The organism is Halobiforma nitratireducens JCM 10879, from assembly GCF_000337895.1.
Lineage (GTDB): Archaea > Halobacteriota > Halobacteria > Halobacteriales > Natrialbaceae > Natronobacterium > Natronobacterium nitratireducens.
Genome location: NZ_AOMA01000160.1, coordinates 1 through 55,535, shown reverse-complemented (window position 1 = coordinate 55,535; position 55,535 = coordinate 1). Strand labels below are relative to the sequence as shown.

Here is a 55,535-nt window from a genome sequence, read left to right as displayed (position 1 = left end):
CCGTCCTGATGCGGCGTCCAGCCGGCGGCCGAGATGGCCCCAGAGCTGATCGACGGATGATATCGGAAAACGGAGGCCGTTATTCGTCCTCGAGGAGGACCGCGTTGACCTGCCCGGTCTGGCCGGGACGGGACGTTACGCGGGCGGTGCCTTCCGTGGTCTCGATGACCGCGCCCTTGGTGATGATGTTCCGGCGAACGTAGTTCGGGTTGGCCTCGTTCTCGACGACGTCTTCGATCTCGACGGTGACGGTTTCACCGCCTTTGTTGACGCTGGCGACATCGGTGGCGAGCGCGCGGGTCTTGGTGTCGTTGCCACGGGCGTCGACAGTGCGAAAGCGGGGTTCGCCGACTTGCGTCTCGGTCGGGTGTCGGCCGAGTTCGCTCTTTCGGCGCTTGCGAACGTTCTTCAGTCGACCGCCGGTACGCTTGCGCGTGGAGCGTCCCTGATCTTGCATACCCGGGAGAAATCGCGGCGTCTACTTGAATGCACGCTTTCACGCCGGCGACCTGTCCGTGTTCTTTTTCCCGGTTTCGTCCTCGACTCCGATCCGAATCCGCCGCTCCTATCGCCTCGCGGGACGAAACGCCTGCGATGAGTGTCTCGTCCGTTCGAAGCCGACTGCGGACCGTCGCCCTGGAGATGGACCGCAGGCTCGTCGCCGTCGGAATCGTTTCGATCGGAGCCGCCATCGTCGGCACCAGCGCGGTCGCCGGCGGCCTCGAGAACTACCTTCCGCTTTACTACCTGTACGGCAGTCTCGTCGCCGGCAACGTCACGCTGATCACCATCGTCGTTTCCATCAACCAGCTCGTGTTGTCCCGCGATTTCGGCTCGCCGGGACAGCTTCGCGACGAGATCAGACAGACGATCGACTTCCACCGGTCTGCAACCAACCGCGCGGACGTCCCGTTCGAGCCGACCCCGTTCTTCCGGGCGTCGATCGTCCAACTCGAGGCGTCCGCGTCCGCTCTCGAACGCTCCGTCGCCGGCGAGGAGACCGAACTCACGGCAGCCGTCTCGACGCTCACCGGTAGGATCGACGACCACGTGTCGACGGTTCGCGCCCGCCTCGAGGGGGACCCGTCGTGGTCGCCACCGCTGCTCGCGCTCGTCGTCGCCGTGCTCCCGGTCCGATACATGGACTTCATTCGTTCGGTCCAGCGGGTCCAGTCCGAGTTCGCCAACGAGTTGTCGTCGGCCGAAAGGACGGAGACGGCACTCGAGGAGGTTCGTACCGAACTCGAACAACTGGACGTGGCCAGATACTACTTCGTCTCGATGGCCATTCAGCGGGACCTGTCGCGACTGTCCCAATCGCTGCTCTATACCGGTGTTCCCGCGATCTTCCTGTCGATTGCGATGCTCGTTCGACTGGCGGGGTACGAGACGACCGCGGGCGCGGAGAGCACGATCGGTCTGACGGTGGTCGCGGTACTGACACTCGCCGTCGGCCTCCTTCCGATCGGGCTGTTGACTGCCTACGCCGTCCGTATCTCGATCGTCGCGAGACACGTCTCGATCACGCCGTTCGACTCACGACTCGAGCGGGAACCTCGCGAGCGGTAGGCGCTACGGGCTCACTCCTGTTGGGCGTCGACGACCGCGACGCTTGCCAGGTTCACGATGTCTTTGACCTCGTCGCCCCGCTGGAGGACGTGGACCGGCTCGTCCATGCCGGTGAGCATCGGGCCGATAGCGTCCGCGCCGCCGAGTCGCTGGAGCAGCTTGTAGCCGATGTTGCCCGACTCGAGGTTCGGGAACACGAGCACGTTCGCGGGCTCGTCGAGGTCGGAGAAGCCGTAGGTCCCCTCCAGGATGTCCTCGACGACGGCGGTGTCGGCCTGCATCTCGCCGTCGACGGGGAAGTCGACCTCTGGATCGTCCTGTAGCATGTCCGAAGCACGACGAGGCTTGCGTGTTCCCTCGTTGTCGACGCTTCCGAAGTTCGAGTACGACAGCAGCGCCGCGCGGGGCTCGACGTTGAACCGCCTTGCGAGATCGCCGGTCAGCTTGGTGACTTCCGCGAGGACGTCCTCGTCGGGGTCCTGATTGACAGTCGCGTCGGCCACGAAGACGACCCGATTCTTGAACGTCAGCATGTAGACACCGGCAGCGTAGTCGACGTCGTCGGCCGTGCCGATGACCTGTAGCGGCGGCCGCAGTGCCGAGGGATAGTGATGAGAGAGGCCGGTCAGCAAGGCGTCGGCGTCGCCCTGTTCGACCATGACGCTCCCGAAGTAGTTCGAGTCCGTCTCGATGAGTTCGGTGGCTTCGGTGCGGGTAATCCCCTTTCGCTGGCGGAGTTCGTGGAGTCGCTCGGCGTACTCCTCGTAGTCGCCGACGGACGGATCGGCGACCTGCGGTTCGAAGTCCAGTCCGAGGTTGGCGGCGGTCTGGCGTATCTCGCTCTCGTCGCCGATGAGAATCGGCGCAGCGATCCCCTGTTCCTGAATCTGATAGGCCGCGCGGATCATCTTCTCGTTTTCCCCTTCGGCCAGCGCGACCGTCTTGGGGTCGCTCTTTGCCTTGTTGAGGACGACCCGCATCATCTCCCGGGACTTGCCCAGGCGTGCCTCGAGTTCCTCCTCGTAGTCGTCGGGATCGATCTCCGTCCGGGCCGCGCCCGACTCCATCGCGGCTTCGGCGACTGCGGGTGCGACCCGGAAGAGCACGCGCGGGTCGACCGGCTTCGGAATGATGTAATCGGGGCCGAACTGGAGCGGCTCGTCGCCGTAGGCTTTCACGACGGCGTCCGGCACGTCTTCGCGGGCGAGGTCCGCCAGCGCTCGCGCGCAAGCGACCTTCATCGCCTCGTTGATCTCTGTCGCGCGGACATCGAGCGCGCCACGGAAGATGAACGGGAACCCGAGGACGTTGTTGACCTGGTTGGGGTAGTCCGAGCGGCCGGTAGCCATGATAACGGTGTCTTCGCGGGCGTCTTTGGCCTCCTCGTAGCCGATCTCCGGATCGGGGTTGGCCATCGCGAAGATGATCGGATCGTCGCCCATCGACTGGACCATCTCCTGGGACACGATCCCGCCGATCGAAAGGCCAACGAAGACGTCAGCCCCCTCCATCGCGTCCGCGAGGTCTCCCTCGGGGACGTCACGGGCGAACTCCCGTTTGTACTCGTTTACGTCACCGGCCTCGGCCCGCTTTTCGGTGATGATCCCCGAGGAGTCACACATCGTAATGTTCTCTCGCTTACACCCCAGCGAGACGTAGAACTTCGCGGTCGCGATAGCACTCGCGCCCGCACCGGAGAAGACGATCTCGAGGTCCTCGAGGTCCTTGTCGGCGACATCGGCGGCGTTGAGCAGCGCCGCGCCGGAGATGATCGCGGTGCCGTGTTGGTCGTCGTGGAACACCGGAATGTCGGTTTCCTCGCGGAGCCGTTCCTCGATAGTGAAACACTCCGGAGCCTTGATGTCCTCCAGATTGATTCCCCCGAACGTCGGTTCCATCATCTTGACGGTCTCGACGAACTTGTGGGGGTCTCCCTCGTCGAGTTCGATGTCGAAGACGTCGATATCGGCGAACCGCTTGAAGAGGACACCTTTCCCCTCCATGACCGGTTTCGAGGCCTGGGCACCGATGTCGCCGAGACCGAGCACCGCGGAGCCGTTCGAGACGACGCCGACGAGGTTCCCCTTCGCGGTGTAGGTGTAGGCTTCGTTCTCGTCGTCGGCGATTTCCATACAGGGCGCGGCGACGCCGGGCGAGTACGCCAGCGAGAGATCACGCTGCGTATTCGTCGATTTCGTCGTCGAAATCTCTATTTTCCCGGGTGGATCGGTTCGGTGGTAATCGAGTGAGTCCTCGTCGAGTCCCATATCGGGGACAGTGCGGGCGACCACTAAAAACAATGCGAAGGTGCATTTCGACGGTCGTCGAAACCATCTCGAGCAGCGTCAGACGACCACCGGGTTACCGATTCGACCGTTTTATACGGGGCGCGCAAGTGAGGTCGGGTATGGACGTCGCGCTTGGTGGGACGTTCGACCCCGTTCACGACGGCCACCGCAAGCTGTTCGAACGGGCGTTCGAACTCGGGGACGTAACCGTCGGGCTGACCAGCGACGAACTCGCGCCGAAAACGCGGCAGGTCGACCGTCCGGTTCGAAGCTACGAGGAGCGCGAAGCCGACCTCGAGAACGAACTCGAGGCCTTCGCCGAGGAGCACGACCGCGACTTCGAAATCCGCACGCTCGAGAAGCCGACCGGCATCGCACCCGAGTCGCAGTTCGACTACCTCGTCGTCTCGCCCGAAACGCGGGAAGGCGGGGACCGGATCAACGAGATTCGTCGGGAGCGTGGCCACGATCCGCTCGAGGTCGTCGTCGTGCCCCACGTCCGGGCCGAGGACGGGGACATCATCTCGAGCACCAGGATCGTCAAAGGCGAGATCGACGAGCATGGCAACGTGCTGGACGGCGAAAGGCGAAACGCAGACCAAGAGTGACTGTCGGAGATCGTCCTCCGAGTGACTGTCGGAGATCGTCCTCCGAGTGACTGTCGGAGATCGTCCTCCGAGTGACGGGAGGACGGTCGGTCGGTCGCGGCGACCGTTTCGTCCCTAACTCCGCCCTTTCCGAGGTTCCCGGGAGTAGGGGATATCGTAACCTGATCCTTCGGTAACCGTTGGGCCGATCCGTTTTCGGCCGCCCCGTCCCGATCAGTGTCTCGGTCAGTATCGGGCTGGTTCTCCGGTGTTTGTGCCCGGTGCTCGTCGTGGCTCGTCACCAACTCGGCGGCTCGAGCCCGGCCCGCTCGAGAACGGTCTTCCATCGCGTCTGGATCGAGAGTCGGGAGACGTCGGCGGCGTCGGCAACCTCGCCTTGTGTCCGTCCCTCGCCGGCGACCAGCGATGCGGCATAGACGCTCGCGGCCAGCGTCGCCCGCTTCGAGCGGTCTTCCTCGGGCACGTCGGTCAGGAAGAGGTCGGTTGCAGTCGATCTCGCTTCCGACGAGAGGTCGAGTCGATCGGCGATCCGCTCGAGTTCCTCGAGCCAGGAGGCGTACTCGATCCGGTCCCGAGCGCTGTGCATACCCGAGATATCTCGCCATCGATCATAAACCCGCTGGTGAGCGGAATTCGGCGTGTTGGCGAACGTTCGGACGGTACCAATACGGTGCTACTCGGTCCAACGTACAGCTACGAACGACTATGTGAACCGGCCGTTCTCCTGCGGTTTCACTAGGAGACGACTACTAAAGCCGCCCCGAGGCCAAAGCCGAGGCGACGTGACGCTACCCGACCGGCGGCCCCCTGGGGACCACCACATGAAAGAACCAACCTGCAAACTCGTCTGTACCGGCTGCGGCCTCGAGATGCCGTACCGGGACCGATCACTGGCAGAGCAAGCCGCGGAGCTCCATCAGCTTCGGGACCCCGAGCACGTAACGTTCATCGTTCCTCCTGACTGGTCCCCGGAGGAGCCGGTCAAACACCAATGAGCACGCGCGGGATCGACAGGTTCTTACTCGATTCGTGAAAAGGCGGGGGTGAGCGCGGGTAGCCAAGCTAGGCCAACGGCGCAGCGCTTAGGACGCTGTCCCGTAGGGGTCCGCCGGTTCGAATCCGGTCCCGCGCATTGCTGTCGCGAGCAAACTCGCGAGCGACAGCAATCGTCGAGCGGATTCGAACCCTGGGAGTCGCAGCGCGAACGAACTGAGCGACCGTCTCCCTCCGGTTCGAATCCGGTCCCGCGTACTGACTGGGTTTTGACCGAATCGAAAAACGAGAGCAGAAGTGAGTTCTTCGAGCACGACCTCGTGAGCCGAGCAGTCGATCAGTGGCTTCTCTCGTTCGAGTACAACCGCTCTACTCGAGAACGACAGGCCAGTCTGCTTCGGTCCCGTCTGCCGTTATCCGGTCCCGACGCCACTCTCGAGTTGCCAGTGTCAGTGTCGTCTCGGGACCGACCGACGATCAATCAACTCGAGTAGCGATAGAGAAAAGCGACAGACGAGCGTCAGACATCCCAAAACGCTTATTCGCGCGGACACAGCTTGTAAAAGCAATGGACGGGTTAGACGACGTGTTCGGGGACCTCTTCTCGAGTGTCGACGGCGTGATGTTGTTCTCTCCGAGCGGCTCGTACTACGAGCGGTTCGCCGACGTCGACGATGTCGACGTCATCGTCGTCGGCACCGAGAACGACGTCGGAGCGGATACCTTCGTCGAACTGCCACTGGCGTTCGACGATGTCGCCGACCGGATCAAGTTCGGCCTCGAGGGCGGGATCGAGGCGGGCGTGATCGAGGACGGGGACGAACTCGCCTGTGCGACGCGGATTTTCGCCGACGAAATCGACACCGTCTCCCGCGTGCGGGCAAGCGCCGACGATCACACTGGGATATACGATCTGTTCGCCAAATCCCGCGCCGAACCCGAGGTCATCAAGGCCGTCCTCGAGTTGGCGATCGAACTCGGGAAGAAAGGACAGAAGGGGAAACCCGTCGGCGCACTGTTTATCGTCGGTGATGCCGGCAAAGTGATGAACAAGTCCCGGCCGCTGTCGTACAACCCCTTCGAGAAGTCCCACGTCCACGTCGGTGATCGGATCGTCAACGTGATGCTCAAGGAGTTCTCGCGGCTCGACGGCGCGTTCGTCATCTCCGATGCGGGCAAGATCGTCTCCGCGTATCGCTACCTCGAGCCGTCCGCAGAAGGGGTCGACATTCCGAAAGGGCTAGGTGCGAGGCATATGGCCGGCGGTGCGATCACCAGGGATACGAACGCGGTCTCGATCGTCCTCTCGGAGAGCGACGGGCTCGTCCGGGCGTTCAAGGGCGGAGAGATGATTCTGGAGGTCGACCCGGAGGCGTACTGATATGGAGTGGCAGACGCTCATCGAAGAGCCGGCGGTTATCGCCGCCGCGGTCCTCGCGCTCGGGCTCGTCGTGGGCTATCTCGTCGGGCGGCTCAACAAGGAGTTGCTCACGGCGGCCGGGGTACCCGACGCGGTCGAAGGGACGCCGTTCGAGCGGACTGCCCAGTCGATCGGCACCTCGACCGTCGAGATCGTCGCCCGACTGAGTTCGTGGTTCATATACGGGATCGCGGTGCTGACGGCGATTCACATCGCCCAACTGCTGGATACGGACGCGTTCTGGCTGCGGGTGACGGAGTTTATCCCACAGGTATTCATCGCCGTACTGGTGCTCATTCTCGGATTTATCATCGCCGATAAGGCGGAGCTGATCGTCAGCGAGTATCTGCGGGGGGTGAAGCTGCCCGAGGTATCGGTCATCCCGAAGGTCGTCAAGTACACGGTTCTCTTCGTTACGCTCGTCATCGCGTTGGGCCAGATCGGCGTCCACGTGATCGCGTTGTTGATCCTGCTGACGGTGTACGCCGTCGGTGCCGTCATCGTCTTTACCGTTGCTTTCAAGGATTTCCTCATCTCGAGCGCGGCGGGAATCTACCTCCTGTTGAATCAGCCCTACGGGATCGGCGACGAGATTCGGATCGGCGACCAGTCTGGAATCGTCCAGGAGGTCGATCTGTTCGTCACGAAGATCGAGGACGACTCCGAGGAGTACGTCGTTCTGAACCGCAGGGTGCTCGAAGAAGGGATCGTTCGGCTGCGGGAGTGACTGTGGTGACTGTGGTGACTGTGACCGTGTCGTAGAGTGAACCAGCGCGTCCGAGCGGACGGACCTGTCACTCGAGTCGATCCTCGACGGTCGCGACGGCGTCCGGAAGCGCCGCGATCCGTTCGGCGTGGCGCGTATATTCGGCGTACTCGTGGTGCAGGGTGGCGCTTCGCCCGCGATCGGCCAGCCGTTCCAGCTTCCCGTCTTCACTGTCGAGCCACCAGTAGCACTCCCCGAGGAAGTCGCCGCCTACCGTCGGCGTTTCGGGGTCGAAGGGCGCGTCGGCAGCGCGCTCAAGTGCGGTCGCTCTCGCCGCCCGAACGTCCTCGACCGAGTCGATCCGGCGGTGGTCGCCGTCGGCGACCGCGTCGCGGATCGATTCGAACGCGCGCCGATCGATTTCGAACGTGCAGGCCGACCGCAGCGCCGCCACCAGTTGCTCCTCGGCGGCGCGCTCTCGCGTCCGGTTCGCGGCTCCGAAGACGTTCGCCGCGGCCCGACCGAGCAGTCGTTCCGCGGCCGTCCCATCGATGTCGATATCGACGAGATTCGTCGCCTGTTGGTCGTCGTCCGGGAGGTCGGCGTCGTCGATCGCCGCGAGCGAGCGGTCGAGTGCCGTTCGGAACGTCGACTCGAGGGATCGGCCGTCCTCGAGTCGGTCGTCGTGCCGCGCTGTGAGTTCGTCGACGAACTCGACTGTCGCCTCCGCGTTCGCGACCTCCCCGGCGATTTCGCCGATCTCGAGTTCGGGTGCAGTCTGCTCCCGTGGCCGATTCTCGAGCCTGTTCTCGGCGACAGCCAGTCGGTCCTCGAGACGGGACCAGAGGACGAGCGTCCGACCGGGATCGTCGCCGACGTACGACGACACGTCCCGGCGGTCCTGGAGTTCGTCGCGGATGGCCGCACGATCGGATTCGATCGTCGACCGCGTCACCTCGCCTTCGACGGCCCGGTACGCACCCGCGGCTTCGCCCGCGTAACGGCGTGCCAGTACGATCGCCCGGAACCGGTAGAACTCGTCGTCTTCGTCGGTGAGATTGTCCCGTCGGTTTTCCGCGATCTCGTGGGTCCGTTCGATGCTGGAACGTGCGGCCTCGTTCGGCACGTCGTCGGCAGTCAACGGTGACGGGATGGCCGCGAGATCGGCCTCAAGGTCCTCGAGCGTGGTTTCGACAGCGGATAGGGACGGCTGGACGGGTGCGGGTCGGCGGCGGTGTGGGAGGTCGTCCGAGACGATCGTCGCGTACTCCTCGGGTTCGAAGCGCCGCGGCGGGTCGTCATCGTCCTGAAGCGAAAACGACGTACAGCCGGCGAGCGCCGTGGCAAGTCCGGTTGCGGACGCGGTAAGCACCGAACGTCGGTCGATCGGTCGAGAAGCCGTGCGATCGCGGGTCATGTCGTCTCACTGCCGCGGTCGGTCAGCGAATCGTTCGTCTCCTCGCGCTCGCTACTGTTTCGCGCGGTGGCGTCGCCGTACCGACACGACGAGCCCTCGCTGCCGCCGAACTCCGCCGGCCGTTCGTCGTACGCGACCGGCACCCGGAGAAACGTCGCGTGCCCCTCTTCGCTCGAGACGTCGCAGTCGACGGTGGCCTCGCGCATCACTCGGCAGAACCGGAACTCGAACTGTTCGGCATCGGCGACGACGTACTCGAGACGGCGCTCGTAACACTCGCCGATCGGCCGCTGGAAGACCAGCACCGACTCCGACTCGAACGTCGTCTCATCCAGAAACGACCTGACGGCGTCCGTTCCATCCGGTTCGGCCCCGAACGAGAGCGCGGTCGCGTTCTCGGCGTCCGTGAGGAAGAACGTCTCCGCTCGACGGTCGTCCTCGGGATGTCGGACAATCGGCTCGGTCGATTCGAAACGGAGCGTCCGAACGGCGGGCTCCGTGATCGCTCCGTCGGGGAGTTCCGTCTCGGCTGCCGGTTCGTCGTCCGTCGACGGCTCCTCGAGGTCGGAATCGAGATCGGCACACCCCGACAGCGCGACGGTGGCTGCTGTGACGCCGGAGAGGAGCCTCCGACGCGGAAGATGGAGGGCGTTCACAGTCGGAAATCTCAGCGAAAACCTATAAAATCTATAGCTATAGGAACGCTCTGTACAGAGATGTCTCAGATCTCCTCGAGGTCCAGGGAGAGTCCCGCGTGCCAGCGGTCGACGCCGGCTTCGCGTTTCGCCTCGTCCATCTTCGCCAGGACGTGGGTCGCAAGCGTCGCCGTCTCGGCAGCCCGTGACTCGCCTTCGGTGCGGAACTCGCCAGTTTCGCGGTTCGCGTAGACGGAACAGACCGCACCGGAACGGAGGCCATAGAGGTTCGCCAGCGTCATGATGGCGCTTGCCTCCATCTCGATGTTCTTGACGTTTGCCTCCTTGAGCTGGTCGACTACCTCGTCGGAACCGGCTGCCTCGAACCCGTCGTAGCCGGGTCGACCCTGGCCCGCGTAGAAGGAGTCGGCACTCATGGTGACGCCAGTGTGGTACTCGTAGCCGAGGTGTTCGGCCGCCGCGACGAGTGCGGTGACGACCTCGTGGTCGGCCGTCGCGGGGTAGTCCTCGCGGACGTACTCGTCGCTGGTCCCCTCCTGGCGGACGCCGCCGGTCGTGACGACGAGGTCGCCGACGTCCATCTCGGCCTGGAGCGCACCACAGGAACCGACCCGGATGAACGTGTCGCTGCCCACGCGGGCCAGTTCCTCGACGGCGATCGCGGCGGAGGGGCTGCCGATCCCCGTCGAGGTGACTGAGATCGGCGTCCCCTCGTACGTTCCGGTCGCCGTCCGGTACTCGCGGTGGTGGGCTCGAATCTCGTGGTCGTCCCAGTGGGCCACGATCTTCTCGAGTCGTTCGGGATTGCCCGGCAGGAGCACCGTGTCGGCGACGTCCTCGGGGCCGACCTCGAGGTGGTACTGTACGTCCGCGTTCGGATCTTCGCTGTCGGCTGGCATTCGACCGCGACAGTTCGGGCCGGCACCGTATATAAATGCGGGGCGTGCGTACCGCCGGTACGACACGGGTACCGAGTCGAGCGCCGGGGACGAGGTCGGAACGCTCGAGGACACGATGTCGCCGCTGTCCAGCACGACCTCGCGGAGTTGCCCCCAGATGCGACGCTCGCCGGGGTCGTCCGCCGACCCACGCCGTGGTCGACAAGAACCACGCTGAGTTAGGCCCGCCCGCGGCCCTGCTCGCGACGGTCACGGACGCCGAGGCGGAACCGAAACTGCAAGGACTGTGCGACGATGGCGCTGACGACGCCGCCTGGGACCGAGTCGACTTCGGCGACGCGTACCGGGAGTTCCTCGAGACCGACGCCGATACATGTGCGGCGCTTGCCGACCTCGAGTTCTGGCTCGCGGCGGGCGAGTCGATCGCGCTGGTCTGTGACGAGAGCACGGAGCAAAAGCGGTGTCACCGGACGGTTCTGCGGGCGCGACTCGAGGACCGGCTCGCAGGCGACTATAGTAGCTACTAGAAGCCAGTGCGCACCTGCTGGCCAGACGGGTCGGTGATCAGTGTGCAGACCGTTGCAGTTGTTACTATAGACCACCTCTGGCCCGAATCGCCGTCACTCCGACTCGAGGGTCTCCTCGCTGATCGTGTTCGGCAGGAGTTCGCCCAGAGTATACTCCGTCGGCTCCTCGCCGTCGCCTTCGTCACAGAGCACGCGGAGGTCGTCGTCGCAGAACTCGGCGAGCGTCTGCCGGCACATTCCGCAGGGAGTGACGGCGTCGCGCCGGTCCGAACTGACCGCGAGCCGCGAGAACTCGCGGTGGCCGCTCTTGACTGCCTCCGCGATCGCCACCTCTTCGGCGTGCAGGGAGTTCGAGAAGTTCGCGTTCTCGAGGTTACAGCCGACGAAGACCTCGCCGTCGGCGGTCTCGAGGGCAGCGCCGACTCGATACTCGGAGTAGGGGACGTGGGCGGCCGACTGGATATCGCGGGCGCGCTCGAGGAGGGACTGGTCGTCACGGTCGCTTTCGTTGGCGTTCTCGGCGCTCATGTGACCTGTGCGGGCGAGGAGGAGCAAGAAGGCATCGACCTCGGAGAGAAGAGAAGGAGAGAGGAGAAAGGAGAGAAGAGAGACGAGAGAGGAGAAAGGAGAGAAGAGAGACGAGAGAGGAACGAAACGCGAGTCGATCAGTCCTCGCCGGATTCGTAGTTCTCGCCGGCGGCGTCTGGCAGTCGGGTCTTCCCGACGAACACCAGGACGACGATCACCGTCACGTAGGGGATCGTTCGGATCAGCTCCGTCGGAACGGCGTAGCCGGCCGCCTGGAGCCGGATCTGGATCGCGTCCAGACCGGCAAAGAGGAACGAGCCACCGAGGGCACCGATCGGGTGGTAGTTCGCGAACAGGTAGGTCGCGATGGCGATGAATCCGCGGCCCTGGATGTCGGTCTCGCCCCCGCCCGCGAACGTCCCGAGTTGACCGAGCGCGAAGCCGGCACCGCCGAGTCCGGCGAAGACGCCGGAAAGCAGGACCGCCGTGTAGCGGACCTTGCGTACGTCGACGCCGGCGGTGTCCAGTGCCTTGGGATTCTCGCCGCTCGCGACGACCCAGCGACCGAAGCTGGTCCGTGAGAGTAGATACCAGCCGAGGACAGCCGAAATCAGCATGAGCCAGACCTGTGGCGGCGTATCGAACAGCAGGTAGCCCACGAGCGGGAGCTCGGAGAGCACCGGCACCGTGACGTTGTCGAAGGTCCCGACGGTGTCGGTGTTGGGGCTGCCGAAGACGATCCGCGAGACGAACGGCGCGAGCCCGAGCGCGATGAGCCACACCGCCAGCCCGGCGATGATCTGGTCGGCCTTGAACTCGATGCAGACGACTGCGAACACGAGCGCGAACAGCGTGCTCGCGATCACGCCCGCGAGCATCCCCCACCAGTGGTGGGAGACAAACAGCGTCGACTCGCCGGAGCCGAGCCAGAAGGTGACGATGACGCCGGTAAACGCCGAGACGATGAGCAGCCCCTCGATCCCGATGTTGATGACGCCGCTTTTCTCGGCGAAGATGCCGCCGATAGCCGCGAGCGCGATCGGAACCGCGAGACGCAGCGTCGCCGTGTGCGTGCTCGGACTCGCAAACAGGAGAAAGAGCAGGGTCACGATGACGCCCCCGAGGAGGACGGCTTGCATGTACGTCGAGTCCGGCAGCGGGAGGCGTTCACGCATCGGTCTCACCTCCGTCGTCGGTCCCGCCGCCATCGGCCCAGACGGGTTCGTCCGGTTCGACGTGGAGATACCGTGCTCCGATCATCCGGAAAAACTCCGGCATCGCGACGAACAGGATGATGAGCCCGCTGAGCACGCCGACCAGCTCCGGCGGTACGTCGGTCGCGGTGCCGATCGACTGGGACCCACTCTCGAGGATGCCAAACAGGAACGCCGATGCCCCGACACCCAGCGGGTTGTTCCCCGCCAGGATCGAGACGGCGATCCCGTCGAAGCCGAGATCCGGCACGTTCTCGAGCCAGCGGCCGTGGACCATCAGTACCCAGAACGCGCCGCCGATGCCCCCGAGCGCACCCGAGAGCGTCATGCTCGAGACGACCATGCGCTTGTCGTCGACGCCGCCGTAGGCGGCCGCCTGGGGCTGGACGCCGCTGGTCCGCAGTTCGTAGCCGAACGAGGTGCGGGCCAGTAGCCAGGCGATACCGATCATCAGCAGGACGGCGAAGGCAAGCGCAAGCGTCGAGAAGTCCATCGTGCCGCCGAACCCGAAGGGAAGGTTTGGAATCTCGGCGTACTCCGGGATCGGCTCGGTCTGTGGGTTGCTACTGTCGGGGTCCTGGAACCGCCAGGACAAAAGCGTCGAGGTGATCCCGACCGCGACGAAGTTGAGCATAATCGTCGTGATCACCTCGTTTGCGTCCGCGTAGGCCTTCAGCGCCCCGGGAATCGCCCCGAAGAGCCCACCGAAGACCGCGCCGGCGAGGACGCCAATCGGGATGAGCACGACCGTCCCGACGAAGCCGCCCGGAACGATCGCCGCCGCGTAGACGACGGTGACGGCGGTCGCCAGCGCGCCGACGACCAGCTGTCCCTGGGTCCCGATGTTGAACAGGCCCGCACGGAAGGCGACGGCGACCGACAACCCCGTGAATATCAGCAACGTCGTCTGCTGGAGCGTCGTCGCCAGGTTGAAATTCGTCGGCGACCAGCCGCCCTCGAGCGGGTGGCCGAGCGCCCCGAGGAACAGCTCGTAGTAGACCTGTATCGGGTTGTAACAGAACGTCCACCCGGCCAGATCGAGGCCGGTTCGGCAGGACGCGAATCCACCGGAGACGAACACGAGGACTGCGCCGACGATGATCGACGCGAACAGCGCCGCCAGGCTGACCGCGATCCGTTCCATCGCCGAGGCGTGGATCAGCCGATCGAGGAGCCGTTCGATCCGCGCTCTCATTCGGCATCACCCCGATCGCCGGTGGCAACGGTATCAGTTGGCTCGTGTCGCTCGGACGGGTGTTCACCGGCCATCAACAGCCCGAGTTCCTCCTCGGTGATCTCGTCGGGATCGGTCACGTCCACGAACTCGCCCTCGTAGATGACCGCGAGCCGATCCGAGAGGCTCTGGACCTCGTCCAGTTTGGAGGAGACGAGCAAGACGGCCACCCCCTCCTCGCGCAACTCGAGCAGGCGGTCGTGGATGAACTCCGTCGAGCCGATATCGACTCCTCGGGTGGGATGGGTCGCGACCACGAGGTCGGGGTCGCGCTCGAACTCGCGGCCGACGATGAACTTCTGCTGGTTACCGCCCGACAGCGAGACCGCGTCGGCGTCGGCGTCCGGCGGTCGCACGTCGTAGGTCTCGATGATGTCCTCGGTGTGGTCCCGGACGGACGCCCAGTCGATTCGGCCGCCGTTTGCGAATTCGGCCGAGCGCTGACTTCCGAGTACGCCGTTCTCGACGAGGTCGAACGACATGACAAGCCCCTGTTCGTGGCGATCCTCGGGGATGTAGGCCATCCCGGCGTCGATCCGTTCGCGACGGGACCAGTCGGTTACCTCCTCGCCGTCGAACGTGATCGTCCCCTCGTCGGGTGTCCGGAGGCCAGTGATCGCCTCGATCAGTTGTCCCTGTCCGTTGCCGTCGACACCCGCGATCCCGAGAATCTCCCCGCTGTGGACCTCGAGGTCGATACCGGAGACGACCTCGACTTCGCGCTCGTCTTCGACGACGATGTCGTCGGTCGAGAGTACCACGTCGCCGTTCTCGCGGGGTTCGACGTCGGCCTCGAGTAACACCTCGCGGCCGACCATGTACTCCGCCAGTTCCTCCTGGGTCGTCGCGGTCGGATCGACCGTGCCGACCGACTCGCCGTCACGGAGGACGGTGATTTCGTCGGCGGCGTGGGTCGCTTCGCCGAGCTTGTGGGTGATGAAGATGATCGTCTTTCCCTGCTCGGTCAGTTCTTCGAGGACGCTGTACAGTCCCTCGACTTCCTGGGGGGTGAGGACGGCGGTCGGCTCGTCGAGGATGAGGACGTCCGCACCGCGGTACAGCGCTTTGAGGATCTCGACGCGTTGCTGTGCGCCGACGCTCAGGTCGGCGACCGTCGCTCCCGGATCGACGTCGAACCCGTACCGATCGCAGAGATCGCGAATCTCGCGGTCGATCCGTTCGCGGTCGACTGCCAGGCCGAACCACTTCCGGGGCTCGTTTCCCAGGGCGATGTTCTCGGCGACGGTCATCGTATCGACCAGCATGAAGTGCTGGTGGATCATCCCCACGCCAGCGTCGATTGCATCCCGCGGGGAGTCGAACGCCCGTTCCTGTCCGTCGACGACGACGCGGCCACCCTCGGGCTGGTAGAGCCCGTAGAGAACGTTCATCAGCGTCGTCTTGCCGGCCCCGTTCTCGCCGAGCAAGGCGTGGACGGTTCCCCGTTCGACGCGGAGGTCGACGCGGTCGTTGGCGACGACTCCTGGGAACCGCTTCGTAATGTTGTCGAGGTGAACGGCGAGATCGCCCCCGCCATCGCCCCCGGCCGTCCTCGCAGTTCCGTCCCCGTGTTCCACACCTCTCCCTCCGTCGGCAATCGTACCCGTGCCGGAGTCGGTCATGCGATTACGGTTCCTGTGGGACGTCGATCTCGCCGTCGATGATCGCCTGCCTGGACTCCGCGAGCGCGTCGGTCACCTCGTCGGGGATCTCGTCCCCGATAGTGTCGCCGTAGACGGCCTCGACGCCGTCCGCCTCGAGGCCGAGCGTCTCCGTCTCGCCGCCCGCGAACTCGTCGTTGACGACCGATTCGATCGCGGAGTAGATCGCGGTGTCGACTTGCTTGACCATACTCGCGAGGATGACATCCGCGTAGTCGGGCTCGGTCAGCGACTGGTCGGCGTCGACGCCGATCGCGAACCGCCCCTGGGCGTCTGCGGCCTGAAGAACGCCGACGCCAGTGCGTCCCGCCGCGTGGAAGACGATGTCGGCGTCCTGGTCTTCGTACATCGAGAGCGCGGCCTCCTGACCGCCGGCGGTGTCGTTGAAGTCGCCGACGTAGGAAGTAACGACCTCGGCGTCCTCGTTTGCGTACTCGACGCCGGCGGTGAAGCCGGCCTCGAAGGACTCGATCAGCGGCGACTCGACGCCACCGACGAAGCCGACCGTATCCGCGTCGGGATTCGTCTCGCCGTCCCCCGCAGCGAACTCCATGTCGGTCAACAGGCCAGCGAGGTGACCCACCTGGAACGATCCCTCCGGCTCCCCGAAGACGTAGCTTCGCACGTTGTCTTCCTCGAGGACTTCGTCGATGATGATGAAGTTCTGGTCGGGGTACTCCTGGGCGTTTTCCTCGAGTGCATCGAGTTGTGCGAACCCAATGCAACTGACCAGGTCGTAGTCGCCGGATTCGGCGAAAGACCGCTGTGCACCCGGGAAGTCGCCTTCCGTGCTCGGTTCGGTCTCGTCGTACGCGATATCGAAATCGTCTTCGGCATCCAACAGCCCCTGCTGGGCCATATCGTTGAACGAGTTGTCGCCCAGGCCGCCGGTCGCGTAGACCATGCCGACCCGCGCGTCGACTTCGCCCCCTTCCTCCCCGAAGCCGCCGACACACCCAGCGATCGTCGCCAGTCCAGCCGCGCCAGCACCCGTCAGGAATGTACGCCTGTTACGTGGCATTGGACACGGCTAGTGTAGCGCCACGGTTTATACCCGTCGGAGTCACGGGGCCTCGGTAAACGAATGGGCAGCAGTATTGACAAAAATGTGTGTCTTCACGACATTTGTCGCCTCCGATCGGTCCGGTCGTGACGGCCGTGGTATCACGTGACGCCCGTAGCCATTCGTAAGAGTGGAGCTGTCACGGAAACCGACCGCGAGGAGTTCAACTCGCGTCTACTATCGCCCCTTCGACGACCTCACGCGCGTCGGCGATCAGCTCGTCGACCGCGTCGCTCTCGGCGTAGATCCGCACGTACGGCTCCGTTCCGCTGGGGCGGACGAGCACCCAGGACGCGTCGTCGAACTCGAGACGGACGCCGTAGTCGGTGTCGATCGCCGCGTCGGGGAACGCGTCGGGAAGGTCGGACTCGAGAGCGGACATCGTCTCCGCTTTAGCCTCGTCGGGACAGTCGACGCTGATCTTCCGGTAGGGGCGTTCGGTGACCGGGTCACGCAATCGGTCGGTGTCCCCGGCGTCGGCGACGAGCGCGGCGACGGCCGCCGCGCTGGCGACGCCGTCGATCCAGCCACCGAAGGCGGTGTGGATGTGTTTCCAGGGTTCCGCCGCGAAGACGACCTCGGTTCCCTCGGCGGCGTCGCGGCGTTCCCGGGCGATCCCCTCGTGGAGCGCGCCGAGTCGAACCCGCTCGACGCGGCCGCCGGCCTCGCGTACCTGTTCGTCGATGCGCGCAGACGCGTTCGGCGTCGTGACGACGACCGGGTCGTCGGCCTCGCTTTCGGCCGCGTAGTGGGCGGCGACCACGGCCAGCACGGTATCCTCGTGGATCACCTCACCGTCGGGACCGAGGACGACGATTCGGTCCGCGTCGCCATCGTGTGCGATCCCGAGATCGAACGCCGAGTCTCCCTCGAGGAACGCCGAAAAGTCGGTTAGAGTCTCGGGCGTCGGCTTGCTCTCCCGTGCGGGGAAGTGACCGTCGACGGTCGCGTTCACGCCGACGACGTCGGCCCCCAGCCGCTCGAGGACTTGCGGTGTCGCGACCGACGCCATTCCGTTCCCACAGTCGACCGCGATCGAGAGGTCCTCGAGCAGAGGCGTCTCGTCGCCGGCCTCGCCGAACCGCGCGCGAACGTAGTCGACGACCGCGTCGCGGTACGCATCCAGGACCTCGAGTCGTTCCGAGCTTCCCCACCGGTCCCAGTCGGTAGTCGGGGCCCCCTCGGCGACGCCGTTCTCTATTTCGCGTTCGGCGTCGCGGTCGTACTCGACCCCGTCGTCGAACAGTTTGATCCCGTTGTCGGTCGGCGGGTTGTGGCTCGCGGTCACCATCGCGCCGCGGCGACCCTGCGAGGCAAACGCCAGCGTGGGGGTCGGCACCTGCCCGAGTCGATAGACATCGGCTCCGGCGCTCTCGAGGCCGGCTTCCATTGCGGCGGCCAGTGCCGCCCCGGTCTCGCGACCGTCGCGACCGACGACGAACGTTTCTCCCGGCCGGCCCGCGGCCTGGCCGACCTCGAGTGCGAGCGCGGGCGTAATCTCGTCGACCGGGCCGCGGATCCCGGCTGTCCCGAACAGTGACATAGCAGTCCGTTTCCCGAGGATACACTTATACTACCTGAGAGCGACTCGTCGCGAGCGATAAAAGCGAGCGATCTCCGGGGAGACGTGGTGGTGATCGGACGCCGCTCGAGGCGTCGGTGGAACGGAACGCGAACGTGTGGGGACGAACGCGGTTCCGGAGGTTCCGAACGGCGGGCGGACGACGTCTTACTCCGCCGGTGGTTCGTCGATCAGGACGACGGCTTCGCCGTCGATGACCGTCGCGTCGTCGTCCTCGTCGCGGATGACCGTCTCGAGCCGGTACTGATCGTTCCCGAGGTCTTCGACGACTTCGACGCGTGCGGAGGCCCGGTCACCGATGCCGACGGGGCCGCTGAACTCGAGGTCCTGGGAGAGATAGATCGTAAGCCCCGGAAGGCGAGCCAGCGCAGCACTGATGAGCCCGGAGACGAGCGTCCCGTGGACGATTCGCTCACCGAAGCGGGTGTCGGCGGCGAACTCGTCGTCGAGGTGAAGGCGGTTCGTGTCACCGCTGATTTCGGCGAACGCACGGACATCTTCCTCGCTGATCGTCTTCTCGAAGGTGACCGCATCGCCGACAGTGATCGCCTCGCGGTCGTCGACGGTACGGTCGAACTCCCAGTCGAGATCGGAGTGGTCGACCGAGGGGATCGAGGCAGGGACGCGCTCGTCCTCGGAGCGGCCGTTCGTCGACTGTGTCGCTGTGGTTGGGAGCATGGCGGAGACGGCAGCGCGGTTCGCGGCGGTCGCACTCTGGAAGAAACTCTGTGTCATCGAGGTCCAGGCGTCCGTCACGGCGGTGAAATCTGGTGTCCCGGAGTTCTGGTGTGACATCTACGACCGGATTAGGGATGGCACGGTTATGACTTTTTGGCTCATCCAATCCCTTGTTTTATTACCACACCCATACCGTAAGACGGTATTACGACCGATTTCGATCGTTGGGAACCGACGTCGACAGATCCGTTCTTGCTCTCTCGTCCCGTAACATTCTATTACGACCGCTTTCGGTCGCTAGGAACTGTTGCCGACAACCCCCTGTTGCCCGGAACGTTCGACACTTACCGGAACATAGTCTTTTGGGAACGTTTCGTGAGCCGAAACCGATCGGTAACCAGTCGAACGGTCCCGTCGTTTTTGACGAACGGGTAGTGTAGCATCTCGCTAACAGCGGCTCGAACGAACCGGGAGAGTGATGTGGTTCTCTCGAGCAGCCGGTATGGCTCACCGGATCGAGCGAAGCCGGTTCGGGACAGCCGTCGTCACGACGAACTCGAGAGCCGACCCACCACTCCCTCTCCCGCAACCTGCTTTCACCCCTCCAACAGCAACCACTGAATGCCTACTGACCCAATATCGACCACTGGATGGTAGCAAATGGTATCTAGTGGAAACCCTTATTACCGACGGAGGTGTAGGTGCTGTTGATGACGGACGACTCCGACCGCTCGCCGTGGTTTCCACCCGCGATGTTTGCAGAGGGAATGCAGGAAGCCGGCGAGCAGGTTGCCCAGTCCCAGCAGGAGATGATGAAGCAGTTTCTCGAGGCGACGTCGGCGTCGTCGAACCCCTTCGAAGAGATGTCGGCGTTCGGCCCGATGAACATGGGCACGGCGACGTTCAAGGCTCGTGTCCAGAGCGGCGGTCGGATCAGCATTCCCGGCCCCGAACGGGAGGCCCTCGACATCGAAGAGGGCGACATCGTCCAGACGGTCGTCGTACCGGTCAAACGCGACCGGGACGGCGACGACTGACTCCGACGCGATCGACTCACACCCGACGAACGAATCACAACACACAACATACACACCATGGCTCAGAACCCACTCACCGCCGTTTTCGACGCACAGCGCACCGCACTCGAACAGTCCCAGAACCTCGCTCACGACGCCCTCGAGGCCCAGAAGTCCTCGATGAGCGCGATGGCCGACGCCGTCGAGACCTCGGAGTCGCTGGCAGAGTCAAACGCCGAGTTCACTCGCGGCGCGGTCCACGCCTACTTCGATGCCCTCGAGAGCACGATGCCGGAAGGCTCCGCCGAGTTCGACGACCTCCGTGAACTCGTCGACGAAGGCTTCGACTCCGCGACCGAGGCACAGACCCAGTCGATGGAGGCGATGATCGAAGCCATCCACGAGTCCGAGGCCGCCTACGACGAGTTTGCCGAGAACTACGCCGAGATGGTCGACACCTCCTTCGACGCGGCACTCGAGGCCCACGACCAGGTCGAGCAAAACGTCTCCACCATGGCGGAGAACGTCGAGGAGACCACCGACGAGTTCGACGTGTCGGCCTAAAGTACCCGGGATCACGCTTTTCACACCACTTACCCAATTGTTGCCAATGTCGGATTCACAACAGCCCCAGGCAGGAAACTGGAACGCGTTCGTCGAACAGTGGAACGAACAGTTCCTCGACGCACTCGAGGACAACATGGAGGCCCAGGCCCAGTTCGTCGAGAGCTGGTCGGAGGCCGTCGGCGAGATGAGCGAGGAAGAAGAGCTCTCCGACGGCGTCGAGGGATACGCTCGAGCCTACGAGACCTGGATGGAGGCCTCCGAGCAGATGGTCGAGCGGACCAACGATGTCTTCGAGGGCGAGGACATCGACGTCGAGGAGTTCCGTGACATCTGGCTCAACACGGCCAACGAAGCGTTCAAGGAGGTCATGTCGACGACCGCCTTCGCCAGAATGACCGGCGAAACCGTCGGTGACGTCCTCGAACTCCAGCAGCAGGCCGACGAGGCCTCCCAGGAGACGCTCCGGACGCTCGGGTTCGCGACCGAAGAAGACGTGGTCGAAATCGGTGATCGACTGGTCGAACTCGAGCGTCGTCAGCACGACGTCGAGCAGAAACTCGATCGCGTCCTGGAACACCTCGAATCGATGGAGGACGATAGCGAGCAATGAACAACCCCTACGCAACAGCACTCGACATCCAGCGAAAAGCGTGGGAAGCGACGGCCGATCTGGCCGAAAAGAGCCAAGTTGCCCCCGACCGGACCGAGACCCTCGAGAACGTCGATGTCGGGCAAACGCCCAGCGAGGTCGTCTACGAGGAGAACAAACTCGAGTTGCTCCACTACGAGTCCCGAACCGAAGAGCAGTACGACGTTCCCATCCTCATCGTCTACGCGCTGATCAACAAGCCGTACATCCTCGATCTACAGCCCGACCGCTCGGTCGTCCAGACGCTGCTCGATGCCGGCTTCGACGTCTATCTGATCGACTGGGGAGAGCCGTCGAAACTCGACCGCTCGCTCGGCCTGGAGGACTACGTCGACCGTTACATCGACAACTGCGTCGACGTGGTCCGCGACCGGTCGGGACAGGATGCGATCAACGTCCTTGGCTACTGTATGGGCGGAACGATGTCCGCGATGTACACCGCCCTCTACCCCGAGAAGGTCCGAAACCTCGGTCTGATGGCCGCGGGACTCTGCTTTGCCGGTGACGGCGGAGTGCTCGAGCTGTGGGGTGCTGAGGACTACTACGATCCCGAGAGGGTCACCGAGACGTTCGACAACGTTCCCGCGGAGTTCCTCGACGTCGGCTTCGCCCTGATGGACCCCGTCGCGAACAACGTGACGAAGTACGTCAGATTCTACGACAACGTTGAGGACGAGGACTTCGTCGAGAACTTCGCTCGGATGGAGCGGTGGCTCTCCGAGGGGATCGACGTGGCTGGCAAGGCCTACGAGCAGTTCATCGAAGACATCTACCAGGAGAACAAGCTGTACGAGAACGAACTCCGACTGGACGGGGCCCACGTCGATCTCGAGAACATCGACGTCCCGGTGCTCCAGATCGTCGCGGAGTACGACCACCTCATCCCGCCGGGAGCTTCGAAGCCCTTCAACGAGGTGATCCCAGCGGAGGACACCGAGATCATGGAGTTCGCGACGGGGCATATCGGCATGTCCGTGTCCTCCCGCAGTCACGCGGAGCTCTGGCCGGACGTCTGTGAGTGGTTCGAAGAGCGTTCCCGGGTGGACGACGACGAAGACGGAGGCGAACTCGATGCCGAAACGAGCGAGCACCACGGCGAGGATCGGTCCGACGACGAGATCGCCGCCCGGGGGGAAGACGACATCCAGGAAGAGCCCGCAGAACCCGGCGAGATGACGGTCGACGAAGAGGTCGTCGAAGAAGTAGCCGACACTGACGACGAGAGCGAGGCTGACGGCAATCCGGAATCGGCGATCGAAACCGAGGCAGACGATTTCACCGAGTTGACCGGCGTCGGACAGGCCTACGCCGAGGACCTCTCGGCGGCCGGTATCCAGACGTTCGACGACCTCGCGGCTGCCGACGCTGCAGAACTGGCAGCCGAAACCGGGATTTCCCCGAACCGGGTCGAGGACTGGATCGAACAGGCCCAACAGCAGTGAGCCCGTCCCGTTCGATCCTCACCACTCACCGGCATCGGAAACCCTCCCTGTCCTTCGCCGATGTCGCCCTCGAGCGCGTTTTCGACGTTTGGGCACCTGATCCTCGGTGACGTCCGGAGGAGGTTGGACGAGGTTGGACCAGGTGCAAGTAGGAGTAGCTCCACTCACTCCAGTTCCGCCGCAGTCTCGGTCCTGCCGCCATAGCGTGGCCTTTTATTTCACATACCATTATTTACCATCGGGCGTAGAACCCCTCTTCTAACATGTCAATGGAAGGTCGTACTTGCGTTATCACGGGATCGGCACGCGGGATCGGACGAGGCATCGCCGAACACCTCGGGAGTGATGGCGCGAACGTGGTCGTCAACTATCGGTCGTCCGAAGACGCGGCGCACGAAACCGTCGACGCGGTCGAAAGCGCCGGCGGAAACGCCGTCGCCGCACAGGCCGACGTAGCCAACCGCGAGGCCGTCGAACGGCTGCGGGATGTCTGTCACGAAGCGTTCGGGCCCGCGGACGTACTGGTGAACAACGCCGGTATCACGGCCGACCACCAGTTCACCGAGATGACCCGCGAGGAGTGGGATCGCGTGATGGACGTCAATCTCGGCGGGATGTTCAACTGCACCCAGGAGTTCTACGACGACATCTGGAACGCCGAGGAGGGTCGGCTGATCAACATCTCGAGCGTGGTCGGCAAACAGGGCAACTTCGGCCAGGCGAACTACGCCGCGGCGAAAAGCGGCATGTTCGGGTTCACCCGGACGATCGCACTCGAGCTCGCACAGGGCGGGTCGACGGCCAACTGTGTCGCGCCGGGCTTTACCCGGACGGATATGGTCGAGAGCGTCCCCGACAAGGTTCTCGACCGGATCATCGCCGGGATTCCGCTCGAGCGACTCGCGGAGGTCGAGGACATCGCGGCGGTCGTCCGGTTCCTCGCAAGCGAGGACTCCTCGTACGTGACGGGCGAAGTGATCGATGTCAACGGTGGGATGGACCTCTAACATCCGCTCGACGTTCAGCGTCGGGGTCGATTGTCACGTCCCGAGCGTCCGCCATCCGGGCTCGTAACAGAGAAGGTACGCGACGGGCATGAGGACGACGACCGCTACCGGCACGTAGAGAGCGAGGGTGAACGGATCCGGCGGCATCCCGAGACCAACCGCAAGAAAGCCGGTGACGCCCGCGATACCGATCGATCCGACCCATCGCTCGCGCGGTCCGGCGGGTTCGTGTCTGGCCGGCAGGCGTCGTCTGTACAGCAAGTACACCGGGACCGCGATCGGCGGGAGCAATACGACGAACGCGGCCCAGCCGGTGCCGTTTGCCTCGCGTGTCTCCGCGTCGCGAGCGATCGCGTACGCGAGACACAGGCCCGCGACGGGCAAAAAGAGCACGACCAGCAACGGGAGTAGGTGAGCGAGCAAGTCGGGTGACGGCATCGTCGGCTGGTACAGACGACTGACCTAAAGACGTTCCTCTCTCGGGTCAGTAAAACAGAGAAGCGAAACCGGACTCGAGTAGAGCACTGTAGGATGGTGGAGGAGAGGGCAAACCCACCGACGAGGATCGCGCCTACTCGGGCCGGCGTTTCTCCTTCTCGAGCACCCGCACGTTCTCTATTCCCGTTTCGGGGTACTGGCCGTCCTCGTCTTTCTCGACGGCCTTGACCATGTCCCAGACGACGTTCAGACCCGTCGTGACGCCCTCGAGGGCTTCCATCTCACAGCCCGTCTTCCCCGTGGTCTCGACGGCGACCTCGAGTTCGACCCGGTCCTCGCAGAGCGAAAAGTCGGTGTCGACGTTCGTGATCGGGATCTGGTGGCACATCGGGACCGTCTCCCAGGTGTGTTTCACGGCCTGGATCGCGCCGACGCGAGCGGTCGCGAGCACGTCACCCTTGCCGACTTTGTCCTCCCGGATCGCCTCGATCGTCGAGGGCTGCAGGCGGATTTCGCCGGCCGCGACCGCACGTCGGTTCGTGTCCGGCTTGTCTCCGACGTCGACCATCTGGACCTCGCCCTCGTCGGTGGTGTGGGTCAGTTCCTCGGCGTCACCGTCCGCGGAGCCGTCCTCAGACATCGGACTCACCCCACAGGACCGCGGGAATTTCCCCGAGTAGCTCCGACGCGAGAAAGCCGTGTCCCTCGTCGTCGGCGAGTCGTTCGCCGGCGAGCCCGTTGACGTGGGCGGCGGCTGCCGCGGCCTCGAGCGGGTCCGTGTCCGCCAGAAGCGTCGCGACGATCCCGGCGAGCGTGTCGCCGGTGCCGCCGACTTTCATCCCGAGGGTCCCCGAGCGGCTGATCCGGGTCCGCTCGCCGTCAGTGATCACGTCGTCGGGACCTTTCGCGAGGACGACGTGGCCGAGGTCGGCCGCGAACGATTCGATCTCGTCGGCGACTGCCCGGAGGTCGTCCGCGTCGGGGCCACCCATCCGCGCGAGTTCGGCCCGGTTTGGCGTACAGACCAGCGTCGCATCGGTTTCGACCTCGGGGACGACGGCGAGCGCGTCGGCGTCGACGACCACCCGGCCGTCGTAGCCCTCGAGAAATTGGCGTGCAGCCTCGAGCGTCTCGTCTGCGGTGCCCAGTCCCGGCCCCAGCACGACGGGGTTGTCGTACTCCTGGGCGGTCTCGAGCAGGTCGTCGGCTCGCTCTGGCGTCAGGACGTCCTCCTCGTAGGGCTGAACGACGAGGTCCGCGGCGTAGCCCTGTATCTCGCCGGCGACCGTCCCGGGTGCTGCGACGAAGGACAGTTCCGCGCCGGCCCGGAGCGCAGCCTGGGCAGCGAGTGCGGGTGCACCCGTGTACGGACCGCCGCCGATGACGTACGGCCGCCCCTCGCGGTCGTCCGGCCGCGCGAGCGAGATATCGCCGGGACCGACGAACCGCTCTGCTGCAGCGGGGATACCGATGTCTGCGACGGTCACCTCGGCCGCGAGGTCCTCGAGACCGGGCTTGGTGTCGTGGAACGTCACGACGCGGTCGGCCTCGACGCGGTTTTCGGCGTGGTCACCGCCGTCGGCGTCGAACCCGGTGGGGACGTCGACCGCAACGACGGTGGTGTCGGCGGCGTTGATCGCCTCGGCTGCGGTCGCCACGGGTTCCCGGAGGTCGCCGCTGATCCCCGTTCCGAGCATGGCGTCGACGACTACGTCCGCGTCCGGGAGGCCGAACTGACTCGAGTCTCTGACTTCTCGGACATCGTAGTCGGCCCGTTCGAGTGTGTCCCAGTTCTCGCTGGCGATTTCGGTGCCGATGGTCTCGGCGCGGCCGAGCAAGAGTGTGGTAACGTCGTACTCCTCGAGGAATCGGGCGGCGACGAACGCGTCCCCGCCGTTGTTCCCACGTCCCGCGACGATCGCCACGCTCGAGCCCGGGTCGGCGACATCACGGACCGTATGGGCGACGGCGTTCCCGCTGGACTCCATCAGCTGCTTGCGCGGCACGCCCAGCGCCGCGGCGTTCTCGTCGACGGCGGCCATTCGCCTGCCTGTGATCATATCCTGTCGTTCGACCGGCCGACCGTTCAAGATTGCGGACGACACGCTCATGCTCCGGGGACCACTACGACTGGCGTGAACGTCTTCTGGCTCGACGACGACCCCCGACTTGCCGCGCGGTACCACTGCGACCAGCACGTCAACAAGCTGCTGCTCGAGGCGGCACAGATTCTCTGTACGGCGGCACGCGAGAACGGGTACGACGCCGAATTTCTCTACGGGTCGACCCACGTCGGCCACCCCGTGACCCGATGGGCAACCGAATCGCGGGCCAACTGGCTTCGACTGTGCGAGCACGCCGACGCGCTCAACGCGGAGTTCGTCGACCGCTACGAGAAAGACGCCGACCACGCGAGTTGGAGCGTGATCGAGCGAATCGACGCCGACGACATCGAGTTCCCGACCACAGAACCGACGCCTCGCCCCCAGGCGATGCCGGACGAGTACGAACGGCCTGGCGATCCGGTCGCGGCCTACCGCGCCTACTACGCCGGAGAGAAAGCCGAGTGGGCCGAGTGGAACTACACCGCGAGGCCACCGTGGCTCGAGGACGATCACGCAGAGACTAACCCGGACGCGAAGACGGAGACCAAGACAGAAACGAAGACGGAGACGGGGACGGAGACGGAGACGGAGACGGAGATGACCTGAGGCCGTCAACCGGGAACAGTGACCCGGCAGGGGGCGTCTACCGGGACATCGTCATCTACGGTAATCCGGACTCCGAGGGGGTTCTGTACGAGGGGCCCGTCGTCGTTCACGCGAACGGCTGGCTCGAGCTCGAGGGGAACCGACTCCTCTCGCCGAGCGCGGTCCATCACCTCGATATCTACGACGAAAGCGAACACCACGACGCCGACGAGTCCGAGACCACCGAGCGCGGTCACGACGACGGCGGTGGTGACGACCGGACCAATCGATTCAGCCCGCGGTGACTCCTCACAGTCCGCTTGCACTGTCGGACAGCAGTCACCAGCATAGGGAATCATAGAACAGTTCGTACACCCCATTCGCCACTACTCTCTGCCAGGCAGTATAGGGAAACGATGGACCACGGGAGAGCGAAATCTACTCGGGGCTGTCAGAAATTGCGTGCTGAATAGATCGCGCGAATGTTGCAGGGGCCGAGGAGGGATCAACGCGGAAACTCGAATGCTCAGTATAGGTGAAGGACTTACGGCCGTGTTTAATCGCATGACGGGACCGGAATTTCCTGTTTTGCGGCCTTCTTGATGTTATAAACCGCACACATCAGCGCGATCTCACGAAATTCTCGGTACCAGGTTCGCGCTCGCAGGGCGACGCCCNGTTATAAACCGCACACATCAGCGCGATCTCACGAAATTCTCGGTACCAGGTTCGCGCTCGCAGGGCGACGCCCAGCGAGCGCTTGACAGAAGAGAAGACGGTTTCTGACATTGCTCGTTGGCCGTAGAGCTCGTCATCGATCCGCGCGTTGTGCGCGTGATCGTACGGTGCATGGACGCAGTGCTTGATCAACGGTCGAATGTCGAGTTCTCGGAGGTCTTCCCGAAGTCAGTTACAGTCATAGCCCTTGTCCGCTGTGAGGATCCGCAACTGTTCGCGCATGATCTCGACTATCGTGTCCATCACCGTAATCGAAACCGATGACTGTCGCGCACAACGCATTCAACCGGTTGGGAGCTACACACAACGGTAGATCGCAGAGACGTCCTACTCAACGACGAAGCGCTCGCTCGGCGATGCCGTGCGAGCGCTGGGCTGGTATCGACAGTTCCGTGAAATCGTCCTCATGTTCGCCATCATCAACATAGAAAAGCTCTGTGAGCCACTCTAACCCTCATTCAGCAGCTATTCAACAAAGCAAATTGAATGGGGATGCAGAACAATCACTATAATGTAATTGAGAAAGCACTTAATGTTCGATATTCAAACGCCACAGATGGACCGACGCGAGTTTATCGGTTTTGCTACGAGTGTTGGAATCAGTACAACGGCAGGCTGTCTGCTCGCAGATAGCGAGGAGTATGCGACGGTGCAGGAGATATATTTCATCAACACCCATAGCAGTCCTGTAACGGTAGAACTCAGTGTCGAAAGCGAAAATACGGATGATGTATTTCATGCAGATGACCATGAAATCTTACCAGAGGATGGTTGGTATCCCGATTGTTTTTGGCCAGATGAACCCATTGCAGTAGTAGTTGACCACCGCGATGGTAACGAACGAACTAGTTTCACTTCGTCAGACGAAGACGGTTGTGTTAGTCTATTAGTAGAGGTACGCGAACAGCGACCGTCACTGTTTGTCCAGAACCCTTCTGAGTGCCCTATAGACTCGCCACGGTGTCATACGGATACCGAGGGGTAATAAGTGCAGGATACAGAGATAAATATGACTACTAGTCTATCGACGGCCGTGTTTAATCGCATGACGGGAGCGGAATTTCCTGTTTTGCGGCCTTCTTGATGTTATAAACCGCACACATCAGCGCGATCTCACGAAATTCTCGGTACCANGTTCGCGCTCGCAGGGCGACGCCCAGCGAGCGCTTGACAGAAGAAAAGACGGTTTCTGACATTGCTCGTTGGCCGTAGAGTTCGTCATCAATCCGCGCGTTATGCGCGTGATCGTACGGTGCATGGACGCAGTGCTTGATCAACGGCCGAATGTCGAGTTTTCGGAGGTCTTCTCGAAGCCAATTACAGTCGTAGCCCTTGTCCGCTGTAAGGACGCGCAACTCGCCCGAGTGTTTGCGGGCGAGTTTCTCACAGATCTCTGCATCACTCCCTTCCCACGTCGTAGTACAGTGAAGATCGAGAATCGCTTGCGTCTCTGTATCGACGAGTTTCGTCACTTTCATCGTCTGAACGTGGTAGTTTGTCCGTCGGCAGTAGTGGCGACTTGCACGGGAGTGGTCGAAGTACGTCGCGTCGATCGTGCCGATCTCACCAGTCTCGTGCAGCTGCGCTGAATAGCGCAGCAGCACTCGACACACACACGCATTTCGAGCCTATCGAACGCTAGACATAGCGTGGATGGATGAGGGAGATTGGCCGGTTCAAGGTCGATCTCCCGGGTTATTCGTGGCATCTCCGTCAGGATATCGATGGTCATCCGATAAGACGTCCCAAGGTAAATTCGCAAGCAGTGGAGCGGNGGCCGGTTCAAGGTCGATCTCCCGGGTTATTCGTGGCATCTCCGTCAGGATATCGATGGTCATCCGATAAGACGTCCCAAGGTAAATTCGCAAGCAGTGGAGCGGAATCATCGCATAATCGGCGAATCCGCCGCCACCTTCCGGGGCGGCGGATTCGTCTGTATCGTCAGCAACTCTTTTAGCAATCCAGACACAGCGTTCGGTGAAGCGGAAGATTTGGGTTGGCACAATTTCCGGTCTTCCGCTTCAATACCGTGATTCTAACGACTAAACTCGACGCAGTCTAGCGATTAAACAGAGCCCTTACTGGAGTTCTTCTTCGGTTAATCGACGGTGATACTCAGATTTCATTACGTGTAGGGTGAGAAGCACCGGGAAGAGAAGAAGTGGCCATAACCACGGAACCAGTAGGATAAGTAGGGTAAACTGTACAGCAAAGAGCATCAGTAAAATATCGCTCTGCCTCTCTGAATCTGTAGGCATTGTATTATTATCTCTCAAGATTTATGATACATGTTCCGGTTCTAAGTGATCAATTCGCACGTGTAGTGAGCCGATGGTTCACTGCTTTCGGTGTGGAACAAACGGAGGTGTCATGCTGCACTCATTCTCTGTATTCAGCACGCCACTCAGAACAGCTATCAGGACTGGCAATCGCTGGCAATTGAATCCACGCTCGACCGAGCGGTTATTTGTGGTCATTCAACGCGAGAGCGACCCTCTTATGAAGCGTTCTATGACTCCCTCACTAGCACGTAGTTCGGTCGGTACTAGTACCGGATTTCGAACCCGTCTTCGCCACGGGGCTCCTCGTACTCGACCGCGACATCTGCTACCTCGGCCGCGGGGCTACCCGTGTGGCACCACTCGATCATCTCCTCCACGTCCTCCTCGTCCCCTTCGAAGACCGCCTCGACGCGGCCGTCATCGAGGTTCTTCACCCAGCCGTCGACGCCCGTTTCCCGAGCCGTGTCGCGGGTGTTCGCACGGTAGTAGACGCCCTGTACCGTCCCCGAAACGAAGACGTGTGCGCGTGTTCGGTCGGCCATGATCCTGTTGAGTGGATCGACCGCGAGTGTCAAAAATCCCGGTCGTCACGAACGGGTCCACTCCTGGCACACGCCGAGTGGATCGAGAGCGATCCGAGCGACACCGGGTGCCGACGAATGGACCTCGAGTGTGCCGTCCAGCCGTGACCGGACTACGTCGGTCGGCGGGAGCCACTCGACCGCGGTGACCGAGGAGGCCTCGATACCGGGAGCGTCGCCACCGCCACCGTCGCCAGCTACCGACCACCGCCAGTCTCCGCGCCGTTCTCGTACCGACGCGCGCCGACGACCATCCGTCCGGTCAACAGGACCGTCCCGATCAGAAAGACAAGCCACGCGACGGCGGCCGCGTCTCCGCCGGCCGGTTCCACGTAGTCGAGGACGGCGACGACGCCCAAGGCTCCGGCGACGTACAACACGTTCGTTCCGACGAAAGCCGCCATCCCTTCCTCGTCGGTAACACGGTCGGGGTCGTACCCGGCGATCAACTCGACACGGCCGAAATACTTGATCGCGATGCCCAATCCACCGACGAACCCGGCGGCGGCGACCGTTACGAGCAGCGACGTGAGTCCCATCGATGGAGTGATTGCGAAGCTAACAGAAGTAGCTACCGACCTCCCGGATGCACTCGAGCGGGGTGGGCGACTACTCACCGGTCCGCAAGTGATGGAAAACGTAGGTCTGGGCGTAGCCAGCGTACTCACCGCCGAACTGCTCGCGGATCGCTCGCGACGTCGCTGCATACGAGCCACAGTCGCAGTCGGGGTAGTAGTCCTCGATCGCGGACCTGATCCAGGTGTCGAGCGGCACGGCCTGGTCGAACCCAAGCGAGAACAACAGGACGCAGTCGGCGACCTTGTCACCGACGCCCACGAACTGACAGAGGTAGTCCCGGGCCTCCTCGTAGGCGAGGTCGCGGGCTTCGGCGGGATGGGCGTCACCGTCGGCGACCATCTCGGCCGTCCGGACGACGTAGGGTGCACGGTAGCCAAGCCCCAGCTCCCGGAGTTCGTCTTCCGTCGCGGCCGCGAGTTGCGCCGGCGTCGGGAACGCGTGGTAGGTCCGGCCGTCGAACTCGACCGGGGTACCATACTCGCGAGCCACCGTCGACACCATCGAGTGAATGCGGCTCACGCGCATCTGAGCCGAACAGATAAACGAGATCAGACAGCCAAACGCCGGGTCCTCGACCAATCGCAGTCCGCGATGGGTATCGTAAGCTTCCGCGAGCAACGGATCGTCCGGTGTGGCCGCCACGACGGCCTCGAGGTCGTCGTCGAGTCGCAGGAGTCGCCGCACGGTCTCCTCGGCGTCCGCACCGGCCGTCGTCTCCCACTCGAGGGAGCCATCCTGAACTCGAACACGAACGACGTCCGGGTCGGGATCGCTCGAGGCGTCGTCGACGACGGTGTAGTACCACGCGCCGTCGGGCCGTTCGCCGTCGTACATCCGGCCGTCGTCGCGGCCCCAGAGGTAGGTCTGTCCGCTCTCGAGGGTCAGGTAGAGATCGAGTCCGCCGGGTAGCTCCGATACCGGAATCGTGCCGCGTTCCATTCGTTGGCTCACTTCGAGGGGGGCGGCTTGGACCTTTCGAAGGGAGCCGATGGTCTCGGTTACGGCATCGATCGGTCAAGGGACCCACGAACCACCCTAGAGTGCTAACTCGGGGACAGGTGGTCGACGTGATCCGGGACCCCGCCGCCCTCGGCGAATGTCACGAACGGGAAGACGAGGCGAACCTTGATACTGTAGGCGACACAATGTCTAGGTATGAACTGCAGGGTTGTCGTCGAAGCTGCCGTGCCGGTGTTCGACGTTGAGACGGAAGACGAGGCGATCCGCATCGCCATCTCGAAGACCGGAGAGATGTTGAACCCTGACCTGAACTACGTCGAGATCAATATGGGCGAGCGGACCTCTCCTTCGGGAGAAGAGCTGCCGCCCGCGTTCATCGCAGCCGACGAGGCACTGGTTGCACTCGAGCTCGAGATGACAGTCTTCAACGTCGAGCGCGAGGAACACGCCTCGCGCATCGCGCGCAAGGAGATCGGCCAACGGCTCGAGAACATTCCGCTGGAAGTAAAAGAAGTCGAGGTCCTAGAAGAGGAAGAGATCGAAGACGAAACCGAAGACGAGGCCGAATCGGAGTCCGGCTCCGACACGTCGGTCGACGTCGACGATTCAGCGGACCTCGATGCCGGTGACGCCGAGGAGGGAGAGACGGATACTTCCTCCGGGAACGGAGCGGACACGGGCGACGATCGAGACAATCGAGACGAGGGAGACGAAGAGGAAGTGTTGCCCGAGTTCGAGGATCTGGTCGAATAATCGGTGTTTATCGCCGAGTTTCGTTTCTTGTCCCGGATTCAATCGGAGAGCGAGAGCAGCGTGGGGGAGACGACTGCCCTCACCGTCGAGAGAACAGCCGTACAGTCTCGCCAGTTATCAGTTCGTTAGTACCGTAGGATGCGTCGAGATACTTAGTCGGCAGTGGCGGCGACGGCTTCCTGTTCGTCCTCGCGCATATTGGCCGTGATGCCTCCGGCCAGCGCGAAGACTGCGGCTTTGTGATCCGTCTTCGATTTGTGAATCGATGTCGGTCGAATACCGAGCGATTCGTACTCCTCGAGGTCGATCTCGCAATCGTCCCACTCGGCGCACTGGTTGGATACTTCAGCGAGAAGACCGTGAAGGTGGATGAGCTCCTGCTTCTTCATAACCATCCTGTCCTATCCACTGCAGGGTTATATTATTATCTTGAGTCGCGTTACCATGCGGCCCGTATCGGCGGCCGGGACTGTCGTTTTGGGGAACTATTCGAAGAGAGATGCTAACGGAGTGAAATCGAGTGAAGCAACGGTGAGAAGAGAGAAACCGTTCTCTAACGATCCGTTTAGTCGTCGGTTTCGAGAGAAACAGGGGCCTTCCGGTATCGAAAGCAGTGGCGAACGAAAACTGGGACTGACACTGGAATTGAAACGACTCCGCCGACTACCGTCGACGGTCCGTCACGGCCACCGTATCGAAACCCGGCGTCGGAACCGCAGAGAACCGACTCTCAGGGTACAGTCGAGAGGGAACGTCGCTTCCCGGAAGTCTCGAGTTATCGATAGGCGGGGCAAAAGTCGGGTCGACCAGGTGAATCTCCGGATCAGCCGAGCTGTTTCAGCGTCTGGAGATCGCGATCGGTCCGCATGAACTCGGCCGTGCGGCGGGAGGCGTGACAGTTCGGGCAGTGAAACATCGCTTTGGACTCCGGAAGTTCGTCGGGAGACGTCTGCCAATCTTTCGCACATTCCGGACACAACAATTGTACTGTCGTTTCATCCATGTTATGATGTTGCACACCTGGAGTGAAAAACCTTACCGCACTCGCACGTAGGGGCGGATTTCACGCCCGACGACCCTCCGAACCGACCTGTCGCGACGACGAACCGACGGCTCCGTCTAGGCTGGAGCGGCCGAGTCCGAGGCCTCGAGCAGCTCCTTGTATCGGTTCCGGATGGTCACTTCCGAGATGCTCGCGACTTCGCTGACCTCGTTTTGGGTGACTTTCTCGTTGGTGAGCAGGGCCGCGGCGTAGACGCCGGCAGCCGCGAGCCCGACCGGCGACTTGCCGCTGTGGACGCCCTCTTCCCGGGCCGAGTCGAGCAGTTCGCGGGCCATCCGCTCGGTCTCGTCCGAGAGATCGAGGTCGCTGACGAACCGAGGGACGTAGCTCTCGGGGTCGGCCGGCTGGACCTCGAGGCCGAGTTCCCGGATCACGTACCGGTACGTACGGGTCAACTCCATCTTGTCGACACGGCTGACCGCCGAAATCTCGTCGAGGCTGCGGGGCGTCCCGGCCTGACGAGCGGCGGCGTACAGCGAGGCTGTGGCGACGCCTTCGATCGAACGGCCCGGCAGGAGGTCCTCTTCGAGTGCGCGCCGATAGATGACCGACGCGGTTTCGCGGACGTTCTCGGGGAGGCCAAGCGCCGACGCCATCCGGTCGATCTCGCCGAGCGCCTGCTTGAGGTTGCGCTCTTTCGAGTCGCGGGTACGGAACCGCTCGTTCCAGGTGCGAAGCCGCTGCATCTTCTGACGCTGGCGGCTCGAGAGCGNGAGGTTGCGCTCTTTCGAGTCGCGGGTACGGAACCGCTCGTTCCAGGTGCGAAGCCGCTGCATCTTCTGACGCTGGCGGCTCGAGAGCGCCTTTCCGTAGGCGTCCTTGTCCTGCCAGCCGATGTTGGTCGACAGTCCCTGGTCGTGCATCATGTTCGTGGTGGGAGCGCCGACGCGGCTCTTCTCGTCTTTTTCGGCGGCGTCGAACGCGCGCCACTCGGGCCCGCGGTCGATTTCGTCTTCCTCGACGACCAGGCCGCAGTCGTCACAGACGGTCTCGGCGTGTTCGGTGTCCGATACGAGGCGACCGCCACACTCGGGGCAGTGTTCCTGTTCTTCGGCACGCTCTCGCCGCTCGTTCTCCTCGGCTTCCGTTTCTCGGTCGTTGGTATAGGTTCGGATGTTCGTCATGGTGTATAGGGTCGGTTACTCGGGGCTCCCGGGTGGGGTAACCAGAAGAAACCCGGTTGCCTCGGCTAACATAGGGTAAGGCCGTAACGCATATAAAGATTTCGCCTTCTTTATAAAATGATCGGGATTACTGTTATATATGTTTCGGTTATATGCTTATTAATAATGTAAAATACACTCCCTAATCGAGTCGGAGCCGAACCCTTTTCGAGGGAACGGTCGAACCGACCTGCATGAGCGTCCAGTTCGGTGCGGTAACAGTCGACTGGTTCGGCCTCGCGACCGTTCGACTCGAGGGACAGACCGGCGCGGTCATCTACGTCGATCCGGGTCCGGAACGGTACGGCGTGCTGGCGGATCGGGAGCCACGCGATGGCGACCTGATCCTGGTCTCACACAGCCACCACTACGATCCGGAGACGATCCGGCGGGTCGCACACGAGGAGGCGATCGTCGCCGTTCACGAAGGCGTCGACGCCGGTACGATCGAGGGCGTCGATACCCCGCCCGAAGCGTTGCCCTTTGCCGTCGAGCGTGTCCGTGCGGACGAGTCGTTCGTTCTCGGTCCGCTCGACCTGTTTACCACGCCCGCGTACAACGCTCCCGCGGGACCGCACACCGATGAGAACGGAGCGCCGTACCACCCTGAGGGGGAGGGGTGTGGGTTCGGCGTCACGATCGACGGCGTCACCGCGTTCTGGCCCGGCGATACCGACTTCCTTCCGTTCCACGAGGAGTTAGCCGTCGACCTCCTTCTGCCGCCGATCGGCGGCACGTTCACGATGAATCGACACGAGGCGGCTGACTTCGCCGCGTCCGTCCAGCCGGACCTCGTTTTGCCGGTCCATTACGATACGATCGAGGAGATCGAAGCCGACGCCGAGGCGTTCGTCGTCGACGTCGCGAAACGCGGCGTGCCGGTCGTCCTCGAGGAGCCGTGAGCATTGAGGATGGCAGCTCCCACGCGCCGCCGCTGAGGTCGTCGTGGTCACGATTCACGAGTGAAGCCACTATAGTAACAACTGCAACGATTTGTACACTGATCGCCGATCCATCTGGCGATCAGATGCGCACTGCCTTGCAGTGGCTACTATAGACAACGAGTCTCCTCCGTCGAACTGCGTCCCAAACCGCCGCGTTTCGGGAGAACGGATCGCATGTTCGTTCACCCCAAGGCGGCCGACCGTCTAGATGACGCCCATCTCGTCGAGACGCTCGGGGAGGTAGGTGTCCGTCACGAAGTCCAGCCCGCGGGACGCAAGCGACTGCTGTTCGGACTTTTTCTCTATCTCGAGTTGTAACTCGATCTGTTCTTCCCAGTAGTCGGTCTGGAAACGCGGGTCCGAGAGTTCGCTCTCTAGGGCGTTCTTGTCCGAGTCACTGAGCGGATCGGTCGGGAGTTCGTACTCGACGATATCGGCCGGCTGAATCCCGATAAACTGGGCTTCCGGCGTCGCCAGGTACTCCGAGAGGTGGGCCGACTTGATCGACCCGTAAGCGACGGAGCCGTAGATGCGGTACGACCACGGGTCGCCGTCCGTAAAGACCGTCACAGGCAGATCGAGTTCGTCGTGGAGTCGCTTCGTGATCCGACGGGTCGCACGCGCCGGCTGTCCCTTCAGGTGGACGACCAGGGCGTTGTACTCCTCGTCGAACCCGTTCTCGACCAGTCGGTCACGCATACCACCGGTCTCGACGGCGAGGATGAAGTCGGCGTCACAGTCGAGAAAGTCGATCGTATCGGGATTGTTCGGAATCTGGTAGCCGCCCTCACCGACGTCTTCCTGGCAATGAATCTCGCGTTCGCCCCGTCGGGTCTGCTCGCGCAGGTACAGTGGACCCATGATCGTCGCACCGGACTCCTCGGGACGCATGTGAAAGTCCTCGCGGGTAACCCCGGAGACGATCTCTAGGTCCTCGATCAGGCTGTTCGATTCGTCCTGGCTCGTGAACTGCGCTTCCTCGTTGTCCCAGCTCTCGGAGAGGTAGTAGAGTTCACGCAGGGTCGAGGAACGGTCCTCGTCGAGTTGATCCGCGAGGAAGTCGATCGTGTAGACGGCTTTCAGAAGCTTCCGTGCGCCACGGACGGAGTTTGCCGACCTGGTCGACTCCCGGTCGCCGTAGACCCAGACGTTGCTCTCTTCGTCGTACTCGATGTTGTTCTTCGTCCGTGTCGGCACGGACATGTGAGGAATCTCGCCCAGTTCGAACTGGTCGTAGAACTGTGCCGCGAGATCGATCAACTGTTCTCGTGCGTCTTGCTCGTTGTCCGCGCTCATTGTTTGACCGTCAGCTTCTCGGTTTCGACGCCTTTCACGTCCAGATCGAACGTGGCGTCGTCCGGTACCTCGTACTCGAGTGTCGCCTCGTCGTCGCTCGAGATGTCGGGCTCCCACTTGACGAACCACTCGCCGTCCATCTCGACGGCAGTGGCGTCGTCGGGCAGCGCCGTCGGCTCCGCCGAGACGATGTCCGTGATCTCGAGACTCTCGTTCGTACCCGAGTTGTTCTCGACGACGACCGACACCGACTGGCTGTCGCCGTTCGCTTCGACCTGCCGCTCGACGAGCACGTTGTTCATAATGCGTGCGATGGCGTCGTCGATGTCCGGCTCCTCGCGGCCCGTCACTTCGGCGACTTTCTCGGCCATCTCCGGGAGGATCTTCCCGAGGACGTTCTGTTTCTTGCGCCGTTTCTGCATCGAGCGGCGCTTGTTGAGGTAGCTCTTGAGGTCGCGGGCGGCCTCACGGATCGCGAGTTCGATCTCGTCTTCGATCTCCGGAACGTTCGCGACGGCGTCTTTCGACTCGCTGGTGAAGGGAACGTTCGTCGAGGCGACGTGAACCATGACCACTGCGGGACCGTTCGGCAGCCCCGAACCGCCAGGCTGGTCGAGACCGTAGTTACGCCAGCCGATGTCCTTGACGACGTCCGTCGTCGCACACGCGCCGCGCTGATACACGAGCGGGACGCGATTCGCGAACCGCATCACGTCCGCGCTTCCTTCTGCTTCGAGTTCGCCGCCGTAGGCGATGCCGGCTTCGACGATGAAGGGGTCGCCCCCCGAAACCTCGGCATCGCGGGTCGCGGAGGCGTAGAAGTCGGCGTCGAACTCCTTCTCGAGGCCGGCCTCGATCAGGTCCGCCGAGATGGGCGCGAGACACCGTGTCGGTGGTGCCATGATGTCGGTCGCGCGCATGGCGTCGACGAGGTCGCTCGTTGCGTCGCGGTCGCCGTTCAGTTCACGGACGAGCGGCGGGTCGTCCGGCACTGTCGCCATCACGTCCCAGATTTCCTCGACGACGTTCTCGCGGGCAGTGTCGCCGAACGCGACGTCGTCGTACTCCTCGGTCAGCTCCGCCACGCGGTCGACGTAGCCACGCAGCTCGTCTCGAGTGACGCGGTGTCGAACGTCGTCGTCTGCTGCGTCGGCGAACTTGCCGGCGAGTCGCTGGGCGAACGCTCGGACGATTTCGTCGTCCTTGCGGGTGCTCGTTGCCTCGTCGACGAGCTCGTAGAGATCGCCGACGAGTCGCGACTCGTCGGTCGTGGTCTCGGCGTCTGTGGCTACCTCGTCGCTCTCCTCGGACAGTTCGTCGATCAGCGTCAGCCAGACCGCATCGACGGCGTTCTCCCGAACCGTGTCGCCGAACGTGGTGCCGTGTTCCTCCTCGACGGTTTCGGCCGCCGAATCGACGATTGCGAGCAGTTCGTGGTGGGCGATCCGGTCACGGTCGTCGACCGCCCCGGCGATCGCTTCCGCGAACGCAGCGGTCGCGTCCGCACCCTTGTTGGCCGTGGCGTCGGTGACTGCGGCCTCGAGGTCACCGTCCTCTCGCGGGTGCTGCTCGCTCGAGGTATCCGCGGAGCGTGGCTCCGTGCTTTCGTGGACAGCGGGTGGTCGCCAACGCATCTCGCGACCGTAGTGGCGGTCGCGGAAGGCGTCGATGATCGAGTCGGCAGTCTTCTTCCCGACGCGAGTGAACTCTTCCTGCAAAAAGCCCGAGACCGTCTGGGAGTCCGTCGCGGTCAGCATCTTCATCACGGTCCCGAGTTCGACCCCGTGTGGATGGGGGCGAATCTCTTCGGTCTCCTCGGGCAGTTGGTCGGTCGCGCGTTCGAACTTGAAGTGAGCCTGGGGCTCACGGAGCTCGAGACGGGCGTGGGGGTTGACGACCGCCGTGTGCTTGATGTAGTCGTGAAGCTGCTGGCGGGCACGCATGTTCGCTTCCATCTCGAGTTCGATGCGCGTCCCGTGTGGGCGGTCCCACGTAGTCGTCTCCTCGACGCTGATTTCGGGCTCGTTGTCGTCGGTGTCGACGATCAGCTCGAAATACTGTGCTTCGTCGGACCCCTCCGTCCGGCTGGTGATCTTCGCCGGCTTGCCGCTTGTCAGCTGTGAGTACAGAACCGCAGCGGAGATACCGATTCCCTGCTGACCGCGGGACTGTTCACGGGCGTGAAAACGCGACCCGTAGAGGAGTTTTCCGAAGACCTTCGGGAGCGATTCTTTCGTCAGCCCGGGGCCGTTGTCCTCGACGATCAGCCGGTAGTAGTCACCCGCTTCCTGGATTTCGACGTAGATATCGGGTAGAATACCGGCTTCCTCGGCGGCGTCTAAGGCGTTGTCGACGGCCTCCTTGACGGCCGTGACGAGGCCTCGAGCGCCGCTGTCGAAGCCGAGCATGTGCTTGTTCTTCTCGAAGAACTCGGCGATAGAGATCGCCTGCTGGCTCTCGGCCAGCTCCTCGGCGATCCCCGGTTCCTCACCGAGCGTCGACTGGAACGACGTCATCACCTCCCTGTACTAACGGGGAGGCTAAAAGGTGTGTGCAACCGGAGTGAAAGTAAACAGTGGAACGGCGGACGATACCCCCTCACACGAACCGCACAAAGGTTTAACCACGCGCGAAACTTCGTCCTATACGAGAGGACACATGACTTCGGACGACACCGACGAGCACCGGGTGGACGAGGGTAGCGACGGCGGGTCTGACACCGACCGCGGCGGCGATCGAGATGTCGAACCGCTCGAGGGCGACGAGTTCGGCGAGGACGAGTTCGAAGAAGGAGTTCGAACCGCGACCGCCGACGAGATCGATCAGCGGATCGTCGACCTGCTGTCGTGGATTCTCGATACGGAAACCCGGGCCAAGATATACATTCACCTCCTCGCGAATCCGGGCAGCACGTCCGAGGAGGTCGCGAAAGGAACCGGTCTCTATCCGAGTACCGTCCGCGAGGCGCTGGCGGAACTCCACGACGAGGAGCGGGTCACGCGGGAAAAACGCGAAAGCGAAGGTGCCGGCAACAACCCCTACGAGTACACGGCGATCCAGCCCAGCGAACTCGTTGGTGGCGTCGTCGATCAGGTCCAACAGGAACTGAACACGATCTTTACGCTGGATCGGGTCCTCGATCGTGAGGCTGACGTGCGCGAACCCGCTTTCGGCGACGATGTCGAGCCGGTCACGATCACCGTCGACGAGACGGACCCCCTCGAGGACGAGGCAGGTACCGGACCCGGCGACGGTGACGGAGACGACGAGACGAACGTCGACGTCGTCGCTCGCGACCCGGACGAGACGGACGACGGAGACGCGAGTGTAGACGAGGGCGACGAAGACGCCCCGTAGCGTCGTTCGCCGTTCGCCGTTTACCGTTCGTCGCTACCCCTCGAGTTCCAGAATCCCCGGTCGCTCGATCTCGAGAACGAGTGGGTCCTCGAGTTCGATGTCGCCGACGCACTCGAGTTCGACAGCGTCGACAGTGATCGTCGGCCAGTCGTCGGTCGTAGTGAGGGACTCGTAGTCGTCCGCCGTCGCGGTCTCGTTTTCGCTTTCGCTTCCACCCTCGGCCGTCACGAGGACCGTATCTTCGCTTTTCGCGCCCTGTACGGTCGGGTTCCAGGCGTACGCCATCGGAGCGTCGACCGGCTCGTCGCTTCCCGGCGTCGCGACCCACTCCCGGCCGTCGAATCCGGCGGCCCCACCCTGATGGTGGTGTTCCCACTCTTCGGGGTGTCCGACGGCCTCGTAGGCGTCCTGGATCGCCGCGAAGACGTCGCCGGCGGTTGCCGGGGTTTCGGCTGTAGCTTCGCCGCCACTGCCGTCGTCGCTCTCGCCGGCGTCGACAGCAGCGACCGCCCGCGTCGCCGCCAGCGCCGTCGCCTCGACTCGTGCAGCCGCCTCGTGGTGCTGCTCGAGCCATTCGGGCGGATCGAAGGCCACGGTTCGAGTACAACTCGCGTGGAGACCGGCCCGCTCGGCCGTCACGGAGACGAGTGCGTACTCGCCCAGTTCGGCCTGGGTCGGCGTATAGTGGCGGTACTGCTGGGCTCGTTTCGATCCGCCGACGAGCACGACTGGTGCTTCGATACCCCGTGCGGAAAGCGCTACCCGTAGCGCCGACGCGACCTCGTGTTCGGTGTCGCGGGGCTGGAGTTCCCGACAGACCGACTCGACTGCTCGAGCCGTCTCACGACCGAGGTTTCGGTACCGTTCGATGTCCCTATCGGTCAGTGGCTGTCGAAGCCGGCTCGGATCGATCGTCTCGAGGCCAGGGATGTCGACGTCGGCGGCCGCCCGTTCGTCCTCGGCCACGCGGGCGGCGATCTGGCTCGGGACCGTCGAGTCGTGCCACGGGTCGCGCTCGACGACGAGGTCTGTTTCGGTGTCGACATCCTCGTTCTCGTTCTCGTTCTCGTTCTCGTTCCCGTTCCCGTTCTCGTTTACGTCGGCGTCGAGAGCCACGTCCAGTTCCGGTACCTCCTCGGCGACCAGCCTGTCGGCCTCGATGTTGTTCGTGACGAGACGCAGCCGTGACTCCCCGCGCTCGTACCCGATCGCCGCGATACCGACGTCGCTCTCCCGGTCGACGACGTTCGAACCGCCGGTCAGCCAGGCGAAACTGTTCGGGCGGGCGAACCAGACCGCGTCCAGCCCGTCTTCCTCGAGGTACTGCTCGAGTCGCTCGCGTTTCTCCATGGCGGGTGCTGGGGCAGGGGTTCTCTTGAATGCGGCGAACGCCGACCCCCCGGTCACACCGATCACCGTCTCCACCTCTCCTTTGGTCGCCGTCTTCTCCCGTCGAACGGCCGGGGCTGGCAAGAACGACTCGCGTTCCAGCGCCACCGACCGCCGGACGGCGGTCACTGCGGACCGAACATGACACGGGCAACCTAAATATACCCACTCCTAAGCGACATCCGAACGACCGTGCCGTCCGATAATCACTCTCGGCGTCCGTCCGCTCGCTCGCTTATCGATCGGTTCGGGTATCCGCACCTGCTTGCGGGAACGCTCGTGCTCGTTACCGCGACGATCCTGCTCGGCGTCGCGGCGAAAGCGACCGGTTCCGGGCTGGCTTGTGAGGCCAACTGGCCCCAGTGTGATGCGGGGCCGTTCAACCTGCTGCCCGCGAACCTCCCGAGCTTCTACGAGTGGTTCCACCGCTTCGTCGCCATGTTCGCCGGCTTCGCGATCATCGGCTCGGCGGTCGCTGCCTGGCGATCGCCGACCGTCGACAAACGCGTCACCGCGCTCGTGGTCCTCGGGATGGTCCTGACCCCGATCCAGGTCGTCCTCGGCTGGCAGACCGTCACACAGTACACGATGGACATCCTGTCGTGGCACTTCTGGACAGCCGTCCTCATCTTCGGCCTGTTCGTGGTCGCGACCGTACTCGTCTGGGAGAACCGCCTCGGACCACGCCACGTCACCGGTGCGCTCGCACTCGGTGCCGTTTCGGTGCCGTTTCACGTCCTGTTCAGCCCGCCGGTGATCACCGACGTTACCGAGTACTCGCCGACGGTTCAGATGGTCCAGTACGGCGTCACGCTGGCCGTCGTCGCCGCCGCTATCGTCGCCCCGATGGTCGGTCGCCGCCGTCTCGAGAACGACCGGCTCTCGAGCTATCTGACCGGTACCGGCGTCTTCGCGATCGTCGTGGTCTTCCTCGGCCGTCGAACCGGGATGACGCTCGACCCGATGATCGATTCGCTCTATCTCGGGACGGCAGGACTGTTGTTCGTCGCGTTCATCGCTGGAATCGTCCTCACGAAACGGGCGTCCTGATCGGTCGGACGACTTTTTTCACCCGACTATGGTGATCACCGTCGCGACGAGAACTGCCATCCCCACGCCAACGCCAAACAACGCGTAGTTCGCGACCGGATTCCCAGCGTGGGTCACCCCGAGGGAGTAGTGGCGATCCGAGACCGGCCAGAAGGGGCGGACTCCCATCGGCGTTAGTGCGTCCGCAAGCAGGTGCGAGCCGATCGAGACCACACCGACGACGAACGAAAAGGCGACGAATCCCACGTCGATCAGCGGGGAGGGCGACTCGACGAGGATCGCTGCCGCGGCGGCTAGGGCTGCCCCGACGAGCAACGCGAACGCGACGGTGTGGGTTGGCCCACGATGTTCGACCATCGGCAGCCGGTGATCGAAGTCCGGCAGAGTCGACAGGCCGACACAGACGAGTCCGCCGACGATCGCTCCGCCGGGCGAGCCCGCCAGCGCGACGACGGCTCCGAGGGGGGCGTACGCGAGGAGGGCGACACCGTAGTGACCGGTCTGGTACATTCGTGCGTCTCGGTACGAGTGATCCCGTTCACGAATATAAATCTGCCGTGACAGTTCGGCAACTGGGACCGTTCGAAGGGGCATCCGACGACGGAAGGGATGGTCGACGACCGCCGGGCCTATTCCGTCCGCGAGCGAACGGAAAACCATGCGAACGAGCCTCACCGTTCCCGAGGAGATGCTGGCGGAGTTCGATCGAACCTGGCAGGCCGAAGGACTGGACTCCCGCTCTCGCGCGCTTCGCGAAGCGATCCAGGAGTACGTCGAATCCCACCACAGCCTCGAGCAAGCCCGTGGGACCATCGCGGCGACGGTCGTCTTCGACTACGTCCACGACGAGGTCATCGACGACCTCCACGAGATCCAACACGAGTACCAGTCCGTGATCGACACGACCTCTCACGTCCACCACGGCGACTGGTGTCTCGAGGCGGTGTTCTGTCACGGCGACGCAGCGGAGATTCGGACGCTGGTCTACCGGTTGAAAGACTTCGATGCGGTGGGCCGGGTTTCCGTGACGCTTCTGCGCTCCGAAGATTACTGACCACCCGGACCCGCTCCCATTTAAACACCTTCGATACCTAACCAGTTTCTTCTTACATATCCCGTCGATACCTTATCGGACGGGTTCGACATGTACCGGTGCGAGCGAAGACGACGACGAGCGAGAGTGAAAGCGAGAACCAGACCGAGAGCACGGGAACGTCCGCTCACACGGACGAAACGGTTATCACACGGCGAGAAAACGATCACGAACGTTATTGTCGGTGGCCCCGCGGCAGATAGCGAGACGAGCAAATGAGCGTCATCGCAACAGTCGAAATCCCCGCATCGGAGTTCCCGCTCGGTACCGTCCTCGAATCCGACTGGAACGCGACGGTGTCCGTCGAAACGACGGTGCCGACGAGCGACGGTGTCGTCCCGTATCTCTGGATTCCCCGCGAGACCACCGAGGAAATACTCGCCGGGCTCGACGAATCGACGAACGTCGACGACGCCTCGCGCATAGACGCGGTCGACGACAGCGTCCTCGTGAAAGTCGAGTGGAACGACGGCCTCAACGGCGTGCTCGCTGCAGTTCGAGAGAGCGACGCGATCGTCACCAGCGCGGTCGGGACGGCCGCGAGGTGGACACTTCGTCTCCGGTTTCCCTCCTACGAGGACCTCTCTCAGTTCTACACCGACTGCGTCGACGGTGACATCTCGCTCGAGCTCGTCCAACTGCACGAGGCGGTCGATCCCCAACGCGAGTTCCGGTTCGGCCTCACTCGTGCCCAGCGCGAACTCGTGATCGCCGCCTACGAAGCGGGCTACTTCGAAGTCCCTCGAAAGACGACGCTCGTCGAACTCGCCGATCAGCTCGAGATTTCCGACTCGGCAGTTTCCCAGCGGTTGCGCCGCGGGCTCGCGGCTCTCATCAGCGCGACGCTGTTCGTCGAATCCCACCAGTCCGACGGGACGACCTCCGGGACCCGTCCGACCGAGACCGCCTCCTCGCGTCGCTTTGATCCTGGGGAGTGACCGTCGACAGCGCCACGCAGCGACAACCGCGTCCGTTATTTGTCGGGACCGTCTGCCTTCACCCGTGAAAAACGTCACCGACAGGACGAGCAACCCGTTCGGGCTCCGTCCGCCGTTCGATCGTACCCCCGACGGCGAGCGCGCCGCCGTCTTCGGTTACGGTGACGCCAACGCCGACTTTCACGTCATCGGCGACCACCCTGGCGTCCACGGTGGAAAACGAACCGGCGTCCCGTTTACCGAAACCGACGCCGGAATCGCGGTCCAGAACGTCTTCCGAGAGACCGGGTTCGTCGCCGGAGCCGAAGACGAACCCGACTGCGACGATCTCTACTACAGTTACCTCCACATGTGTTGTCTCCCGAACGGCCACGAGCCGACTTCACGGGAGTACGACGACCTCGAGCGGTACTTCGACGCCGAGTTGCGCGCGATCAACGCCCACATCCTCCTTCCGGTCGGCGAGACGGCGATCGATCACGTCCTCCGGACGTACACGACCCAGCGCCGCCGGTTCGATCGTGATCTCGACGTAGCCGGGTTACACGCAAGCGAGATTCGTGGGCGCGGTTTCCTCGTCGTTCCGATCAGAACTCCCGACGAGTGGGAGTCGGATGATCGGGAGACGATCGTCTCGACCGTCGAGTCGATCCTCGAGAGGGATTACCGCCAGACGAAAGGCGTCGCAACGCTCGTCGGGTAGCGACCGTCTCGATTGTGGCCGCCTCAGCGGTCGAAGTGTTTCCTGATCGTCGCACGCAGCGGCAGTCCGAGCGCCCCTGCGAGCGGTAACAGCACGTACGCGAGCAGATCGACGAGCAGCGTGACTTCGCCGACGACACCTGAGAGGCCGACGACGACGCCGGCCGCAGGGGCGAGTACCGGCACCACGTAGAGATACGAGGGCTTCCAGCCCCGGCCCAGCCTGGTCCGGTGGACGATCACGGCAAACAGGAACGGCATGAGAGCCGCACCGGCAAGCAGCGGCCCGCCGACCAGCGCCGTCGCCGTCCCGATCGCGAGCGCAAACAGGATCGTCTCGTCGATCGAGATCGTCTCCCACGTCTCCTCGCGACGAACGAGTCGATCTACGGCGACGGCGGCGACCGCCAGTCCGACGATTCCGGCGACCGCCGCGTACCACTGTGGTGACTCGAGGCCGGCCGGCGGGGCAACGGGTTCGAGACCGACGACGAACCCCGAAATGGTGTCGACGCCGTGGCGACTGACCGTGAGGTGTGTCCAGACTGCTTCCGGATCAGCGCCGAGAGCGACGATGTCGGCGACGACTGCCTGGAGGGCGTTCTCGTTTGCGAGTGCGAACTGGACGATCCCCGCGAGGTAGACGAGCAGGGAGGTCCAGATAAGCGGCAGCGAGAAGTTCCGTCGACGCCACCAGCGGAAGACGGCGTCCCCGGTACTGGTGCCGGTGCCGGACCCGGTTCCGGAACGGCCTGCGTTTCGTGATCTCGTTCCCATCCCCGTTCCCGCACCGCCCGGGGATTCGGCCCCGGTCGCCGTCCCCCCGTCGCTGCTCGCGGTCGCGGTTCCGGCTCCAGTTCCAGCGTGGGTATCGCCACCGGTCCCAGTCGCGGTGCCAGCACCGCTCGAGGTACTGGCAGTTCCGCTACCCGACGGCGAGCGGCCGGCAGATGTCGTTTCCGATGTCGAACTCGTGGTCGAACTCGACCGTGCAGTCGAGCCCGACCCCGAGGTCGTGTGTGAAGTATCCGTCCCGCTTGCGTTCGAATCGTCGGCTACGCCGGAGCTGGTACCCGTCGCCGAGCCGGTCCTCGACCGAGCGCCCGTGGTCGAACGTGAACTGGTACTCGAACCGGCACCCGAGTTCGCGGTCGATCCGGGACTCCTGCTCGTCTCCGTCGTCGAACCGTCCGTCGACTGCGACGAGCCCGAATCGCCGCTGCTCCAGACGTCGGGCGACGGGATACCGCTGGTTCGTTTCGCGACGTAATCTTCGTGCCCCAGCCGGTCGTATGCCTGGCGCTCGACCGGGTCGCCGAGGATGTCGTATGCTTTCTTGACCGCCGTAAACTGCGACCGGGCGCGGTCGTCGTCGTTCACGTCGGGGTGGTATACCTGGACCTTCTCTCGGTAGGCCTCCTTGATCTCGTCCTGGGAGGCGTCGGAGGGAATCTCGAGAAGGTCGTAGAAGTCGTCGGTCATGTGTCGGTCATCTGAAGGTCGGGGACCCGTGCGTTCGGAGAAACGTTGTCAGCGGAGGGTTATAATTTCAATGTTCCGTGTTGTCGACGTCGTTCGAATCCGTCGATTCCGGCGTCGGCTCCGCTCTGGGGCCTTCGCAGGTATTTGTCAGTATCTATAGCCTCACAAGAAATCGAGCAGGGATGTCTGCCCGCTCGAGGGGAGGGTGGGGGTCGAGTCCACGTTCGTGTTCGACCTCGACTCGGAGTCCGACTCGGAGTCCGAGTCCGGATGCGAATCGTCGCCCACCTCCGCCATCGAACTGGCACCGGTCGAGTCGCTCGCGTCATCGCCGGTGTCTTGCTTTCCGGTTTCCCACCCGTCGAGGCTCGCCTGATCGGCCGAGGCGAACTCGAGGTTCGCCACGCGGACGCCGACTTTTCGGACTGGTTCGGTGTCGAACTCGGTGAACAACTCCCGGGCGATCCGATCGACGAGTGCGGGGTCGTCGACCGGTCCAGGAAGCGAACGTTCGCGGGTATTGACATCGTACGGCGGGGTAACGGCCTTGACACCGACGGTACGGTAGAGCGCGCCCTCGCGCCGGGCGCGGTCGGCGACCGCCGCAGCGAGGGTCTCGATCTGGTCGTACTTCGGCTCCGGTTCGGAGACTGGCTCGGCAAACGCCGATTCCCTGGAGAAGCTCTTGGGATCACCCTTCGGTTCGACGCGGCGATCGTCCTCGCCCCGGGCACGATCGTAGAGTTCCCGTCCGCGTTCGCCGAACCGCTCGACCAGCGGCTCCGGGTCCGCCTCGGCCACATCGCCTGCCGTCTCGAGACCGATCTCCCGTAGCTCCCGGGCCGTCACGGGACCGACTCCGTGGAGCAGGTCGACCTCGAGCGGGGCGAGAAACGCCCGGAGCTCGCCGGGGCGAACGACGGTCAGGCCGTCGGGTTTGTCGTAGTCGCTGGCGATCTTGGCCGCGCTCATCGTGGGGGCGACACCGACGCTGACGACGACGCCGACCTCGCGGCGGATGCGGTCCTTGACGTGGCGGGCGAACCCGTCCGCGACGTCCCAGGCGGTGCGCTCGGTAACGTCCAAGTAGGCCTCGTCGATGCTGACCTCCCGAACCACGTCGGCACAGTCGTGGAGGATATCCTGGACTTCCGCGGCGATCGACTCGTAGTAGTCCATGTCGACGGGCCGGTAGTAGCCCGTCTCGTCGGGTGTGAGATCGGGGTCGTCGTCGGCCTCGGAAGACAGCGTCTCGCGACGGGGGAGCCGCTCCAACGCTGTCGAGATCGCCTGTGCGCTCTCGACGCCGAACTCGCGGGCCTCGTAGCTCGCGGTGGCGACCGCACCGACGGTCTCGCCGGGTTCGTACCCCATCCCGACGACGACGGGCTCGCCCTCGAGTTCGGGCTCGCGCAGCCGCTCGCAGGCGGCGTAGAAACAGTCGGCGTCGACGTGGAGCACGATGCGATCCTCGTTGTTCTCACCTTCGACGCCCGGCAGCCGCGGCCCGTCCGTCATTCCCCTAGAGGTCGATTCGCGTGGACGGTTGTGAACGTTGCGTCCCCGGGCGTCCCGCGTTCGGTGCTCGAGCCGACTCTCGAGTGCGAGCGACGGGACCACTCACGCCTCGGACACAGATCGTGGCGATACCGCAGGAAACACGTGTCGTGGCGATACCGACGGAAGAAACTCGAGGTCTCCGGGGTGAGCGGAGTCCCTCGAAATCGGGTCGTGAAACCCGCGACGGTCTTCTGATGGGTGCGAGGTGAATACTGGAACTGCAGTTCCGGATTGGGAGTTCGGTTACCTAAATGGGGTGGTACGTTACCCGAAAGCGGGAAGTACCGACACCGGTACCGACAGTGATATCGGTCGTCGTCTGCCAGCCATCCCGCTGACGGAGAGGTCCGTTCTCCAGCAGTCGAACCCGTCAGTTGTAGCCGCGCCAGCGGTGACCACACTCGGTGCACTTGAAGAACCGTGTTGGTGGTTCGTCGGCCGACGCCGTCTGTTTGAGCGTGTACCACGCTTCCTGGTTGCCACACTCGTCACAGATCACGTCGGTCGCCTTCGGCTTCCCCTCGAAGTTCGCGTTCTCGTCCGACTCGATCACGTCGGCGTCGGTCTGGGATTCGGTCGTGACGAACTCGTCTTCGAGGTCGCTATCGCGCTCGCTCGAGCTGCCACAGTCGTCGTTCGTACAGACCATACGGTCGCCGTCGGCTTTCATCATCGAACCGCAATCGTCGCAAAACTGCATGTCTCTGTGTGCCGATACGTGATCGATCGTCAAAACACCTCGTACCTCGTACCACGTGCTTCAGACCGGACCTCGAACCCCAACTCTCGCACCTCGTACCTCGCACCTCGAACCCATACCACCCCCAGCGCTAGTATCGCTGCTCGAGTTCCTCGTCCTCGAGGACGACCGGACAGTCCGCGACGCGGAACTTCCCGAGAGACGGCATCCCAAGCACGTCGGTTCCCTCACGCGTACAGCCGACGTTCGGCGGCGTCGCGAAGTGCTCACACTGGTGGCAGTACTCCCGTTTGTCGACCGTTCGAATCTCCCGCTCGTCGGCGAACAGGTCCTCGGGTTCGGACCCGTCTTCGAGCTGGTCCCAGAGCTGTTCGCGGTCGAGGTCGCTGACGTCCTCACGATCGAACAGTTCGTCGAAGTCGGCACTCGAGGCGGACGACTGCCCGTATTCGGCGTCCGTTTCGAGTTCGAACGCGTCCGATGCACCTTCGGTCCGGCGTCGCTCGACGGCCGCGGCGACATCGCCGAGCGGCTCGCCCGGTTTCGGTTTCGGATCGGCCACGGACGCGTCGTGACTGGGGTCGTCTCCTCTGTCCCTCCCGTCCCCACCGTCTGCACCGCTTGGAGGGTCAAATGTCGACTCCGAATCGCGTTCCGAATCACGGTTCGGATCGGCCATCAGCTCCCACCTCCGAGCCCCAGTGTAGAACCGGGCCGGTCGTCGTCTTCGTTTGCTCCGTTCGCATCCGCCGCGACGGCTTCGAACACGCTCTCCGGCGTCTCCTCGACCTCGCTACCCCGTCCCTCGAGCGCGGGTGGCTCTCCTGTCTCGAGCGTCGGGGAGCCGAAGAAGGAGGTGCTTTCCCGGACATCGGCGACGGGACTCGCACAGTGTGGACACTCCGGCGCGGTCAGCAACGCGATATCGACCGAGGCGTCACACTCCTCGCAAGCCGCACTTCTGACCCCGAGTCGGTTCGCAGCCAGTTTGAGGTCCTCGACCCGGGCCCGGCGGCGCTCGCGCTCGACGAAGTCGTCCCACCGCTTCCGGAGATCGACTGCGGCCGTCGCAAGCACCGTCGAGCGTTCCTCGAGGTCGTCGGTCCGCTCGAGGAGATAGTCGAGCACGTCCTCGAAGTTCGCGAACCCGCCCTCGACGGTTTCCTCGAGCGTGGCCAGTTCAGACCGAAGCGTCTCGAGGTCACCCTCGTCGGCGTACTCGCGGTGGTCGTGGTCCGTCGGTGCTTTCGCATCGGCCTCGCGTTTGACCTGGATGACCCGCGAGCGGACGTCCTCGAGCAGTTCCCGGAACTCCTCGCGACTCGCTTCCAGTTCACCGCGAAGCTCCTCGAGGTCGTCACGGTCGACGGGGTCGAACGCGTTTTCGAACGGCCCGTCGTCTGCCGCCTGGCTATCCGTCCCCGAGAGTGGTTCGTCCTCGGCGATCGCGACGGCGTGGGCCGCGGTTACCAGCCGGCGACAGAAGTCGTCGCGCGACTCGTCGCGCTGGTCGGCCGCGTCGACGATCCAGTCGTCGACGTCGGCCGGTAACGCGAACGAAACCCCCCCGTCCTCGTTGTCCTCACCCGCCATCTACCGCAACTAGGACCGATCGGCGGATAAGAATTGTTGCCCATTTCTGTAATGAGAACGGAGACGACCGGTGTCGTTGGCTCGTCGTCGCACCGTCGAACGGCAGGTCCGGCCGGCCGCTTACCGAATCTTCCGGACGTTGCTGATGTCGAATCCCGCGTCTCCGATCTCGGTCTCGAATCGAACGACGTCCTCGTCCTCGAGTCTGGACAGCACACCGCGGAACTGCTCGACGACGAGGGTTCGGGCGCGTTCGGAGCCACCGGACTCCCACTCGAACAGAAGGGTTCCGTCTGCGGCCTCCTTGAGCCGTCCGAGCTGGGTGGTCGTGAGCGGTTCCGAGTTGACCAACAGGAGGAGGACACCACCCCAGCGGTGGGACGCGCGGGCGAGCCCTTTCAGCAGAACCGTCAGATCGGACCAGTCCAGCCGGTCGTCGGCCGCAGCGACCAGGTCCGTGATCGAGTCGACCACGACGAGGTTCCCGGCTGCGTTCGCGGTCAGGTAGTCGGCGAACGCCTCGAGGACGTCGCCACTCTCCGTTCGGCTCCCGAGATCAGCGATGCTACCCGTCTGATCCGCGTACCAGTCGGTCGGAACGGGAGTTAGCTGGAAGTACTCCTCGGCCAACTCGACGAACTCGACCGCGTCCGTTCCCTCGTCGACGAGCTCTCGTTCCATGACGAACGAAATCTCGTCGACGATGGCGTCGCGCTCGTCGGTAAACGAGACGTAGTGGATCTCCTCGGGAAGCGTCGTTCCTCCCTCGAGTTCACCGTAGTGCAACTCGAACCGATCGGACTCGTACCTGGCAAGCCCGTTCATCACCGCGCTGGTGTAACAGAACTCCCGGGCTCCTGCGCCCGATTGCCCGGCGAGCAGGACGACGCTGCCCGCGGGCGCGCCCCCGCCGATGATCCGATCGAACCGCGAGATACCGAGCGGCAGCCGTTCCATGTCCTTTCGTTCGTGGCGACGGAGTTACCTGTTGTGGCGGAGACGAGAACAGGCGCTGAAACGAGACGGGGAACGGGAATCGTCTCGGTCCTCCGCCGCTCGTGTTCGGTTTCCACACCTCGAGTAGGTGTCGACGCTACGATCGCTCCTCGACCGTGACACGAGCACCGCCGTGGGGACTCTTCTCGAAGGGTTTCGAACTCGAGTCCGAACGGGAACGGGAACGAGAACGAGAACGAGAACGAGAATCACCCCTCCAGTCGGAACCCACCCCCGCCGTCCCTGCAGGTGCGGAAAGTAACACTCGTCCCTCACGGCCGAGATTCGAGAGCGCCTCCTCGGCTGCCGCTTTCGCCTCGTCGGCGTGCTCCCGGTCGGTCACGCCGTAGACGACTGGCCCCCACGACGACTGGCCGATCCCGGTGAGAACGGGACAGGTCTCGAGTGCCTCGACGAGTTTGCCTGCCGGCGGACGGAAGACGCCGCCCTGGGCGTCCGCGTACCAGGAGCCGTTCTTACGGCCGATCTCGGCGATCGCGTCGCCGAAGGCCTCGAGCCGACCCGCCGCGGCCGCCGGCAGCAGTTTCCGCGTGACGACGCCCGCGATCTCGTCGGCGACCGTCGGATCGGCGCGCTCGACGACCGCACGCATGCTCGCGTCCTCGTCGTCGCCGTTTCGGCCGGGCTCGGCCTCGGGAGCGACGACGAGGAACCGCCAGTCCGCGGGCAGATCGTGACGGGCGACGACCGGCGGCACCGACCAGTCGCCCTCCGCAGGGGGCTCCGTCGTGAACCGGCTCGTCGGATGGCCCGCGTCGACGACGAACCCGCCGGCTTCGAAGGTAGCGACGCCGACGCCACTGCGACCGCCACGTCCCAGTTGGGGTGCCCGCTCGCGTACCCTGGGCTCGCGGCCGTGGGCCCGGGCCGTCGCGGCGAGAACCGACAGCGCGAGTTGCGTCCCGCTCCCGAGACCGACGTGACGCGGGAGCCTCTCCTCGAGGTCGAGTGCGACCCCGGACACGTCGAGAGCGTCGACGGCGCGGCGGGCGTACGTCCGAACTAGCGGGTCGTCGGTGTCGATTCCCGTCGTCGGTTCCGCGGTCACGGTCACGCGGGGCTCCTCGAGCCCGATCCCGATCCCTCCGTAGAGACGCTCTCGGGCGAGCGAGAGGTTCTGGAAGCCGACGTGAAGGCGCGCACCGACGCTGACGGTCACTCGTGGCACTGTCTGCCGAGGGTAGGGAAGCCCGTCAAAAGGGGGTTTCGGCGGTGGCAACGACTGACGGCGTCGGCGAACCGACGTGGGCCCCAACCACGACCGAAGCGACTCGAGACGAGAGACCCAGAGAGAAAAAGACGGGATCGCTCCTGGCCTACCGACTGGGAGCGCCGTAGTCGACGTGAACGTTCGGCGTGCTCGAGGACTCGGGCGCGGGAACGCCGTTCCAGTCGACTACGCGGACGTTTGCCATCTCGCCGGAGAAACGGAACCGCTGGACGCCGACGTCGATCGACCCCTCGGCCACTTTCTCGGTGACGACCGTCGCTTCGCGTTCGGGATCGCCGCCGACCATCTCGATCTCGCCATCGACGGCGATTTCGAATCTGGAGGGGACGCCCCGCCCGACGATCGTCACGAGGTTGGGAAGGGATGCTGAATCGTCGTCGTCATCGTTCGATGCTGTCTGGCTTCGTACCGGATCGTCGCGTGCCATAATTCGAAGAGTCGAACGGTGAGGTATAAGCTTTTTTCCTCAGGAAACGGTCGGATCGGACGAATTAGCCCAGTCTGCGTATAAAATTCCGTGATCGTCACGCGGGGAAACCCACTCGAGAGTTCGTCCGTGCTCGCGATCCAACAGGTATAATCCCGATTCGTCCGTATCCTCGACCGTGTCGACCGAGCAACCGCTCGCGGGCGTCGTGATCGCCGGCGGCTACTCCACTCGCTTCGGCGACGAGGACAAGGCTATCGCCGACCTCGCTGGAACGCCGATGATCCGCCGCGTCGTCGACCGGCTCGCCGGCGTCGCCGACGAACTCGTGGTCAACTGCCGTGACGACCAACTCGAGGCCGTTCGGACGGCACTCGAGGACTGTAACCGCGAGTTCGAGTCCGGCCCCCGGTTCGCCACCGATCCCGTCGAAGACCGCGGGCCGCTGGCTGGCATCCGCGTTGGCTTCGACGCCGCTACCCGCGAGTACGGGGCCGTCGTCGCCTGCGACATGCCGTTCGTCGACCCCGCGTTACTCGAGTTGCTCGCGGAGCGAGCCCACGGGCGCGACGGTGCCCTCGTTCGGCTCGCGGACGGGTGGTTCCAGCCGACGCAAGCCGTCTACCGGACCGACCCGATGGCCGACGCGTGTGCCGACGCGCTCGCGGAAAGCGACGGCCGAGTTCTGGCGGCCACGGAGCGTCTCGACTGTGTCACCGTCCTCGAGTCGGAACTCGAAGCGGCCGGGATCGATCCGGTCACGTTCGAGAGCGTCGATACTCGAGAGCAACTCGAGACGGCAACGAAGCGACTCTCCTGACGGCAGTCCGGTCGAACTCCAGCGTTCGATCGGAGGCGTCACTTCTGACACGGCGATCGATCGGAAACGTGCCAAACGGGGCCGGGCACGTCACGTAGTTACCAAACGATGGGAGTCACAGCCGACGGCACGGAGCCGGGAAACCGGTGCAAACGCGGTCTACCGGTCGACCGCAGCACCGGTTAGTTCGGAAAGCGCCTCGTAATAGGGCTCGCGGGTCTCTTGTCGGACATCCGCGAGGAACCCATCGAGCCACTGACGGAGATGTTCGTCCAGAAACTCCTCACAGATCGCGACATCCTCGTGCTCGAGCAGGTACGCGGCGAACTCGAGTTCGGTCGCGACGTGGTCCGGCAAGTTACACCCGACCGACTCGAGGTCGAAGTCGTACGTCCGGTACCACTTCTCGATCGCTCTCGCGGTCGGCCCGGCACCGGGGACCTCTGAGCCTCGATAAACGGTTTCGTAGGGCGGACATCGCGGACGGTCGGGTCCAACGAACAGCCGCGCGTGCTCGACTCGCAGGGACTCGAGGTCGGCGTCCCGAACCGACGGGTCGATCTCCCCGAGCGTTCCCGTCGCGACCTCCTCGAGCAGCCGTTCCGTCGGCTGTCGCCAACAGTCCGCCAGCACGGCGTACCCGCCGGCAAGCGTGGCTCGATCTCGGCCCCCGTCGGAGCCGTACGCGGCTTTACTCATCAGGGATCAGCTCCTCTACGGTCACGTCCGCCGTCAGGTGCGACCGCCGTGTCCGGGTCGGAGTCGGTCGTCGTCCGCTCGGTCGAACCGACCCGGACCGGTTCACCGCCACCGGGCTGGAGCGGTAGGAACCGGAGTCCGAGCGTGACGATCAGGGCCCCGATCGCGACGATTCCGATCGTCACCAGTAGTTCGATCAGCGTCGGCGTGTAGTTGCCGGCGGTGACCCAGACGTCCGAGCCGATGCCGGCGTAGTCGGTGCCGCT

General features: G+C 63.8%; 58 protein-coding genes, 1 tRNA gene and 4 pseudogenes (1 of these 63 running past the window's edge). 25 read left to right on the top strand and 38 right to left on the bottom strand.

Features of this window, described 5'->3' with window-relative positions; all coding sequences use genetic code 11:
• Positions 1-9 carry the final stretch of a hypothetical protein gene (locus C446_RS15250; protein WP_239639520.1) on the top strand. Its footprint begins 438 nt before the window's first position, so only the last 9 of its 447 coding nucleotides appear in the window; its start codon lies off the left edge, out of view; it ends in the stop codon at positions 7-9.
• Between the two features lie 70 nt (positions 10-79).
• On the opposite strand, the gene C446_RS15245 is transcribed toward C446_RS15250, so the two are convergent.
• Positions 80-457, bottom strand: coding sequence for a 30S ribosomal protein S8e (locus C446_RS15245; protein ID WP_006674024.1), 378 nt, complete (start codon positions 455-457; stop codon positions 80-82).
• A gap of 137 nt (positions 458-594) precedes the next feature.
• On the opposite strand from C446_RS15245, the gene C446_RS15240 reads away from it, so the two are divergent.
• Positions 595-1,569, top strand: a complete 975-nt coding sequence (locus C446_RS15240) for a hypothetical protein (RefSeq protein ID WP_006674023.1) — start codon at positions 595-597, stop codon at positions 1,567-1,569.
• 11 nt (positions 1,570-1,580) lie between these two features.
• Here the strand turns inward: C446_RS15240 and C446_RS15235 are convergent, their stop codons facing one another.
• Entirely contained in the window at positions 1,581-3,836 is a 2,256-nt protein-coding gene (locus tag C446_RS15235) for an NADP-dependent malic enzyme (RefSeq protein ID WP_006674022.1), read from the bottom strand.
• A 140-nt stretch (positions 3,837-3,976) separates the two neighbouring features.
• On the opposite strand from C446_RS15235, the gene C446_RS15230 reads away from it, so the two are divergent.
• On the top strand, positions 3,977-4,465 hold the full coding sequence (locus C446_RS15230) for a phosphopantetheine adenylyltransferase (RefSeq protein WP_006674021.1): 489 nt from the start codon (positions 3,977-3,979) through the stop codon (positions 4,463-4,465).
• Between the two features lie 277 nt (positions 4,466-4,742).
• On the opposite strand, the gene C446_RS15225 is transcribed toward C446_RS15230, so the two are convergent.
• A complete protein-coding gene (locus tag C446_RS15225; RefSeq protein WP_006674020.1) occupies positions 4,743-5,051 on the bottom strand; it encodes a transcription initiation factor IIB family protein in 309 nt (102 codons plus the stop codon).
• A gap of 235 nt (positions 5,052-5,286) precedes the next feature.
• Between C446_RS15225 and C446_RS19415 the strand changes: the two genes are divergently transcribed.
• From C446_RS19415 to C446_RS15205, 4 genes are all read left to right on the top strand, one after another.
• Positions 5,287-5,460: a hypothetical protein gene (locus C446_RS19415; RefSeq protein WP_006674019.1), complete on the top strand. Its 174-nt coding sequence runs from the start codon at positions 5,287-5,289 to the stop codon at positions 5,458-5,460.
• 52 nt (positions 5,461-5,512) lie between these two features.
• Positions 5,513-5,597, top strand: a tRNA-Leu gene (locus tag C446_RS15220).
• Between the two features lie 429 nt (positions 5,598-6,026).
• Positions 6,027-6,839: a diadenylate cyclase DacZ gene (gene dacZ, locus C446_RS15210; protein WP_006674017.1), complete on the top strand. Its 813-nt coding sequence runs from the start codon at positions 6,027-6,029 to the stop codon at positions 6,837-6,839.
• 1 nt (position 6,840) lies between these two features.
• Entirely contained in the window at positions 6,841-7,605 is a 765-nt protein-coding gene (locus C446_RS15205; protein WP_006674016.1) for a mechanosensitive ion channel family protein, read from the top strand.
• Positions 7,606-7,672: 67 nt separating this feature from the next.
• Here C446_RS15205 and C446_RS15200 read toward each other — a convergent pair whose 3' ends face one another.
• The 3 genes from C446_RS15200 to C446_RS15190 all read right to left on the bottom strand — a co-directional run bounded on the left by C446_RS15200 (position 7,673) and on the right by C446_RS15190 (position 10,556).
• Complete coding sequence (locus tag C446_RS15200) at positions 7,673-9,001, bottom strand: hypothetical protein (protein ID WP_006674015.1); 1,329 nt, start codon at positions 8,999-9,001, stop codon at positions 7,673-7,675.
• Positions 8,998-9,657 (bottom strand): hypothetical protein, encoded by a 660-nt coding sequence (locus tag C446_RS15195; RefSeq protein WP_006674014.1) that lies wholly within the window; start codon positions 9,655-9,657, stop codon positions 8,998-9,000. The genes C446_RS15200 and C446_RS15195 overlap by 4 nt, the downstream gene beginning before the upstream one ends.
• A gap of 65 nt (positions 9,658-9,722) precedes the next feature.
• On the bottom strand, positions 9,723-10,556 hold the full coding sequence (locus C446_RS15190) for a nucleoside phosphorylase (protein WP_006674013.1): 834 nt from the start codon (positions 10,554-10,556) through the stop codon (positions 9,723-9,725).
• Positions 10,557-10,591: 35 nt separating this feature from the next.
• Between C446_RS15190 and C446_RS15185 the strand changes: the two genes are divergently transcribed.
• A complete protein-coding gene (locus C446_RS15185; protein WP_394295218.1) occupies positions 10,592-11,083 on the top strand; it encodes a DUF488 family protein, N3 subclade in 492 nt (163 codons plus the stop codon).
• 93 nt (positions 11,084-11,176) lie between these two features.
• On the opposite strand, the gene cdd is transcribed toward C446_RS15185, so the two are convergent.
• The gene (cdd, locus tag C446_RS15180; protein ID WP_006674011.1) at positions 11,177-11,611 is read right to left on the bottom strand and encodes a cytidine deaminase; all 435 of its coding nucleotides are present in this window, start codon (positions 11,609-11,611) and stop codon (positions 11,177-11,179) included.
• Here cdd and C446_RS19410 point away from each other — a divergent pair, their 5' ends adjacent.
• The gene (locus C446_RS19410) at positions 11,612-11,770 is read left to right on the top strand and encodes a hypothetical protein (protein ID WP_169331372.1); all 159 of its coding nucleotides are present in this window, start codon (positions 11,612-11,614) and stop codon (positions 11,768-11,770) included.
• Here the strand turns inward: C446_RS19410 and C446_RS15175 are convergent.
• The 6 genes from C446_RS15175 to C446_RS15150 form a co-directional block, all read right to left on the bottom strand.
• Positions 11,749-12,750 (bottom strand): ABC transporter permease, encoded by a 1,002-nt coding sequence (locus tag C446_RS15175; protein ID WP_239639521.1) that lies wholly within the window; start codon positions 12,748-12,750, stop codon positions 11,749-11,751. The genes C446_RS19410 and C446_RS15175 overlap by 22 nt on opposite strands.
• A 28-nt stretch (positions 12,751-12,778) precedes the next feature.
• A complete protein-coding gene (locus tag C446_RS15170) occupies positions 12,779-14,020 on the bottom strand; it encodes an ABC transporter permease (protein WP_006674009.1) in 1,242 nt (413 codons plus the stop codon).
• A complete protein-coding gene (locus C446_RS15165) occupies positions 14,017-15,681 on the bottom strand; it encodes an ABC transporter ATP-binding protein (RefSeq protein WP_006674008.1) in 1,665 nt (554 codons plus the stop codon). Before C446_RS15165 ends, C446_RS15170 begins: the two co-directional genes overlap by 4 nt.
• 4 nt (positions 15,682-15,685) lie before the next feature.
• Complete coding sequence (locus C446_RS15160; protein WP_049920275.1) at positions 15,686-16,741, bottom strand: BMP family lipoprotein; 1,056 nt, start codon at positions 16,739-16,741, stop codon at positions 15,686-15,688.
• Positions 16,742-16,946: 205 nt separating this feature from the next.
• The gene (locus C446_RS15155; protein WP_006674006.1) at positions 16,947-18,326 is read right to left on the bottom strand and encodes a phosphohexomutase domain-containing protein; all 1,380 of its coding nucleotides are present in this window, start codon (positions 18,324-18,326) and stop codon (positions 16,947-16,949) included.
• A gap of 186 nt (positions 18,327-18,512) precedes the next feature.
• Positions 18,513-19,160 carry a MaoC family dehydratase gene (locus tag C446_RS15150; RefSeq protein WP_006674005.1) on the bottom strand — a complete coding sequence of 216 codons (648 nt, stop codon included), beginning with the start codon at positions 19,158-19,160 and terminating at the stop codon, positions 18,513-18,515.
• 593 nt (positions 19,161-19,753) lie between these two features.
• Between C446_RS15150 and C446_RS15145 the strand changes: the two genes are divergently transcribed.
• The 5 genes from C446_RS15145 to C446_RS15125 all read left to right on the top strand — a co-directional run bounded on the left by C446_RS15145 (position 19,754) and on the right by C446_RS15125 (position 23,724).
• Positions 19,754-20,080 carry an AbrB/MazE/SpoVT family DNA-binding domain-containing protein gene (locus C446_RS15145; protein WP_006674004.1) on the top strand — a complete coding sequence of 109 codons (327 nt, stop codon included), beginning with the start codon at positions 19,754-19,756 and terminating at the stop codon, positions 20,078-20,080.
• 57 nt (positions 20,081-20,137) lie between these two features.
• The gene (locus C446_RS15140) at positions 20,138-20,623 is read left to right on the top strand and encodes a hypothetical protein (protein WP_006674003.1); all 486 of its coding nucleotides are present in this window, start codon (positions 20,138-20,140) and stop codon (positions 20,621-20,623) included.
• Between the two features lie 46 nt (positions 20,624-20,669).
• Positions 20,670-21,236 (top strand): poly(R)-hydroxyalkanoic acid synthase subunit PhaE, encoded by a 567-nt coding sequence (locus C446_RS15135; RefSeq protein ID WP_006674002.1) that lies wholly within the window; start codon positions 20,670-20,672, stop codon positions 21,234-21,236.
• The gene (gene phaC, locus C446_RS15130; protein WP_006674001.1) at positions 21,233-22,717 is read left to right on the top strand and encodes a class III poly(R)-hydroxyalkanoic acid synthase subunit PhaC; all 1,485 of its coding nucleotides are present in this window, start codon (positions 21,233-21,235) and stop codon (positions 22,715-22,717) included. Before C446_RS15135 ends, phaC begins: the two co-directional genes overlap by 4 nt.
• A 263-nt stretch (positions 22,718-22,980) precedes the next feature.
• The gene (locus tag C446_RS15125; protein ID WP_006674000.1) at positions 22,981-23,724 is read left to right on the top strand and encodes a beta-ketoacyl-ACP reductase; all 744 of its coding nucleotides are present in this window, start codon (positions 22,981-22,983) and stop codon (positions 23,722-23,724) included.
• 33 nt (positions 23,725-23,757) lie between these two features.
• On the opposite strand, the gene C446_RS15120 is transcribed toward C446_RS15125, so the two are convergent.
• The 3 genes from C446_RS15120 to C446_RS15110 form a co-directional block, all read right to left on the bottom strand.
• Positions 23,758-24,162: a hypothetical protein gene (locus C446_RS15120; protein WP_006673999.1), complete on the bottom strand. Its 405-nt coding sequence runs from the start codon at positions 24,160-24,162 to the stop codon at positions 23,758-23,760.
• 133 nt (positions 24,163-24,295) lie between these two features.
• The gene (gene moaC / locus C446_RS15115) at positions 24,296-24,802 is read right to left on the bottom strand and encodes a cyclic pyranopterin monophosphate synthase MoaC (protein ID WP_006673998.1); all 507 of its coding nucleotides are present in this window, start codon (positions 24,800-24,802) and stop codon (positions 24,296-24,298) included.
• Positions 24,795-26,222: an NAD(P)H-hydrate dehydratase gene (locus C446_RS15110; RefSeq protein ID WP_083861145.1), complete on the bottom strand. Its 1,428-nt coding sequence runs from the start codon at positions 26,220-26,222 to the stop codon at positions 24,795-24,797. Before C446_RS15110 ends, moaC begins: the two co-directional genes overlap by 8 nt.
• Before the next feature lie 75 nt (positions 26,223-26,297).
• Here C446_RS15110 and C446_RS15105 point away from each other — a divergent pair, with 75 nt between their 5' ends.
• Entirely contained in the window at positions 26,298-26,873 is a 576-nt protein-coding gene (locus C446_RS15105) for a hypothetical protein (RefSeq protein WP_006673996.1), read from the top strand.
• A gap of 47 nt (positions 26,874-26,920) precedes the next feature.
• Entirely contained in the window at positions 26,921-27,157 is a 237-nt protein-coding gene (locus C446_RS20130) for a hypothetical protein (RefSeq protein WP_394295219.1), read from the top strand.
• 316 nt (positions 27,158-27,473) lie between these two features.
• Here C446_RS20130 and C446_RS18230 read toward each other — a convergent pair.
• Positions 27,474-27,800, bottom strand: a pseudogene (locus C446_RS18230) (transposase); the annotation flags it as partial.
• 12 nt (positions 27,801-27,812) lie between these two features.
• On the opposite strand from C446_RS18230, the pseudogene C446_RS18225 reads away from it, so the two are divergent.
• Positions 27,813-28,041: pseudogene (locus tag C446_RS18225) on the top strand (IS5/IS1182 family transposase); the annotation flags it as partial.
• Between the two features lie 586 nt (positions 28,042-28,627).
• On the opposite strand, the pseudogene C446_RS15095 reads toward C446_RS18225, so the two are convergent.
• From C446_RS15095 to C446_RS15080, 4 genes and pseudogenes are all read right to left on the bottom strand, one after another.
• Positions 28,628-29,593, bottom strand: a pseudogene (locus C446_RS15095) (IS5 family transposase).
• A gap of 542 nt (positions 29,594-30,135) precedes the next feature.
• Positions 30,136-30,414, bottom strand: coding sequence for an acylphosphatase (locus C446_RS15090; RefSeq protein ID WP_006673992.1), 279 nt, complete (start codon positions 30,412-30,414; stop codon positions 30,136-30,138).
• A gap of 236 nt (positions 30,415-30,650) precedes the next feature.
• Positions 30,651-30,992: a hypothetical protein gene (locus C446_RS15085; RefSeq protein WP_006673991.1), complete on the bottom strand. Its 342-nt coding sequence runs from the start codon at positions 30,990-30,992 to the stop codon at positions 30,651-30,653.
• Positions 30,993-31,062: 70 nt separating this feature from the next.
• The gene (locus C446_RS15080; protein ID WP_006673990.1) at positions 31,063-31,971 is read right to left on the bottom strand and encodes a DNA-3-methyladenine glycosylase family protein; all 909 of its coding nucleotides are present in this window, start codon (positions 31,969-31,971) and stop codon (positions 31,063-31,065) included.
• Positions 31,972-32,187: 216 nt separating this feature from the next.
• On the opposite strand from C446_RS15080, the gene C446_RS15075 reads away from it, so the two are divergent.
• Complete coding sequence (locus C446_RS15075; protein WP_049920273.1) at positions 32,188-32,745, top strand: DUF555 domain-containing protein; 558 nt, start codon at positions 32,188-32,190, stop codon at positions 32,743-32,745.
• 152 nt (positions 32,746-32,897) lie between these two features.
• On the opposite strand, the gene C446_RS15070 is transcribed toward C446_RS15075, so the two are convergent.
• The 3 genes from C446_RS15070 to C446_RS15060 all read right to left on the bottom strand — a co-directional run bounded on the left by C446_RS15070 (position 32,898) and on the right by C446_RS15060 (position 34,932).
• The gene (locus tag C446_RS15070; protein ID WP_006673988.1) at positions 32,898-33,134 is read right to left on the bottom strand and encodes a UPF0058 family protein; all 237 of its coding nucleotides are present in this window, start codon (positions 33,132-33,134) and stop codon (positions 32,898-32,900) included.
• A 434-nt stretch (positions 33,135-33,568) separates the two neighbouring features.
• On the bottom strand, positions 33,569-33,748 hold the full coding sequence (locus C446_RS15065) for a DUF7836 family putative zinc-binding protein (protein ID WP_049920272.1): 180 nt from the start codon (positions 33,746-33,748) through the stop codon (positions 33,569-33,571).
• 116 nt (positions 33,749-33,864) lie between these two features.
• On the bottom strand, positions 33,865-34,932 hold the full coding sequence (locus tag C446_RS15060) for a transcription initiation factor IIB (protein ID WP_006673987.1): 1,068 nt from the start codon (positions 34,930-34,932) through the stop codon (positions 33,865-33,867).
• A 233-nt stretch (positions 34,933-35,165) separates the two neighbouring features.
• On the opposite strand from C446_RS15060, the gene C446_RS15055 reads away from it, so the two are divergent.
• A complete protein-coding gene (locus tag C446_RS15055) occupies positions 35,166-35,873 on the top strand; it encodes an MBL fold metallo-hydrolase (RefSeq protein ID WP_006673986.1) in 708 nt (235 codons plus the stop codon).
• 246 nt (positions 35,874-36,119) lie between these two features.
• Here C446_RS15055 and C446_RS15050 read toward each other — a convergent pair whose 3' ends face one another.
• Entirely contained in the window at positions 36,120-37,211 is a 1,092-nt protein-coding gene (locus tag C446_RS15050; protein ID WP_006673985.1) for a DNA topoisomerase IV subunit A, read from the bottom strand.
• On the bottom strand, positions 37,208-39,727 hold the full coding sequence (locus tag C446_RS15045) for a DNA topoisomerase VI subunit B (RefSeq protein WP_006673984.1): 2,520 nt from the start codon (positions 39,725-39,727) through the stop codon (positions 37,208-37,210). Before C446_RS15045 ends, C446_RS15050 begins: the two co-directional genes overlap by 4 nt.
• 142 nt (positions 39,728-39,869) lie before the next feature.
• Here C446_RS15045 and C446_RS15040 point away from each other — a divergent pair, with 142 nt between their 5' ends.
• Positions 39,870-40,568, top strand: a complete 699-nt coding sequence (locus C446_RS15040; protein WP_006673983.1) for a helix-turn-helix domain-containing protein — start codon at positions 39,870-39,872, stop codon at positions 40,566-40,568.
• Positions 40,569-40,601: 33 nt separating this feature from the next.
• Here the strand turns inward: C446_RS15040 and C446_RS15035 are convergent, their stop codons facing one another.
• Positions 40,602-41,918 (bottom strand): M24 family metallopeptidase, encoded by a 1,317-nt coding sequence (locus C446_RS15035; protein ID WP_049920278.1) that lies wholly within the window; start codon positions 41,916-41,918, stop codon positions 40,602-40,604.
• Positions 41,919-42,149: 231 nt separating this feature from the next.
• On the opposite strand from C446_RS15035, the gene C446_RS15030 reads away from it, so the two are divergent.
• A complete protein-coding gene (locus tag C446_RS15030; protein WP_006673981.1) occupies positions 42,150-43,007 on the top strand; it encodes a COX15/CtaA family protein in 858 nt (285 codons plus the stop codon).
• Positions 43,008-43,025: 18 nt separating this feature from the next.
• Here C446_RS15030 and C446_RS15025 read toward each other — a convergent pair whose 3' ends face one another.
• Positions 43,026-43,517 carry a metal-dependent hydrolase gene (locus tag C446_RS15025; protein ID WP_049920277.1) on the bottom strand — a complete coding sequence of 164 codons (492 nt, stop codon included), beginning with the start codon at positions 43,515-43,517 and terminating at the stop codon, positions 43,026-43,028.
• 148 nt (positions 43,518-43,665) lie between these two features.
• Here C446_RS15025 and C446_RS15020 point away from each other — a divergent pair, with 148 nt between their 5' ends.
• The 3 genes from C446_RS15020 (at position 43,666) to C446_RS15010 (ending at position 45,741) form a co-directional block, all read left to right on the top strand.
• On the top strand, positions 43,666-44,061 hold the full coding sequence (locus tag C446_RS15020; protein WP_006673979.1) for a CopG family ribbon-helix-helix protein: 396 nt from the start codon (positions 43,666-43,668) through the stop codon (positions 44,059-44,061).
• 254 nt (positions 44,062-44,315) lie between these two features.
• The gene (locus C446_RS15015) at positions 44,316-45,038 is read left to right on the top strand and encodes a helix-turn-helix domain-containing protein (protein ID WP_006673978.1); all 723 of its coding nucleotides are present in this window, start codon (positions 44,316-44,318) and stop codon (positions 45,036-45,038) included.
• A gap of 64 nt (positions 45,039-45,102) precedes the next feature.
• Positions 45,103-45,741: a uracil-DNA glycosylase family protein gene (locus C446_RS15010; RefSeq protein WP_006673977.1), complete on the top strand. Its 639-nt coding sequence runs from the start codon at positions 45,103-45,105 to the stop codon at positions 45,739-45,741.
• Between the two features lie 23 nt (positions 45,742-45,764).
• Here C446_RS15010 and C446_RS20645 read toward each other — a convergent pair whose 3' ends face one another.
• The 8 genes from C446_RS20645 to C446_RS14970 all read right to left on the bottom strand — a co-directional run bounded on the left by C446_RS20645 (position 45,765) and on the right by C446_RS14970 (position 53,750).
• On the bottom strand, positions 45,765-47,222 hold the full coding sequence (locus C446_RS20645) for a J domain-containing protein (protein WP_049920271.1): 1,458 nt from the start codon (positions 47,220-47,222) through the stop codon (positions 45,765-45,767).
• A gap of 162 nt (positions 47,223-47,384) precedes the next feature.
• A complete protein-coding gene (locus C446_RS15000) occupies positions 47,385-48,740 on the bottom strand; it encodes a DNA polymerase Y family protein (RefSeq protein WP_006673973.1) in 1,356 nt (451 codons plus the stop codon).
• A 412-nt stretch (positions 48,741-49,152) separates the two neighbouring features.
• Complete coding sequence (locus tag C446_RS14995) at positions 49,153-49,482, bottom strand: transcription factor S (RefSeq protein WP_006673972.1); 330 nt, start codon at positions 49,480-49,482, stop codon at positions 49,153-49,155.
• A 130-nt stretch (positions 49,483-49,612) separates the two neighbouring features.
• Entirely contained in the window at positions 49,613-50,161 is a 549-nt protein-coding gene (locus C446_RS14990) for a hypothetical protein (RefSeq protein ID WP_006673971.1), read from the bottom strand.
• Positions 50,161-51,075, bottom strand: coding sequence for a hypothetical protein (locus tag C446_RS14985; RefSeq protein ID WP_006673970.1), 915 nt, complete (start codon positions 51,073-51,075; stop codon positions 50,161-50,163). The genes C446_RS14990 and C446_RS14985 overlap by 1 nt, the downstream gene beginning before the upstream one ends.
• 120 nt (positions 51,076-51,195) lie before the next feature.
• Complete coding sequence (locus tag C446_RS14980) at positions 51,196-52,032, bottom strand: RAD55 family ATPase (RefSeq protein WP_006673969.1); 837 nt, start codon at positions 52,030-52,032, stop codon at positions 51,196-51,198.
• A gap of 136 nt (positions 52,033-52,168) precedes the next feature.
• Complete coding sequence (locus tag C446_RS14975; protein ID WP_049920270.1) at positions 52,169-53,260, bottom strand: beta-ribofuranosylaminobenzene 5'-phosphate synthase family protein; 1,092 nt, start codon at positions 53,258-53,260, stop codon at positions 52,169-52,171.
• A 148-nt stretch (positions 53,261-53,408) separates the two neighbouring features.
• Positions 53,409-53,750, bottom strand: coding sequence for a hypothetical protein (locus tag C446_RS14970; protein ID WP_006673967.1), 342 nt, complete (start codon positions 53,748-53,750; stop codon positions 53,409-53,411).
• 178 nt (positions 53,751-53,928) lie between these two features.
• On the opposite strand from C446_RS14970, the gene mobA reads away from it, so the two are divergent.
• Positions 53,929-54,570 (top strand): molybdenum cofactor guanylyltransferase, encoded by a 642-nt coding sequence (mobA, locus tag C446_RS14965; RefSeq protein ID WP_006673966.1) that lies wholly within the window; start codon positions 53,929-53,931, stop codon positions 54,568-54,570.
• Positions 54,571-54,729: 159 nt separating this feature from the next.
• Here the strand turns inward: mobA and C446_RS14960 are convergent, their stop codons facing one another.
• Both C446_RS14960 and C446_RS14955 read right to left on the bottom strand, forming a co-directional pair.
• Entirely contained in the window at positions 54,730-55,269 is a 540-nt protein-coding gene (locus C446_RS14960; protein ID WP_006673965.1) for a TorD/DmsD family molecular chaperone, read from the bottom strand.
• Positions 55,269-55,535: pseudogene (locus C446_RS14955) on the bottom strand (NrfD/PsrC family molybdoenzyme membrane anchor subunit); the annotation flags it as partial. The pseudogene C446_RS14955 and the gene C446_RS14960, both read right to left, overlap by 1 nt.

Coding starts and splice junctions, on each gene's coding strand:
- C446_RS15245 (WP_006674024.1), bottom strand. CDS start 457: ATGCAAGATCAGGGACGCTCCACGCGCAAGCGTACCGGCGGTCGACTG.
- C446_RS15240 (WP_006674023.1), top strand. CDS start 595: ATGAGTGTCTCGTCCGTTCGAAGCCGACTGCGGACCGTCGCCCTGGAG.
- C446_RS15235 (WP_006674022.1), bottom strand. CDS start 3,836: ATGGGACTCGACGAGGACTCACTCGATTACCACCGAACCGATCCACCC.
- C446_RS15230 (WP_006674021.1), top strand. CDS start 3,977: ATGGACGTCGCGCTTGGTGGGACGTTCGACCCCGTTCACGACGGCCAC.
- C446_RS15225 (WP_006674020.1), bottom strand. CDS start 5,051: ATGCACAGCGCTCGGGACCGGATCGAGTACGCCTCCTGGCTCGAGGAA.
- C446_RS19415 (WP_006674019.1), top strand. CDS start 5,287: ATGAAAGAACCAACCTGCAAACTCGTCTGTACCGGCTGCGGCCTCGAG.
- dacZ (WP_006674017.1), top strand. CDS start 6,027: ATGGACGGGTTAGACGACGTGTTCGGGGACCTCTTCTCGAGTGTCGAC.
- C446_RS15205 (WP_006674016.1), top strand. CDS start 6,841: ATGGAGTGGCAGACGCTCATCGAAGAGCCGGCGGTTATCGCCGCCGCG.
- C446_RS15200 (WP_006674015.1), bottom strand. CDS start 9,001: ATGACCCGCGATCGCACGGCTTCTCGACCGATCGACCGACGTTCGGTG.
- C446_RS15190 (WP_006674013.1), bottom strand. CDS start 10,556: ATGCCAGCCGACAGCGAAGATCCGAACGCGGACGTACAGTACCACCTC.
- C446_RS15185 (WP_394295218.1), top strand. CDS start 10,592: ATGCGGGGCGTGCGTACCGCCGGTACGACACGGGTACCGAGTCGAGCG.
- cdd (WP_006674011.1), bottom strand. CDS start 11,611: ATGAGCGCCGAGAACGCCAACGAAAGCGACCGTGACGACCAGTCCCTC.
- C446_RS15175 (WP_239639521.1), bottom strand. CDS start 12,750: ATGCAAGCCGTCCTCCTCGGGGGCGTCATCGTGACCCTGCTCTTTCTC.
- C446_RS15170 (WP_006674009.1), bottom strand. CDS start 14,020: ATGAGAGCGCGGATCGAACGGCTCCTCGATCGGCTGATCCACGCCTCG.
- C446_RS15165 (WP_006674008.1), bottom strand. CDS start 15,681: ATGACCGACTCCGGCACGGGTACGATTGCCGACGGAGGGAGAGGTGTG.
- C446_RS15160 (WP_049920275.1), bottom strand. CDS start 16,741: ATGCCACGTAACAGGCGTACATTCCTGACGGGTGCTGGCGCGGCTGGA.
- C446_RS15155 (WP_006674006.1), bottom strand. CDS start 18,326: ATGTCACTGTTCGGGACAGCCGGGATCCGCGGCCCGGTCGACGAGATT.
- C446_RS15150 (WP_006674005.1), bottom strand. CDS start 19,160: ATGTCACACCAGAACTCCGGGACACCAGATTTCACCGCCGTGACGGAC.
- C446_RS15145 (WP_006674004.1), top strand. CDS start 19,754: ATGACGGACGACTCCGACCGCTCGCCGTGGTTTCCACCCGCGATGTTT.
- C446_RS15140 (WP_006674003.1), top strand. CDS start 20,138: ATGGCTCAGAACCCACTCACCGCCGTTTTCGACGCACAGCGCACCGCA.
- C446_RS15135 (WP_006674002.1), top strand. CDS start 20,670: ATGTCGGATTCACAACAGCCCCAGGCAGGAAACTGGAACGCGTTCGTC.
- phaC (WP_006674001.1), top strand. CDS start 21,233: ATGAACAACCCCTACGCAACAGCACTCGACATCCAGCGAAAAGCGTGG.
- C446_RS15125 (WP_006674000.1), top strand. CDS start 22,981: ATGTCAATGGAAGGTCGTACTTGCGTTATCACGGGATCGGCACGCGGG.
- C446_RS15120 (WP_006673999.1), bottom strand. CDS start 24,162: ATGCCGTCACCCGACTTGCTCGCTCACCTACTCCCGTTGCTGGTCGTG.
- moaC (WP_006673998.1), bottom strand. CDS start 24,802: ATGTCTGAGGACGGCTCCGCGGACGGTGACGCCGAGGAACTGACCCAC.
- C446_RS15110 (WP_083861145.1), bottom strand. CDS start 26,222: ATGATCACAGGCAGGCGAATGGCCGCCGTCGACGAGAACGCCGCGGCG.
- C446_RS15090 (WP_006673992.1), bottom strand. CDS start 30,414: ATGGCCGACCGAACACGCGCACACGTCTTCGTTTCGGGGACGGTACAG.
- C446_RS15085 (WP_006673991.1), bottom strand. CDS start 30,992: ATGGGACTCACGTCGCTGCTCGTAACGGTCGCCGCCGCCGGGTTCGTC.
- C446_RS15080 (WP_006673990.1), bottom strand. CDS start 31,971: ATGGAACGCGGCACGATTCCGGTATCGGAGCTACCCGGCGGACTCGAT.
- C446_RS15075 (WP_049920273.1), top strand. CDS start 32,188: ATGAACTGCAGGGTTGTCGTCGAAGCTGCCGTGCCGGTGTTCGACGTT.
- C446_RS15070 (WP_006673988.1), bottom strand. CDS start 33,134: ATGAAGAAGCAGGAGCTCATCCACCTTCACGGTCTTCTCGCTGAAGTA.
- C446_RS15065 (WP_049920272.1), bottom strand. CDS start 33,748: ATGGATGAAACGACAGTACAATTGTTGTGTCCGGAATGTGCGAAAGAT.
- C446_RS15055 (WP_006673986.1), top strand. CDS start 35,166: ATGAGCGTCCAGTTCGGTGCGGTAACAGTCGACTGGTTCGGCCTCGCG.
- C446_RS15050 (WP_006673985.1), bottom strand. CDS start 37,211: ATGAGCGCGGACAACGAGCAAGACGCACGAGAACAGTTGATCGATCTC.
- C446_RS15045 (WP_006673984.1), bottom strand. CDS start 39,727: ATGACGTCGTTCCAGTCGACGCTCGGTGAGGAACCGGGGATCGCCGAG.
- C446_RS15040 (WP_006673983.1), top strand. CDS start 39,870: ATGACTTCGGACGACACCGACGAGCACCGGGTGGACGAGGGTAGCGAC.
- C446_RS15035 (WP_049920278.1), bottom strand. CDS start 41,918: ATGGAGAAACGCGAGCGACTCGAGCAGTACCTCGAGGAAGACGGGCTG.
- C446_RS15025 (WP_049920277.1), bottom strand. CDS start 43,517: ATGTACCAGACCGGTCACTACGGTGTCGCCCTCCTCGCGTACGCCCCC.
- C446_RS15020 (WP_006673979.1), top strand. CDS start 43,666: ATGCGAACGAGCCTCACCGTTCCCGAGGAGATGCTGGCGGAGTTCGAT.
- C446_RS15015 (WP_006673978.1), top strand. CDS start 44,316: ATGAGCGTCATCGCAACAGTCGAAATCCCCGCATCGGAGTTCCCGCTC.
- C446_RS20645 (WP_049920271.1), bottom strand. CDS start 47,222: ATGACCGACGACTTCTACGACCTTCTCGAGATTCCCTCCGACGCCTCC.
- C446_RS15000 (WP_006673973.1), bottom strand. CDS start 48,740: ATGACGGACGGGCCGCGGCTGCCGGGCGTCGAAGGTGAGAACAACGAG.
- C446_RS14995 (WP_006673972.1), bottom strand. CDS start 49,482: ATGCAGTTTTGCGACGATTGCGGTTCGATGATGAAAGCCGACGGCGAC.
- C446_RS14990 (WP_006673971.1), bottom strand. CDS start 50,161: ATGGCCGATCCGAACCGTGATTCGGAACGCGATTCGGAGTCGACATTT.
- C446_RS14985 (WP_006673970.1), bottom strand. CDS start 51,075: ATGGCGGGTGAGGACAACGAGGACGGGGGGGTTTCGTTCGCGTTACCG.
- C446_RS14980 (WP_006673969.1), bottom strand. CDS start 52,032: ATGGAACGGCTGCCGCTCGGTATCTCGCGGTTCGATCGGATCATCGGC.
- C446_RS14970 (WP_006673967.1), bottom strand. CDS start 53,750: ATGGCACGCGACGATCCGGTACGAAGCCAGACAGCATCGAACGATGAC.
- C446_RS14960 (WP_006673965.1), bottom strand. CDS start 55,269: ATGAGTAAAGCCGCGTACGGCTCCGACGGGGGCCGAGATCGAGCCACG.